This is a genomic window from Streptomyces sp. NRRL S-1022 (assembly GCF_000720135.1).
GTDB lineage: Bacteria > Actinomycetota > Actinomycetes > Streptomycetales > Streptomycetaceae > Streptomyces.
In genome coordinates this window covers 226,392-273,207 of sequence record NZ_JOIU01000003.1, presented here as the reverse complement: position 1 = coordinate 273,207, position 46,816 = coordinate 226,392, and the positions used below count along the sequence as shown (strand labels likewise).

The 46,816-nt window shown below is 71.9% G+C and carries 44 protein-coding genes and 1 pseudogene; 21 read left to right on the top strand and 24 right to left on the bottom strand.

Going from position 1 to position 46,816, the window contains the following annotated elements; genetic code table 11:
* The 3 genes from IG05_RS0104690 to glgB all read left to right on the top strand — a co-directional run.
* A partial coding sequence (locus IG05_RS0104690; RefSeq protein WP_030339404.1) for an alpha-glucosidase C-terminal domain-containing protein occupies positions 1–519 on the top strand: 519 nt, incomplete at its 5' end.
* A 95-nt stretch (positions 520–614) separates the two neighbouring features.
* Positions 615–2,006: a maltokinase N-terminal cap-like domain-containing protein gene (locus IG05_RS0104685; RefSeq protein ID WP_030339403.1), complete on the top strand. Its 1,392-nt coding sequence runs from the start codon at positions 615–617 to the stop codon at positions 2,004–2,006.
* Positions 2,003–4,384, top strand: coding sequence for a 1,4-alpha-glucan branching enzyme (gene glgB / locus IG05_RS0104680; RefSeq protein ID WP_078893896.1), 2,382 nt, complete (start codon positions 2,003–2,005; stop codon positions 4,382–4,384). The genes IG05_RS0104685 and glgB overlap by 4 nt, the downstream gene beginning before the upstream one ends.
* A gap of 177 nt (positions 4,385–4,561) precedes the next feature.
* Here glgB and IG05_RS0104675 read toward each other — a convergent pair whose 3' ends face one another.
* The 5 genes from IG05_RS0104675 to IG05_RS0104655 form a co-directional block, all read right to left on the bottom strand.
* Positions 4,562–6,793, bottom strand: coding sequence for a HelD family protein (locus IG05_RS0104675; RefSeq protein WP_030339398.1), 2,232 nt, complete (start codon positions 6,791–6,793; stop codon positions 4,562–4,564).
* Between the two features lie 168 nt (positions 6,794–6,961).
* Positions 6,962–7,276 carry a thioredoxin gene (gene trxA / locus IG05_RS0104670; RefSeq protein WP_037812974.1) on the bottom strand — a complete coding sequence of 105 codons (315 nt, stop codon included), beginning with the start codon at positions 7,274–7,276 and terminating at the stop codon, positions 6,962–6,964.
* A 14-nt stretch (positions 7,277–7,290) separates the two neighbouring features.
* Entirely contained in the window at positions 7,291–7,719 is a 429-nt protein-coding gene (locus tag IG05_RS0104665) for a MerR family transcriptional regulator (RefSeq protein WP_030339394.1), read from the bottom strand.
* Positions 7,720–7,777: 58 nt separating this feature from the next.
* Positions 7,778–8,545 (bottom strand): DUF2127 domain-containing protein, encoded by a 768-nt coding sequence (locus IG05_RS0104660; RefSeq protein ID WP_030339393.1) that lies wholly within the window; start codon positions 8,543–8,545, stop codon positions 7,778–7,780.
* 138 nt (positions 8,546–8,683) lie between these two features.
* Complete coding sequence (locus IG05_RS0104655) at positions 8,684–10,363, bottom strand: MFS transporter (protein WP_030339391.1); 1,680 nt, start codon at positions 10,361–10,363, stop codon at positions 8,684–8,686.
* A gap of 128 nt (positions 10,364–10,491) precedes the next feature.
* On the opposite strand from IG05_RS0104655, the gene IG05_RS0104650 reads away from it, so the two are divergent.
* Positions 10,492–11,106 (top strand): TetR/AcrR family transcriptional regulator, encoded by a 615-nt coding sequence (locus IG05_RS0104650; RefSeq protein WP_030339389.1) that lies wholly within the window; start codon positions 10,492–10,494, stop codon positions 11,104–11,106.
* A 500-nt stretch (positions 11,107–11,606) separates the two neighbouring features.
* On the opposite strand, the gene IG05_RS0104645 is transcribed toward IG05_RS0104650, so the two are convergent.
* Positions 11,607–12,995 (bottom strand): cation:dicarboxylate symporter family transporter, encoded by a 1,389-nt coding sequence (locus tag IG05_RS0104645; RefSeq protein WP_030339387.1) that lies wholly within the window; start codon positions 12,993–12,995, stop codon positions 11,607–11,609.
* Positions 12,996–13,150: 155 nt separating this feature from the next.
* Between IG05_RS0104645 and IG05_RS0104640 the strand changes: the two genes are divergently transcribed.
* On the top strand, positions 13,151–14,779 hold the full coding sequence (locus IG05_RS0104640; RefSeq protein ID WP_030339385.1) for a sensor histidine kinase: 1,629 nt from the start codon (positions 13,151–13,153) through the stop codon (positions 14,777–14,779).
* Positions 14,776–15,471: a response regulator gene (locus IG05_RS44615; RefSeq protein ID WP_078893894.1), complete on the top strand. Its 696-nt coding sequence runs from the start codon at positions 14,776–14,778 to the stop codon at positions 15,469–15,471. Before IG05_RS0104640 ends, IG05_RS44615 begins: the two co-directional genes overlap by 4 nt.
* On the opposite strand, the gene IG05_RS0104635 is transcribed toward IG05_RS44615, so the two are convergent.
* Together IG05_RS0104635 and IG05_RS0104630 are read right to left on the bottom strand one after the other, a co-directional pair.
* Positions 15,353–17,536, bottom strand: coding sequence for a tetratricopeptide repeat protein (locus IG05_RS0104635; protein ID WP_051789490.1), 2,184 nt, complete (start codon positions 17,534–17,536; stop codon positions 15,353–15,355). The genes IG05_RS44615 and IG05_RS0104635 overlap by 119 nt on opposite strands.
* Entirely contained in the window at positions 17,533–18,090 is a 558-nt protein-coding gene (locus IG05_RS0104630) for a hypothetical protein (RefSeq protein ID WP_030339382.1), read from the bottom strand. The genes IG05_RS0104635 and IG05_RS0104630 overlap by 4 nt, the downstream gene beginning before the upstream one ends.
* Positions 18,091–18,117: 27 nt before the next feature.
* Between IG05_RS0104630 and IG05_RS0104625 the strand changes: the two genes are divergently transcribed.
* The 6 genes from IG05_RS0104625 (at position 18,118) to IG05_RS0104600 (ending at position 24,990) form a co-directional block, all read left to right on the top strand.
* Entirely contained in the window at positions 18,118–18,966 is an 849-nt protein-coding gene (locus IG05_RS0104625) for a 5'-methylthioadenosine/S-adenosylhomocysteine nucleosidase (RefSeq protein WP_030339380.1), read from the top strand.
* Between the two features lie 139 nt (positions 18,967–19,105).
* Positions 19,106–21,043 carry an ATP-binding protein gene (locus IG05_RS0104620; protein ID WP_158838782.1) on the top strand — a complete coding sequence of 646 codons (1,938 nt, stop codon included), beginning with the start codon at positions 19,106–19,108 and terminating at the stop codon, positions 21,041–21,043.
* An 87-nt stretch (positions 21,044–21,130) separates the two neighbouring features.
* Positions 21,131–22,498, top strand: a complete 1,368-nt coding sequence (locus tag IG05_RS0104615; RefSeq protein WP_030339377.1) for an extracellular solute-binding protein — start codon at positions 21,131–21,133, stop codon at positions 22,496–22,498.
* The gene (locus IG05_RS0104610) at positions 22,495–23,358 is read left to right on the top strand and encodes a carbohydrate ABC transporter permease (protein WP_030339375.1); all 864 of its coding nucleotides are present in this window, start codon (positions 22,495–22,497) and stop codon (positions 23,356–23,358) included. The genes IG05_RS0104615 and IG05_RS0104610 overlap by 4 nt, the downstream gene beginning before the upstream one ends.
* Positions 23,358–24,185, top strand: coding sequence for a carbohydrate ABC transporter permease (locus tag IG05_RS0104605; protein ID WP_030339373.1), 828 nt, complete (start codon positions 23,358–23,360; stop codon positions 24,183–24,185). The genes IG05_RS0104610 and IG05_RS0104605 overlap by 1 nt, the downstream gene beginning before the upstream one ends.
* 118 nt (positions 24,186–24,303) lie before the next feature.
* The gene (locus IG05_RS0104600; protein WP_234335761.1) at positions 24,304–24,990 is read left to right on the top strand and encodes an XRE family transcriptional regulator; all 687 of its coding nucleotides are present in this window, start codon (positions 24,304–24,306) and stop codon (positions 24,988–24,990) included.
* A 10-nt stretch (positions 24,991–25,000) separates the two neighbouring features.
* Here IG05_RS0104600 and IG05_RS0104595 read toward each other — a convergent pair whose 3' ends face one another.
* Positions 25,001–26,026 (bottom strand): ATP-dependent 6-phosphofructokinase, encoded by a 1,026-nt coding sequence (locus tag IG05_RS0104595; protein WP_030339369.1) that lies wholly within the window; start codon positions 26,024–26,026, stop codon positions 25,001–25,003.
* Positions 26,027–26,217: 191 nt separating this feature from the next.
* On the opposite strand from IG05_RS0104595, the gene pta reads away from it, so the two are divergent.
* The 3 genes from pta to pyk all read left to right on the top strand — a co-directional run bounded on the left by pta (position 26,218) and on the right by pyk (position 31,040).
* On the top strand, positions 26,218–28,320 hold the full coding sequence (gene pta / locus IG05_RS0104590) for a phosphate acetyltransferase (protein ID WP_030339367.1): 2,103 nt from the start codon (positions 26,218–26,220) through the stop codon (positions 28,318–28,320).
* Entirely contained in the window at positions 28,317–29,528 is a 1,212-nt protein-coding gene (locus IG05_RS0104585; protein WP_030339365.1) for an acetate kinase, read from the top strand. Before pta ends, IG05_RS0104585 begins: the two co-directional genes overlap by 4 nt.
* 84 nt (positions 29,529–29,612) lie before the next feature.
* Positions 29,613–31,040 carry a pyruvate kinase gene (pyk, locus tag IG05_RS0104580; protein ID WP_030339364.1) on the top strand — a complete coding sequence of 476 codons (1,428 nt, stop codon included), beginning with the start codon at positions 29,613–29,615 and terminating at the stop codon, positions 31,038–31,040.
* 96 nt (positions 31,041–31,136) lie between these two features.
* Here the strand turns inward: pyk and IG05_RS0104575 are convergent, their stop codons facing one another.
* From IG05_RS0104575 to IG05_RS0104560, 4 genes are all read right to left on the bottom strand, one after another.
* Positions 31,137–32,546, bottom strand: coding sequence for a hypothetical protein (locus tag IG05_RS0104575; RefSeq protein WP_030339362.1), 1,410 nt, complete (start codon positions 32,544–32,546; stop codon positions 31,137–31,139).
* A gap of 94 nt (positions 32,547–32,640) precedes the next feature.
* Positions 32,641–33,231 (bottom strand): DUF6114 domain-containing protein, encoded by a 591-nt coding sequence (locus IG05_RS0104570; protein WP_030339360.1) that lies wholly within the window; start codon positions 33,229–33,231, stop codon positions 32,641–32,643.
* A gap of 115 nt (positions 33,232–33,346) precedes the next feature.
* Entirely contained in the window at positions 33,347–33,985 is a 639-nt protein-coding gene (locus tag IG05_RS0104565) for a DUF6230 family protein (RefSeq protein WP_030339358.1), read from the bottom strand.
* Between the two features lie 620 nt (positions 33,986–34,605).
* Positions 34,606–35,577 carry a tetratricopeptide repeat protein gene (locus tag IG05_RS0104560; RefSeq protein WP_037812930.1) on the bottom strand — a complete coding sequence of 324 codons (972 nt, stop codon included), beginning with the start codon at positions 35,575–35,577 and terminating at the stop codon, positions 34,606–34,608.
* Positions 35,578–35,786: 209 nt separating this feature from the next.
* Between IG05_RS0104560 and IG05_RS0104555 the strand changes: the two genes are divergently transcribed.
* A complete protein-coding gene (locus tag IG05_RS0104555; RefSeq protein ID WP_030339354.1) occupies positions 35,787–36,416 on the top strand; it encodes a TetR/AcrR family transcriptional regulator in 630 nt (209 codons plus the stop codon).
* On the opposite strand, the gene IG05_RS0104550 is transcribed toward IG05_RS0104555, so the two are convergent.
* The 5 genes from IG05_RS0104550 to IG05_RS50215 form a co-directional block, all read right to left on the bottom strand.
* Positions 36,413–38,113 carry an acyl-CoA mutase large subunit family protein gene (locus IG05_RS0104550; protein WP_030339353.1) on the bottom strand — a complete coding sequence of 567 codons (1,701 nt, stop codon included), beginning with the start codon at positions 38,111–38,113 and terminating at the stop codon, positions 36,413–36,415. The genes IG05_RS0104555 and IG05_RS0104550 overlap by 4 nt on opposite strands.
* Before the next feature lie 75 nt (positions 38,114–38,188).
* Positions 38,189–38,527: a DUF3817 domain-containing protein gene (locus tag IG05_RS0104545; RefSeq protein WP_030339351.1), complete on the bottom strand. Its 339-nt coding sequence runs from the start codon at positions 38,525–38,527 to the stop codon at positions 38,189–38,191.
* A gap of 43 nt (positions 38,528–38,570) precedes the next feature.
* Complete coding sequence (locus IG05_RS0104540; protein WP_030339349.1) at positions 38,571–39,080, bottom strand: MarR family winged helix-turn-helix transcriptional regulator; 510 nt, start codon at positions 39,078–39,080, stop codon at positions 38,571–38,573.
* A gap of 33 nt (positions 39,081–39,113) precedes the next feature.
* Positions 39,114–39,329: a hypothetical protein gene (locus tag IG05_RS50220; protein ID WP_158838778.1), complete on the bottom strand. Its 216-nt coding sequence runs from the start codon at positions 39,327–39,329 to the stop codon at positions 39,114–39,116.
* On the bottom strand, positions 39,290–39,610 hold the full coding sequence (locus IG05_RS50215; RefSeq protein WP_158838776.1) for a hypothetical protein: 321 nt from the start codon (positions 39,608–39,610) through the stop codon (positions 39,290–39,292). The genes IG05_RS50220 and IG05_RS50215 overlap by 40 nt, the downstream gene beginning before the upstream one ends.
* Before the next feature lie 23 nt (positions 39,611–39,633).
* On the opposite strand from IG05_RS50215, the pseudogene IG05_RS49015 reads away from it, so the two are divergent.
* Positions 39,634–39,795: pseudogene (locus IG05_RS49015) on the top strand (transcriptional regulator); the annotation flags it as partial.
* On the opposite strand, the gene IG05_RS0104530 reads toward IG05_RS49015, so the two are convergent.
* From IG05_RS0104530 to IG05_RS0104510, 5 genes are all read right to left on the bottom strand, one after another.
* Complete coding sequence (locus IG05_RS0104530) at positions 39,790–40,470, bottom strand: TetR/AcrR family transcriptional regulator (RefSeq protein WP_030339347.1); 681 nt, start codon at positions 40,468–40,470, stop codon at positions 39,790–39,792. The pseudogene IG05_RS49015 and the gene IG05_RS0104530 sit on opposite strands and share 6 nt — an antisense overlap.
* Entirely contained in the window at positions 40,467–41,147 is a 681-nt protein-coding gene (locus IG05_RS0104525) for a DUF4166 domain-containing protein (protein ID WP_030339345.1), read from the bottom strand. The genes IG05_RS0104530 and IG05_RS0104525 overlap by 4 nt, the downstream gene beginning before the upstream one ends.
* The gene (locus IG05_RS0104520) at positions 41,144–41,893 is read right to left on the bottom strand and encodes a hypothetical protein (protein ID WP_030339343.1); all 750 of its coding nucleotides are present in this window, start codon (positions 41,891–41,893) and stop codon (positions 41,144–41,146) included. Before IG05_RS0104520 ends, IG05_RS0104525 begins: the two co-directional genes overlap by 4 nt.
* Before the next feature lie 146 nt (positions 41,894–42,039).
* Positions 42,040–42,333, bottom strand: coding sequence for an MTH1187 family thiamine-binding protein (locus IG05_RS0104515; RefSeq protein WP_030339341.1), 294 nt, complete (start codon positions 42,331–42,333; stop codon positions 42,040–42,042).
* The gene (locus tag IG05_RS0104510; RefSeq protein ID WP_030339339.1) at positions 42,330–42,674 is read right to left on the bottom strand and encodes a DUF3817 domain-containing protein; all 345 of its coding nucleotides are present in this window, start codon (positions 42,672–42,674) and stop codon (positions 42,330–42,332) included. Before IG05_RS0104510 ends, IG05_RS0104515 begins: the two co-directional genes overlap by 4 nt.
* Before the next feature lie 154 nt (positions 42,675–42,828).
* On the opposite strand from IG05_RS0104510, the gene IG05_RS0104505 reads away from it, so the two are divergent.
* The 4 genes from IG05_RS0104505 (at position 42,829) to IG05_RS0104490 (ending at position 45,488) form a co-directional block, all read left to right on the top strand.
* Positions 42,829–43,461, top strand: a complete 633-nt coding sequence (locus IG05_RS0104505) for an AIM24 family protein (protein WP_030339338.1) — start codon at positions 42,829–42,831, stop codon at positions 43,459–43,461.
* Between the two features lies 1 nt (position 43,462).
* Entirely contained in the window at positions 43,463–44,113 is a 651-nt protein-coding gene (locus IG05_RS0104500; protein WP_030339336.1) for an AIM24 family protein, read from the top strand.
* Complete coding sequence (locus IG05_RS0104495; RefSeq protein ID WP_030339335.1) at positions 44,110–44,919, top strand: AIM24 family protein; 810 nt, start codon at positions 44,110–44,112, stop codon at positions 44,917–44,919. The genes IG05_RS0104500 and IG05_RS0104495 overlap by 4 nt, the downstream gene beginning before the upstream one ends.
* 92 nt (positions 44,920–45,011) lie before the next feature.
* Positions 45,012–45,488 (top strand): MarR family winged helix-turn-helix transcriptional regulator, encoded by a 477-nt coding sequence (locus tag IG05_RS0104490; RefSeq protein WP_030339333.1) that lies wholly within the window; start codon positions 45,012–45,014, stop codon positions 45,486–45,488.
* A 12-nt stretch (positions 45,489–45,500) separates the two neighbouring features.
* On the opposite strand, the gene IG05_RS0104485 is transcribed toward IG05_RS0104490, so the two are convergent.
* Positions 45,501–46,745, bottom strand: coding sequence for an MFS transporter (locus tag IG05_RS0104485; protein ID WP_037812926.1), 1,245 nt, complete (start codon positions 46,743–46,745; stop codon positions 45,501–45,503).
* Positions 46,746–46,816: the final 71 nt, after the last annotated feature.

Below are 46,816 nucleotides of genomic sequence, written 5' to 3'. Positions count from 1 at the left end.
GGCGACGAGATCGGCATGGGCGACAACATCTGGCTCGGCGACCGCGACGCCGTCCGCACCCCCATGCAGTGGACACCCGACCGCAACGCCGGCTTCTCGTCCTGCGACCCGGGACGCCTCTTCCTGCCCACCATCATGGACCCGGTCTACGGCTACCAGGTCACCAACGTCGAGGCGTCGATGTCCTCACCCTCCTCGCTGCTGCACTGGACCCGCCGCATGATCGAGATCCGCAAGCAGAATCCTGCCTTCGGACTGGGGTCCTATACCGAGCTGCCGTCGTCGAACCCGGCGGTGCTCGCCTTCCTGCGCGAGTACGAGGACGACCTCGTGCTGTGCGTCCACAACTTCTCCCGCTTCGCACAGCCCACGGAGCTGGACCTGAGCCGGTTCGGCGGGCGGCACCCCGTCGAGCTGTTCGGCGGGGTCCGGTTCCCCGCGATCGGCGAGCTGCCGTACCTGCTCACCCTCGCGGGGCACGGCTTCTACTGGTTCCGGTTGCGCGCGGAACCCACGTAGCGCGGTCCGGTGGGGCGGTGCCGCGTTTCCACCGCCCCACCCGGGGCACGCAGTAGTAACACCCCGACGACCCCCGGGGAAAGGACGTGACGCCCATGGCGGATACGGTCACCTCTTCCGGCACCACCCCTCTCCTCACCTCGCTCGACCCCTTGCTGCGCGCCTGGCTGCCCCGGCAGCGCTGGTTCGCGGGCAAGGGACGTCCGGTCACCGGGTTCACCCCCGTGTCGGTCACCGAACTGCTGCCGCCCGACGGCCGACTGGGCCTCTACCACTTGCTGCTGCGCGTCCAGCAGCCCGCCGTGCCAGGCGCACCGCCGCACCCGGGCGACTGTTACCAGCTCCTGATAGGCGTGCGCGAGGCGCTGCCGCCCCGGCTGGCGCCCGCGCTCATCGGCCATGTGACGGAAGGCCCGCTCGCCGGACGCACGGTGTACGAGGCCCTGCACGACGCCCGGCCCGCCGAGGTGCTGCTGGAGGCCCTGCGCACCCGGTCCCGCATCGGCGCGCTGCGCTTCGAGCGGGAGTCCGGGCAGGAGATACGCCCGGGCCTGGTGGCCCGGCTGATGACCGCCGAGCAGTCCAACTCGTCGGTGGTCTACGGAGATACGTTCATCCTCAAGCTGCTGCGCCGGGTGGTGCCCGGCGTCAACCCCGACCTGGAGATACCGCTGGCCCTGGCCCGCGAGGGCTGCCCCCGGGTGCCCGCGCCGACGGCCTGGCTGAACGCCGACGTGGACGCGCAGTCGTACGTGCTGGCCGTGCTCCAGCCGTTCGTGAGCGGTGCCGCCGACGGCTGGGAACTGGCGCTGCGCGAGCTGGCCAAGGGCGAGGACTTCGCCGCCGAGGCCCGCGCGCTGGGCCGGGCCACCGCCGAGGTGCACACCGCGCTGGCCCGTGCCCTGCCCACGGTCACCCTCGGCCACGTACAACTGCAGTCGCTGGTCGACGGCATGACCGAGCGGCTGGCCGCGGCCGTACAGGCGGTGCCGGCGCTGCGGCCGTACGAGGACGGGCTGCGCTCGGCGTACGCGGCGCTGGCCGACCTGGCCGCCGAGGGCCACACCTGGACCGCCCAGCGGGTGCACGGCGATCTGCACCTGGGGCAGTGCCTGCGCTCGCCGTCCGGTGACTGGTCGCTGATCGACTTCGAGGGCGAGCCGGCCCGGCCGCTGGCCGAGCGGCGCATGCCGCAGCCGCCGGTGCGGGACGTGGCGGGGATGCTCCGCTCCTTCGACTACGCGGCCCGCTCGGTGACCCCGCCCGCCCCGGACTGGGCGCACGCCTGCCGGGCCGCCTACTGCTCCGGGTACGCGGAAGTCGCCGGCCGCGATCCGCGCACCGACCCGGTGCTGCTGCGCGCCTACGAGACCGACAAGGCGGTCTACGAGGTCGTCTACGAGGCCCGGCACCGCCCCGACTGGCTGTCCGTGCCGCTGACCGCGGTGCGCCGCCTCGCTCTGCCCGACCAGGAGGCTCGTCCGTGACCCCCAAGGCCAACAAGCCGTCCCCGGCCGACAAGGAAGCCGCGGCCAGGAAGAAGGCCGCCGCCCGGAAGGCGCCGGTCCGGGAGGTCCCCGCGCAGGCGCCCGCGCCCGCCGTGGACGTCCCGCCGCAGGTGCCGGCGCCCGCCGTGCCGGTGCCCGCGCAGGCGCCGGCGCCCGTCGTGGAGGTCGCCGTGTCCCCGGCCGTCGACGCCGGCGACCGGGCGCGGCTGCTGGACGGCACCCACCACGATCCGCACTCCGTGCTGGGCGCGCACCCGGTGCCGGGCGGCGTGGCCTTCCGCGCGTTCCGCCCGTACGCGCAGGCGGTCACCGTGGTCGCGGACGGGCTGCGGGCCGAACTGCACGACGACGGCGACGGTTTCTTCTCCGGCCTGCTCCCGCTCGCCGAGGTCCCGGTCCACCGGCTGCTGGTCACCTACGACGGCACGGTGCACGAGACGGAGGACGCCTACCGCTTCCTGCCCACCCTCGGCGACCTGGACCTGCACCTGATCGGGGAGGGCCGGCACGAGCAGCTGTGGCGGGCGCTCGGCGCGCACGTCACCACCCACCAGGGGGTCACCGGCACCCGGTTCGCGGTGTGGGCGCCGAACGCGCGGGGCGTGCGGGTCACGGGCGGTTTCAACTTCTGGGACGGTACGGGCCACCCGATGCGCTCGCTCGGCGGCACCGGGGTCTGGGAGCTGTTCGTGCCGGGGATCGGCGAGGGCGAGCTGTACAAGTTCGAGATCACCCGCCCGGACGGCTCGCGCACCCTGCGCGCCGACCCGCTGGCCCGCCGTACCGAGGTGCCGCCCGCCACCTCCTCGATCGTGTGCGCCTCGCACCACGAGTGGGGCGACGGCGAGTGGCTGGCGCACCGGGCGGACACCCCGGTCCACGAGGCGCCGTTCTCCGTCTACGAGGTCCACCTGCCCTCCTGGCGGCCGGGCCTGACGTACCGCGAGCTGGCCGAGGAGCTGCCGGCGTACGTGAGCGAGCTGGGCTTCACGCACGTGGAGCTGATGCCGGTCGCCGAGCATCCCTTCGGCGGTTCCTGGGGCTACCAGGTCACCGGGTTCTACGCGCCGACGGCCCGGCTCGGCACCCCGGACGACTTCAAGTACCTGGTGGACCGGCTGCACCAGGCCGGTATCGGGGTGCTGATGGACTGGGTGCCGGCGCACTTCCCGCGCGACGACTGGGCGCTCGCCGAGTTCGACGGGCGCCCGCTGTACGAGCACCACGACCCGCGGCGGGCCGCCCACCCCGACTGGGGCACGCTGGAGTTCGACTTCGGGCGGCGCGAGGTGCGCAACTTCCTGGTCGCGAACGCCGTGTACTGGTGCGAGGAGTTCCACATCGACGGGCTGCGCGTGGACGCGGTCGCCTCGATGCTCTACCTGGACTACTCGCGCGAGCCGGGCCAGTGGGCGCCGAACGAGCACGGCGGCCGGGAGAACCTGGACGCGGTGGCCTTCCTCCAGGAGATGAACGCCACCGTGTACCGGCGCTGCCCGGGCGTGGTGACCGTCGCCGAGGAGTCGACGGCGTGGGACGGTGTCACCCGGCCCACCCACCACAAGGGCCCCAGCGGCTTCGGCGGGCTCGGCTTCGGCCTGAAGTGGAACATGGGCTGGATGCACGACTCGCTGCAGTACATGAGCCACGAGCCGGTGCACCGGGCCTACCACCACCACGAGATGACGTTCTCGATGGTGTACGCCTACAGCGAGAACTACGTGCTGCCGATCTCCCACGACGAGGTGGTGCACGGCAAGCGGTCGCTGGTGTCGAAGATGCCGGGCGACTGGTGGCAGCAGCGCGCCGGGCTCCGCGCCTACCTGGGCTTCATGTGGGCCCATCCCGGCAAGCAACTGCTTTTCATGGGACAGGAGTTCGCCCAGGGAGCCGAGTGGTCCGAGGTGCGCGGGCCCGACTGGTGGCTGCTCGACCCGGAGTACGGTGCCGAGGCGGACCACCGGGGCGTGCGGGACCTCGTGGCGGACCTGAACGCGGTGTACCGGGCGAGTCCGGCGCTGTGGCAGCGGGACACCGACCCGGCGGGCTTCGAGTGGATCACCGGGGACGCGGCGGACGACAACGTCTTCGCGTTCCTGCGCCGCGACGCCGAGGGCACCCCGTTGCTCGCGGTCTCCCACCTGTCCCCGGTGGTCCGCCACGACTACCGGCTCGGGGTGCCGGACGACGTCCCCGCCTGGGTGGAGGCCGTCAACACCGACGCGGCCCGCTACGGCGGCAGCGACGTCACCCGTCCGGACGTCGTCAAGCCCGAGCCGCAGCCCTGGCACGGCCGGCCGGCGAGCATCCGGCTGACCCTGCCGCCGCTGGCGACGGTGTGGCTGCGTCCGGCCTGACCTGCCCTTCGCCCTCCGCCCCACGCCGCGTCCACGCTCGGCGCCCGGTGGGGCGGAGGGGGAGGACATGCGGCGGATCGTCGTGGCGCCGGGGACGGTGGCGGCGGCTCTGACGGGCCCGTTCAGGAGCCCGGGGGCGGCAGCACCCGCAGCCCCCGCAGGGCCGCCCCCCCGCCGTCACTCGCTGCCGGCCAGGCCCGGCGGCAGCGAGCCCGTGTGCAGCACGCCGAGCCGCTGGGTGGCCCGGGTGAGGGCCACGTACAGGTCGCTGGTGCCGTAGGCGCCCGGCTCCACCACCAGCACGGCGTCGAACTCCAGGCCCTTGGACTGGCGGGGGTCGAGCAGGACGACCGTCCGCGTCAGATCCGGTTCGGCGCCGGCCGTGACGCCGTCCAGGCGGGCGGCCAGCGAGCGGTGCAGGGCGCGCGGGGCGATCACCGCGAGCCGGCCCTCCGCCGGGGCGAGTTCGGCGGCCGCCTTGGCGACCGCGCCGGGCAGGTCGTCGGCGACGTGGCGTACCCAGGGGCGTTCGCCGGTGGAGCGGACCGAGCTGGGCGGTTCGAAGTCCGGGTGCTCGGCGCGGACCACGGCCGCCGCCAGGTCCATGATCTCCGCCGGGGTGCGGTAGTTGACGCCCAGCCGGGTGTGCTCCCAGCGGTCCTCGACGTAGGGCGCGAGGATGTCCGCCCAGGAGCCGACGCCGGCCGCCTCCGCCGTCTGGGCGGGGTCGCCGACCAGGGTCATCGAGCGGGTGGGGCTGCGCCGCATCAGCAGCCGCCAGGCCATCGGCGACAGCTCCTGCGCCTCGTCCACGATGATGTGCCCGAACGCCCAGGTGCGGTCGGCCGCGGCCCGCTCGGCGGCGCTGCGGTGGTCGGCCTCCTCCTGCCGCTCGGCGAACCGCTCGGCGTCGATGATGTCGTGCGCGGACAGCACCTCGGAGGCGTCCGGGTCGTCGGCCTCCTTGTCCTCGAACTCGTAGGTCCGGGAGGCGTAGGAGACGTCGAGCACGCCCTGGGCGTACGCCACCTGGGTCTCGCGTTCGCGTTCGGCGCGGGCCCGGGCCGTCCGGTCGTCCTCGCCGAGGAGTTCGGCGGCCTCGTCCAGCAGGGGCACGTCGGCGACGGTCCAGGCGCGGGTCACCGGGCGGCGGACCGCGTCGGCGTCCTCCTCGGGGAGGTGGCCGTCCGATGCGGCGAGGAAGTCGGCGACCAGCCGCTGCGGGGTGATCCGGGGCCACAGCTGGTCGACGGCGTCCCAGACCTCGGGGTTCTCGGCGAGTTCGTCGCGGATCTGGGTGATGTCGGAGGCGTCGAGCAGGCTGCTGCCGTCGTAGGGGTCGGTGCCCACGCGCTCGGCGTACAGCTCGGTGAGCGTGTTGAGGATGTGCCCCTCGAAGTGCTCGCGGGCCGCGTTGTGCGGCAGCCTGGCGGCGCGGGTGCGCTCGCGGGCGACGCGCACCAGGCCCTCGTCCAGCATGAGCACCTCGCGGTCGTGCTCGATCGCGATGACCGGGTCGGGCAGGGCCTGCCGGTCGCGGACGACGGCGGCGAGCACGTCGGCCATGCCGGCACGGCCCTTCACGGCGGCGGCCTCGGGGGTGTCGGCGGCGGTGGCCCGCACGCCGGGGAACAGCTCGCCGACGGTGGCCAGCAGCACGCCGGTCTCGCCGAGGGAGGGCAGCACCTCGCCGATGTAGCCGAGGAAGGCCGGGTTCGGGCCGACGATGAGGACGGCCCGGCGGGCCAGCAGCTCCCGGTGCTCGTACAGCAGATAGGCCGCCCGGTGCAGGGCGACCGCCGTCTTGCCGGTGCCGGGGCCGCCCTCCACGACCAGCACGCCCTGGTGCGGTGCCCGGATGATGCGGTCCTGGTCGGCCTGGATGGTCTGCACGATGTCGCTCATCCGGCCGGTGCGGGCCGAGTTCAGCGCGGCCAGCAGGACGGCGTCGCCGCTGGGGTCCTCGTGCCCGGTGCGGGTGGCGTCGCCGAGGTCGAGGATCTCGTCGTGCAGCGAGGTGACGGTACGGCCCTCGGAGGCGATGTGCCGGCGGCGGCGCAGGCCCATCGGAGTGTGGCCGGTGGCCAGGTAGAAGGGACGGGCGACGTCGGCCCGCCAGTCGATGAGCACCGGGGTGCGCTCGGCGTCCTCCTCGCGCAGCCCTATCCGGCCGATGTGGTGCTCGGTGCCGTCGGCGAGGTCGATGCGGCCGAAGCAGAGCGAGCCGTCCACGGCGTTCAGCGCGGCGAGCAGCCCCGAACGCTCGGCGACCAGGATGTCCCGCTCCAGCCGGGCCTGCATGGGCTTGTCGCCCTGGGCGAGCGCGTCCGCGACGGAGGTCTCGGCGTCGCCGCGCAGCACGTCCACGCGCGCGTACAGTCCGTCGATGAATTCCTGCTCGTGCCGGATTTCATCGTCTGGAAATTCGGTGTTTGACAATTCCGCTCCCGCCCGGATATACTCTGCTCAGTAAACGTCATTCGTGGCCCTCGAAATGAAAGTCACGAATCACTGAATATACGCACAGGAATCCCCCGGGCGCAATTACCCGGGGGATTTTCTGTGGGCGGGGCCGCTTTAGAGCACGTCCTCCAGCTCCTCCAGGAGGCGCCGCTTGGGCCGCGCCCCCACCATCGACTTCACGGGCTCACCGCCCTGGAACACCATGAACGTCGGCATCGACAGCACCTTGTACGCGTTCGTGGTCTCCGGGTTGTGGTCCACGTCCAGCTGGACGACCTTGAGCCGCTCGCCCTCCTCCGCGGCGAGGGCGCTGAGCACCGGCGCCATCTGCCGGCACGGCGGGCACCAGTCCGCCGTGAACTCCACCAGCACCGGCAGTTCCGACGCCAGCACCTCCGTCTCGAAGTCCGCGTCCCCCACCTCGGGCACACCCGTCGCCTTCGTCACCGCTCCTGCCCTCCCAGTTCGCACAGGGGTTCCGGACCTCCCGGAACCAGCGCCTCGACGGCCAGCTCGTCCCGGGCCCGCTCGGCCCGCGCCAGCTGCCCGGCGACCGACTCGCGTACCGCGGACAGCTGGCCGATGAGCGCGTCCAGCTCGGCCAGCTTGCGCCGGTAGACCACCAGCGCGGCCGGGCAGGAGTCGCCCTCGGGGTGCCCGGCGCGCAGGCACTCCACGAACGGCCGGGTCTCCTCCAGGTCGAACCCGAAGTCCTGCAGCGTGCGGATCTGCCGCAGCAGTCTGAGGTCGTCCTCGTCGTAGGTACGGTGTCCGTTGCCGTCACGCCGGGCCGGCAGCAGCCCCCTGGCCTCGTAGTACCGCAGGGTGCGTGTCGTGGTCCCGGCCCGCGCGGCCAGCTCGCCGATGCGCATGACCACGACGGTAGGGGTTGACGTCGGCGTCAACGCAAGAGCGGCGGAGGAACGGGGCCTAGGCGTGCACGACGCCCGCCGACTCCTCCACCTCCAGCAGGGACGCGCTGCGCCGCTCCTCGTCGAACTTCCGGCGTCCGCCGCGCAGGCCGAACAGCCGCTTGGTCAGGGCGATGTAGAGGACGGCGAGGATGTTGAGCACCAGGGTGGCGATCTTCAGCCAGCTGATGTGCTCGGTGAGTTCGTAGACCTCCAGCGGCAGGAAGGCGGCCGTCGCGACCACCGTCAGGTACTCCGCCCAGCGCTTGGCGTACCACAGGCCGACCGCCTCGATCAGCTCGACCAGCGCGTAGGCGAGCAGCAGGCCGGCCACCAGCAGCAGCGTGGAATGCCGGTAACCGAACGCCTTCTGCACGGAGCCGACGACCGGTGAGTGGTCGAGGTCGTAGTGGAAGTGCCGGAAGACCGGGCGGAAGACGTCCAGGTACTCGTCGAACAGGCGGCGGACGGCGTCCTGGCTGTTGCTGAACTTCCACACCGCGGCCGCGACCAGCACGATGAACACCCCGCGCACGGCCCGCTCGACGGCGAGGAAGCGCAGGACGAACAGGTCGCGGATCACCTTGCCGCGCGGCACCAGCGGCGCCTCGGCGGCCGGTCCCGAGCCGCGCGGCTCGCCGAGCACGAAGTCACCGCAGCGCAGGCACCGCCAGACCTCCCCGAGCGCGGTCTGGGCGTGCAGCCTGATCCGCAGCCGGGGGTCGTCGGGCGCGTAGGTCACATGGCCCTTGCGCGCGCAGGTCCGCCGGTCCCAGTCGATCGTCATCCCCCGTGCCTCCACACCTTCGGCGGGTCTGTCCGTACAGGCACCCATCATCGGGCACCACACGTACGGACGCCGTACGCGAACGTGCCGTTCCGGTTGATCCGGAACGGCACGTCGACGGACGGGGCTGCGAGGTGCTCAGTCGGCCGTGCTGTGGACCGGTTCCCGCTCTTCGGCCTCCGCCTCCGCCTGCGGCGCCTGCGCCTCGCGGCGCGGCAGCAGGACGGCCACCAGGACCGTGCCGACGCCGAGGATCACCGCGCCGACCAGGCTGGTGTGGGCGACCGCGTCGGAGAAGGCGGAGCCGACCGCGTCGGCCATCTGCCGGGCACCGGCGGCCAGTTCACCGGCCTGCTGCTTGAGCTGCGCGGCCTGCTGCGGGTCACCGGCCTGCTGGGCCCGCGCTGCGGCCTGCTGCGCCTTCTCGCCGATGCCCTGCGCGACGGCGTACCCGGCGCCGACCGAGTCCTGCGCGGTGTCCAGGGCGCTCGCCGGGAGCTTGCTGCCCGCGGTGGCGTCGGAGAGGTGGTCGCCGTAGGAGGTGGCGAGCAGCGAGCCGAGGATGGCGATGCCGAGCGAGCCGCCCAGCTCCAGCGAGGTGTCGTTGACGGCGCCGCCGACGCCCAGCTCGGACTCCGGGAACGCGCCCATGATGGCGTCGGTGCACGGCGAGAGGGCGAGGCCGATGGCGAGGCCCAGGATGACCAGGGGCGCCACGAAGTCGCCGTAGGTGGAGCCGGCGTCCACCCGGGTGAGCAGGGCGAGGGCGGTCGTACCGCCGACCATGCCCGCGCTGACGGTCCACTTCATGCCGACGCGCGGGGTGAGGTACCCGGTCAGCGCCGAGCCGACGAAGACGGCACCGGCGAGCGGCAGCATGCGCACACCGGTCTCCAGGGCGTCGTAGCCGAGGACGAACTGCAGGTGCTGGGTGAGGTAGTAGAAGGCGCCGAAGACGGCGAGGAAGAACAGGGCGACGGCGAGGTTGGAGCCGGCGAACCGGCGGCCGGCGAAGCGGCGCACGTCCAGGATGGGGCGCGGGTGGCGCAGCTCCCACAGGACGAAGGCGACCAGGCCGACGCCGGCGGCGACGGCCGCCCCGACGGCCTTGGCGTGCCAGCCGAAGTGCGGGCCTTCGATGATCATGTAGACGAGCGCGCCGGTCCAGAGCACCGACAGCAGTCCGCCGACGTAGTCGATGCGGTCGTGGTGGCCGGCCTTGGACGGCGGTACGAGGACCAGGGCGCCGACGATCGCGACGGCCGCGATGGGCACGTTGATCAGGAAGGTGGAGGCCCAGCCGTGGTCGCGCAGCAGGGCGCCGGCGACCACCGGCCCGGCGGCGATGGCGAGCCCGGCGGTGGCGGTCCACAGCGTGATCGCCTTGGCCCGCTCGGCGCGCGGGAAGGTCGCGGCGAGCAGGGAGAGCGTGGCCGGCATGATCAGGGCCGCGCCGACGCCCATCACGGCGCGGGCCGCGATGACGGTCGCGGAGCTGTCGGCGAGGTAGCCGAAGACGGCCCCGCCGCCGAACACCAGCAGGCCGAGGACGAGCGCGCCGCGCCGGCTGTACTTGTCGCCGATCGCGCCGAGCAGCAGCATCAGGGCCGCGTAGGGGACGGTGTAGCCGTCGATCACCCACTGCAGGTCGGCGCTGGAGAGCCCGAGGTCCTTCGTCATGTCGGGCGCCGCCACGGTGAGGGCGGTGTTCGCCATCACGATGATCAGCAGGCTGAGACAGAGCACCAGGAGCGCCCACCAGCGCCGGGCGTAGGGGCGGTCCGTCCTGTCGACCGGTTCGGTCATGACGAGTCGCATGGCAGGGGTCGCCTTCCTCGGGTACGCGACGAAACTTGCACAGTGGCGTGCAATTGCACAACCATGTGCAATGTACGTCGTTGCACAGCACTGTGCAAGTCGAGCCGGGAAGGGTGCGGGGAGGCACAATGGCCGCCATGACCACGGGTAACACCAGCCGCGCCGACGCAAACCGGCGCCGCATCCTCGACGTCGCCCTCGCCGAACTGCTGCGCGATCCCGATGCCTCCATGGACCAGATCGCGCGCGCGGCGGGCGTCGTACGGCGCACGGTCTACGGCCACTTCCCCAGCCGGGAAGCGCTGATCAGCACCCTGGTGGACGGGGCCGTGGAGGCGCTGGTGGACGCGGACGCGCGCGCCCGCGCCGGCGTCGGCGACCCGGCGGAGGCGGTGGCCCGCTCGGTGCTCGCCCTGTGGCCGATCGCCGACCGCTACCGCCTGCTGATCGCCCTGGCCCAGCGCACGGTCACCGTGCAGGGCATCCGCGACCGCCTCGCACCGCTGCGCGAGGACAAGGTCCGCCTCCTCCAGCGCGGCCTGGACGAGGGCGCCTTCGCCTCCCCGCTGCCCGCACCGGCCCTCGCGTACGTGCACGAGCAGATGCTGTTCGCGGTCATGGAGGCGGTGAACGACGGCCTCCTGGCAGCGGAGGAGGCGGGCCGCTCCGCCACGGTCGCCGTGCTGACCGCGGCGGGCGTACCCGCCTCACGGGCCACCGAGCTGGTGGCCGGGGTGTCGTAGCGCCGCCCTGGGTTCCCGGGGAAAACAGAAGCCGGGCGGCCGGCGCCAGGGAAGGTACAGGGAAGGTAGAAGCGGGCGGCCGGCCTCGGGGAAAGCAGAAGCCGGACGGCTGGGCCGGGGGCAAGCAGCAGCCGGACGGCCGGGCCTGGGGGAACGCAGAGGCCCGACGGCCGGGGCCGGAAAGCAGGAGCCGGCCGTCGGGCCCGGGGAAAGCAGCAGCCGGACGGCCGGGCCCGGGAAAGCAGAGGCCGGGCGGCGGGCCCCGGGGGGAACGCAGGAGCCGGACCGCCGGCCTCGGGGGAAAGCAGAGGTCCGGCGGCCGGGCCCGGAAAGCAGGAGCCGGGCGGCCGGCTCCGAAACCAGAAGCCGTACGGCTGGGCCCGGGGAAAGCAAGAGCCGGGCGGCTGGGCCACGGGGGGAGACCCAGCCGCCCGGCGGCGGGGGCCGGACGCCCGGCCCGGGTTCAGGCGGGGCCGGACGTCCGGAGCTCGTAGGCCGGCTCAGGCCTTGGCGAGTTCCTTCTCGCCGTCCTCCTGCGCCCCGGGGACCGCGGCCGCGTCGGGCCGGTCCTCGTCCAGCAGTGTGGTCTCGTCGAAGGGCAGCTCACCGGCCAGCACCCGGTTCACCCGGACCATGTCGATCTCCTTGGTCCACGTGCCCACGAGCACCGTCGCGACCGCGTTGCCCGCGAAGTTCGTCAGGGCCCGCGCCTCGCTCATGAACCGGTCGATGCCGACGATCAGACCGACCCCGTCGACCAGCGCCGGCTTGTGCGACTGCAGGCCGCCGGCCAGCGTGGCGAGCCCGGCGCCGCTGACACCGGCCGCGCCCTTGGACGCCAGCAGCAGGAAGAGCAGCAGCGGGATCTGCTCGCCGACCGACATCGGCGTGCCCAGCGCGTCCGCGATGTACAGCGACGCCATGGTCATGTAGATCATCGTGCCGTCGAGGTTGAAGGAGTACCCGGTCGGCACGGTGATGCCGACGACCGGCCGGCTGACGCCCAGGTGCTCCATCTTGGCGATCAGGCGCGGCAGCGCGGACTCCGACGAGGACGTCGACAGGATCAGCAGGAACTCCCGGCCGAGGTACTTGAACAGGGAGAAGACGTTCAGGCCCGCGACGATCCGCAGCAGCGCGCCGAGCACGACGAAGACGAACAGGAAGCAGGTGACGTAGAAGCCGAGCATCAGCACGGCCAGGCTCTTGAGCGCGTCGATGCCCGCCGAGCCGACCACGGCCGCGATCGCGCCGAACGCGCCGATCGGGGCGGCCCACATCACCATGGACAGGATGCGGAAGACCAGCCGCTGGATGTGCTCGATGCCGCGCAGCACCGGCTGTCCGGCCGAGCCCATGGCCTGCAGCGCGAACCCGGCGAGCAGGGCCACGAGCAGGGTCTGCAGCACCTGCCCCTCGGTGAAGGCGGACACGAACGTGGTCGGGATGATCGACAGGACGAAGTCCACCGGCGGCAGCGCGTCGGGCGAGACCTGGCCGTGTCCGGTCGCCTTGATCGCGTTGGTGATGTGCAGCCCGTCACCGGGGTGCAGCACGTTGCCGACGACGAGCCCGATGGCGAGCGCGACGAGTGACATCACGAGGAAGTAGCCGAGGGCGATACCGCCGACGGCTCCGACCTTCGCGGCCTTCCGCACCGATCCGATGCCGAGCACGATGGTGCAGAAGATGATCGGCGAGATCATCATCTTGATCAGGTTCACGAACCCGGTGCCCAGCGGCTTCAGCTCCACCGCGGCGTCGGGCCAGATCAAGCCCACGGCGATGCCGAGCGCGACCGCCACGATGACGGCGATGTACAGGTAATGGGTCCGGTCCCGCTTCACGCGGGCTGCGGCAGGTGCCGTACCGGGAGTGCTGGCGGCCACGACTGCCCTCCTTGACGTCTTCGTCGGCGTAACTACCGGCGTGCGGCTCACGTCCGGGCGTTATCGGGGAATGCCGTGACTATCTCCCGGCCTGTGAGGGCGGTCACCCTTCCGTTCATTTAGTTCACGCTCAAGCGGAGAGGCACACTGCTGACATGCGTCTGCCCGCCCTCCCCCGGCCCCGCAGCCTGGCCGGCCAGCTGTTCGCCATGCAGGCCGTGCTCATCGCGGTGGTCGTGGCCGGGTACGCGCTGTTCACCTACGTCAGCGACCAGCGGCAGGCCGAGGACGCCGCCGCCCGGCAGGCGACGGCGGTGGCCCGGTCCATCGCCGACTCCCCCTCGGTCCGCGTGGCGATCCGCACCGCCGACCCCACGGCCCGGCTGGAGCCGTACGCCCTCCAGGTCACGCGGGACGCGAACGTCGACTTCGTCACGATCATGAACCCGTCCGGCATCCGCTGGACCCACCCCGACCGCAACCAGATCGGCCGACGCTTCCTCGGCAACATCGGACCCGCCCGGCACGGCCGCACCTTCACCGAGACCTACACCGGCACGCTCGGGCCGTCCGTCCGCGCGGTGACCCCCATCACGGACAACGGCCGGATCGTCGGCCTGGTCAGCGCCGGCATCAAGGTGGAGACGATCAGCGCCCGGGTCCAGGACCAGGTCGCGGCCCTGCTCGGGGTGGCCGGCGGGACACTGCTGCTCGGCGCGGTCGGCACCTACGTGATCAACGCCCGGCTGCGCCGCCACACCCACGGCATGAACGCCACCGAGCTGAGCCGGATGCACGACTACCACCAGGCCGCACTGCACGCCGTCCGGGAAGGGCTGCTGATGCTGGACGGCCGGTACCGGGTGGCCCTGATCAACGACGGCGGCCGGGAACTCCTGGGCGTCGGCCCCGAGGAGGAGGCGATCGGCCGCTCGGTGGCCGGCCTCGGCCTGCCGGCCCCGCTGACCGGCGCGCTGCTGTCCTCCGAGCCCCGGGTGGACGAGGTGCACCTGACCGAGTCCCGGGTCCTGGTCGTGAACACCTCCCCGGTGTCCGGGGGCGAACACCGGGGCACGGTCGTGACCCTCCGCGACGTGACCGAGCTCCAGTCCCTGATGGGCGAACTGGACTCCGAGCGCGGCTTCACCCAGGCCCTGCGTTCCCAGGCGCACGAGGCCGCGAACCGCCTCCACACGGTCGTCTCCCTCATCGAGCTGGGCCGGGCCGAGGAGGCGGTGGAGTTCGCCACGGCCGAGCTGGAGCTGGCGCAGGCCCTGACCGACCAGGTGGTGGCCGCGGTGAGCGAGCCGGTCCTGGCCGCGCTGCTGCTGGGCAAGACCGCGCAGGCGAACGAGCGGGGCGTGGAGCTGGTCGTCTCGCCCGACAGCCGGCTGGACGACGGACTGCTCCCGCAGAGCGTGTCCGCCCGCGACCTGGTGACCATCCTCGGCAACCTGATCGACAACGCGGTGGACGCTGCACAGGGCAGCGTGCGGGCACGGGTGACCGTGACGGCGTACGCTACGGCCGCCGAAGTGGTGCTCCGGGTGTCGGACACCGGCCCGGGGGTCGACCCTGACCACGCCGACCTGGTATTCCAGCGGGGGTTCTCCACCAAGCCGGCCGGACCCGGCGGGCGGGGACTCGGGCTGGCCCTGGTCCGGCAGGCGGTCCACCGCCACGAGGGCACGCTGACGGTGACGGAGTCCGGCGAGGACGGCGAGGGCGGAGCGGTGTTCGAGGTGCGGTTGCCGTTGCGCACACCCCTGGGCGGCGGCAGATGACGAACGACCGGCAGCCCATCCGCGTCCTCGTCGTCGAGGACGACCCGGTCGCCGCCGACGCGCACGTGATGTACGTCGGCCGGGTGCCGGGTTTCGTCGCGGTCGGGAAGGCGCACACGGGCGCGGAGGCGCGCCGCATCCTGGACCGCACGGCGGTGGACCTGCTGCTGCTGGACCTCCACCTGCCGGATGTGCACGGCTTGCAGCTGGCCCGGTCCCTGCGGGCCGCCGGCCACCACGCCGACGTGATAGCGGTGACCTCGGCGCGGGACCTGGCGGTGGTACGGGAAGGGGTCTCGCTTGGGGTCGTCCAGTATGTGCTCAAACCGTTCACATTCGCGACGCTGAGGGACCGGCTGGTGCGGTACGCCGAGTTCCACGCGGCGGTGGGCGAGGCGAGCGGCCAGGACGAGGTGGACCGCGCGTTGGCCAGCCTCCGGGCGCCGTCACCGGCGGCCCTGCCGAAGGGGCTCAGCGGGCCGACGCTGGAGCGGGTGACGGCCGCGCTGCGGGAGGCCGCGTCGGAGGGGCTCACCGCGGCCGGGGTGGCCGAGGCGGTGGGCATCTCGCGCATCACCGCGCGACGGTACCTGGAGCACCTGGTGGACGCGGGGCGGGCGGTACGGAGTCCGCTGTACGGGCAGGTGGGGCGTCCGGAGCTGGTGTATCGGTGGGTGCGGCAGGGGCGGTGAGGGCGGCGGCGCGGGCGCGGGCTTCGGCGGCTTCCTGGGGGGCGTTGGCCCGGGTGTACGCGTCGGCGGCCTGCTGGTAGTGGGCGCGGGCATCCCCGACGCGACCGAGGGATACGAGAGCGAGAGCGATGTTGTCGAGACTCTGGCCGGCTCCGTACCAGTGCTCCAATCCCAAGCAGAAATCCAGATCTTTGCGGTAGGCCTGCAGGGCTTCGTCCACTCGCCCCACCGCTTCGAGAGCGTTGCCGAAGTTGTTCCACACGGAGGCCTCGATCTGACGGTCACCGATGGTCCGAGACAGGGTCAGGGCACGGGTGTAAGCGTCGATGGCATCCGCCACTCGGTCCGCTTCCTCCAACGCGAGACCGAGGTTGTTCAACGCCATCGCCTCGCCCTCACGGTCATGTGACTCACGGCACAGATCACGACTGCGGGTGTGTGCGTCCACAGCGTCGTCTATGCAGCCGAGATCGCGCAGGGCAAGGCCGAGATTGTTCCACGCCGCCGCCTCACCCTCGCGATCGCCATGGCTCTGGCACAGGTCGCGACCACGCAGTGTGGCGTCCATCGACTCCTCGGACCGGCCCGCGACCACCAAGGCGTTGCCGAGGTTGATCAACGCCATGGCCTCGTTCTTCCCGTCACCCGCACCATGTGCCGTCTCTTGAGCGGCGCTGCTGACGGTGATCAAGTCGTCCAGGTGTCGCCGCCACTCGAAGTAGGTGCCCAGACACAGGGCCAGCTTCACCGCCACACGCGCGTACCGCTTCGCCCGCCCCCACTGTGCCGCGGCCACCAGCCCCGCGCGCTCCCTGTCGAACCAGGCCAACGCTTCAGCGCGGGTGGCGAATCGCGCCGGCTCCTGCTTACCCGGGAGCCACCGCAGCCGGTCGTCCGCCGCATCCGCCCAACGGTAGTAATGCGCGAGAAGCCGATACCGCGCCGCATCCACCGCCTTCGCGTCTCCGGTCAGCACACCCGCCCCGAACTCGCGGACGAGGTCGTGCATTCGCCAGCACCCCACGTTGTTTCCCCGCTCCACCAAGTGGGCTCGCGCCAGTGCTCTCAGGTCGGCCAACGGCGGCTTCTCCTCCCCGGCCAGCACAGCACTCACCTCTTCGCTCACCTCCGGCCCCGGCGCGAGGGCGAGCAGGCTCAGCAGGCGGGCCTGGGCGGCCGGGAGCCGGCGGTACGAGAGGTCGAACGCGGCGCGCACGCTGCGGTCCCCGTCGTCCAGCGCGGCCAGCCGGTCGTACGACGTGCCCAGTTCGTCGGCGAGTTCCGCCACCGGCTTGCCCGGGTCCTCCGCCAGCAGCGCCACCGCGATCTGCAACGCCAGCGGCAGATAACCGCACAGTCCCGCCAGCCGCGCCGCCGCCTCCGTGTCCCCCGCGACCCGGCCGTCATCCGGGTCGGCGATCCTCAGCGCCCGGTCGAGGAGTTCGTACGCCGCCTCGGGCGTCAGCTGGTCCAACGGCACCAGGCGGGCACCCAGTTGAGCCAGCCGGTCCCGCGAAGTGACCAGCACCCGGTGCTTCGAGCCCCCCGGCAGCAACGGCCTCACCTGCTCCGGCGACGACGCGTTGTCGGCGACGATCAGCACCGCCACCCGCTCGGCCAGCACCGACCGGTACAGCCCCGCCCGTTCGTCCGCCGTGGCCGGAATGTGCTCGGGATCCACGCCCAGCGCCCGCAGCAGCGACTGCAACGCCTGGTCCGCGGTGACCGGAACGTCGTCGTACCCGTGCAGGTCCACGAACAGCATCCCGCCAGGGAACCACCCGGCCTCCCGCGCCGCGTACGCCGCCTGCACCGCCAGCGCCGTCTTGCCGATGCCGCCGAGCCCGGACACGGCGGTGACGAGGACGGCCTGCTCGGCGTCGGTGGCCGAGGGATCCAGTGCGGCTCTCAGGCGCGCCAACTCCTGTTCCCGGCCCGTGAACCCGGCAGCGGGCGGCGGCAGCGCGTCCAAGGCGGTAGGCGCCGGCGCCTGCTGCCGGTACTCCGCCTTCCCGATGACCGGCCCCCGGAAGTCCCCGCCCCGGAAGTCGACGACATCGCTCACCCGCCCCCGCCCCCCGCCCCGAACGGCACGGCGTACTGCACCAGGTACACCCCCAGTCCCACGACCGCGACCGCCTCCAGCACGGACACGACCACGAGGCCGGCCGAGACGTCACCGCCCGCCCAGTACACGACGAGCGCGCTCAACGGCACGACGCAGAAGGCCAGCAGGTCGACCACGCACTGCACGGCCTTCCGGGAGAAGCGCCGGGCGTCCCCCCGGTGCGCGGTCTCCCAGCGGAAGACCTCGCCGCCCTCGGCGTGGGCCAGCGCGGCGAGCCGGGGCCCCAACTCGTCCCGCACGTACGCCCCGATCGCCGAGATCTTCTGGTCGTTGACCAGGTACGTCCAGCCCAGCACGACACACACCGGCGGCAGCGCGAGCAGCATCGCCGGCTGCCTGGCCTGCGCCGCGGCGGCGATGACGGCCGCCACCACCGTGAGGGTGACGTAGAGCAGGTTGTCCCGGAACCCGATCCGTGTCTTCTGCTCGTCCTTGACCGTCTGGTACTCGCTGAGCAGCAACTGCCCCACGGTGACGTCTCGTTCCGGCACGCAAGCCCCTTCCCCCGGCAGTACCTTATGAGTGTGCCGGAGACTCAATCCACTGTTCTGGTCCTGACCGCACTGCCCCTGGAATACGCCGCTGTCCGGGCGTACGTCCCGGAGCGCGAGGAGCTCGTCCACCCCAAGGGGACCCGCGTCGAGAAGGGCCGGCTGCCGGAGAGCGCCTGGCACCTGGCGATCGGCGAACTCGGGGTGGGGGCCGAGCGTGCCGCCGCGCTCACGGCCCAGCTCATCGACTGGCTGCACCCCGAGGCCGTCCTGTTCGTGGGGGTCGCGGGGAGCCTGAAGGACGACATCGGGATCGGCGACGTCGTCGTGGGCACCCAGGTCTACGAGATCCACGGCGGCAAGCAGGCCCACGACGGTTTCAAGGTCCGCCCGAAGGCACTGCCCGGCTCGCACGCGCTGGAGCAGGCGGCGCGTTCCGCGGCGCGGGACCTGCCGGAGGTACGGGTACACTTCGCGCCGATAGCCACCGGTGACGTCGTACTGGCCGACTCCAGGTCCGACATCGCCCGGCACCTCGACGCCCACTACAACGACGCGGGCGCCATCGAGATGGAGGGCTCCGGAGCGGCCCTCGCGGCCCACCTGAGCGGACAGGTGGACGCGCTCGTCGTGCGGGGCGTCAGCGACCGCGCGGACCGCGACAAGCGGCGGGCCGACGCCGGCGGCTCGCAGCAGCGGGCGGCCGCGCGCGCGGCGACCGTGGCGGTCGAGCTGCTGCGCAAGCACCAGCCCCGCCCCAGCGGTCCCGGCGACTCCGAGGAGGGGCCCCAAGCACGCTACGGGGGCGACCACATCGACTTCCGGGGCGGCACCTTCCACGGACCCGTCACCGGTAAGCAGGTCGGAGGCCGGTAGGGGCACGGCCCACGGCCCGGTCCCCCGCGCGACCGCCGCCCTGCCGGCCCGTCCCCTGGGTTTCACCGGCCGGTCGGCCGAGCTGGATCGCCTGCTCCCCCACCTGGCGCCTGCCGAGGACGACACGACGGCACTCCCGCTGCTCATCTTCGCCGTCACCGGCATGGGCGGCATCGGCAAGACGGCGCTCGCCCTGGAGGCGGCGCACCGGGCGCGCGCGAAGGGATGGTTCCCGGGCGGGACGCTCTTCGTGGACCTGCGCGGCTACGACGACGACCCGGTCACGGCCGACCAGGCTGTCCTGGCCCTGCTCGACGCGCTCGGGGTACGCGACCGGGACCTGCCGCCGACGACCGAGCGGCAGTACGACGCGTACCGCACCCTCCTCGCCGACCGGCGCGACCGCATGCTCCTCATCCTGGACAACGCGTCGGACCCGTCCCAGTACGTGCCGCTGCTCCCCGGCACGGACCAGCACCGTGTGCTCATCACCTCCCGGGACCGTCCCGACGCCCTTCCGGTACGGCTGATCGACCTTGAGACGCTCGACCCGGATGACTCGGTCGCCCTGATCACCCGTGCCCTGCACGACACCGACGAACGCGACGACCGCGCGGCGCGCGAGCCCGCCGCACTGCGGGCGCTGGCGGATCTGTGCGGTCACCTGCCCCTGGCGTTGCAGATCGCCGCGGGCATGCTGCGCCGGCGCCGGTACCGGGACATCGCGTCCGTGGTGGCCGGTATCCGGGACGCCGGAGACGCGACCGCCGTCCTCGACGACGGCAGCCCCGGAGCGGATCTCTACGGGCGCTCACTCGTCCTGCGCCCTGTGCTGGAGACCTCCTACCGCCGCCTGCCACCCGACCAGGCCCGCCTGCTGCGTCTGCTCTGCCTGGCTCCGGGTGCGGAGACGGGGACGGAGGCGGTCTCGGCCCTCGCGGACCTCGACGCGGAGTCCGTCCTTTCGCTGCTGGAGGACCTGGCCGCCACCCATCTCGTCACGCCGGTGCGGGGCGGCGACGGCGCCGCTTCCGGGGTGCGGTGGCGGCTGCACGACCTGGTGCGGGGGTTCGGGGCCAGTGTGGTGGCGGGGGATGCGGGGTTGCGGGAGGAGGGGGAGGCGGCGCGGGAACGGGTGCTGACGTACTACTGGCGGTGGGCGAAAGCGGCGGATGATCGATTGCGGTGGATCCCGGGGCTGATGGAGCCGGAGCGGTTCGGCGAGCGGGGGCAGGCGTTGGCGTGGCTGGACGCCGAGCGTGCGGGTCTGGTGGCCGCGGTGGAGTGGGGACTGGAGGAGAGGTTCGCGGAAGAAGCGGTGGCCTTGGCATTCTCTCTGGGGGAATACCTCAGCTGGCGGCGCCACTTCGACGACTGGATCACTGTCGCGGTGGCGGCGCGGGAGGCCGCCCGCCTTGCCGGGGACCGACTGGGCGAGGCCATCGCATGGGATCACCTCGGCCTCGCCGTGCGGGAGGCGGGGCAGGTGGAAGAGGCGATCGACGCCCACACCCGGGCCCGCGACCTGTACCGGACCGCCGAGGACCACCGCAGCGAGGCCGACGCGTGGAACAACCTCGGCCTCGCCCTGCGAGAAGCAGGCCGGGCGGAAGAGGCGATCGACGCCCACACCCGGGCCCGCGACCTGTACCGGACCGCCGAAGACCACCGCAGCGAGGCCCGCGCGTCGAACAACCTCGGCGTCGCCCTGAAAGAGGCGGGCCGGACGGAGGAGGCGATCGAGGCCCACAGCCGCGTCCTTGACCTGTACCAAGCCACTGAGGACCGCCAGCGCGAGGCCATGGCGTGGAACAACCTCGGCCTCGCCCTGCAACAGGCAGGCCGGGCGGAAGACGCGGTCAAGGCGTACGGCAGGTCTTTGGGGCTCCGCGCGGAGTTCGAGGACTGGCACGGCGAGGGGAGGACTCTTTACAACCTGGCCCTCACTCACCAAGCCGCCGACCGCCCCGCCGAGGCCCGCGCCGCCTACCTCGGATCCGCCGACGCCTTCACCCGAGCCAACGCCCCCGACCGAGCCGCCCAGGCCCGCGCCCGAGCCGCCGGCCTACCGGATTGACCCGCACACGCATTGACCCGGCCGGACCACCCCTCTTACCTTCACGGCAGCAATCTCCGCGCCACCCCCACGTGTGCTCAGGAGGTCATGCCCGTGCGCCCCACCGCCGCCACCCTCACCGCCCTCGCCCTCGCCGCCACCGCCCTCACCGCCTGCGGCAGCGGCTCCGGCAGCGATCCGGACACGATCAAGGTGTCGTACAAGCAGTCCACCGACAACTCCGTCAAGGTGATGGACACCTACCTCGCCGGGATCAAGAAGCAGTTCGAGCACGAACACCCGGGCAAGAAGGTGGAGTTCGTGCCGATCAAGGCACCGGACGCCGAGTACTACACCAAACTCCAGCAGATGCTGCGCTCGCCGCGGACCGCGCCGGACCTGGTCTACGAGGACACCTTCCTCATCGACTCCGACATCACCAGCGGGTACCTGAAGCCGCTCGACCCGTACCTCGCCAAGTGGCCGGACTGGAAACAGTTCGTCGGCACGGCGAAGGCGGCGGCGAAGGGACAGGACGGGAAGACGTACGGCGTTCCGGACGGGACCGACACGCGCGGGCTCTGGTTCGACAAGCGGGTGTTCCGGAAGGCCGGGCTGCCCGCCGACTGGCAGCCGAAGACGTGGGACGACGTCCTCGCCGCCGCCCGGGCCGTCAAGCGGAAGGTCCCCGGGGTCGTCCCCCTCAACGTCTACACCGGCAAGCCGGCCGGAGAGCGGTCCACCATGCAGGGCTTCGAGATGCTCCTGTACGGCACGGGCGACGGCACGCGGGATCCGCTCTACGACGGCGGCAGCAGGAAATGGATCACTGGGTCCCAGGGATTCAAGGACTCGCTGAAGTTCGTGGAGACCGTCTACAAGGACAAGCTCGGCCCCGACGTCTCCGACGCCCTGGACCCGAACTTCAACACCACCGTCAACGGCGAACTGCTGCCCCGGGGCAGGCTCGGCATCGCCCTCGACGGCTCCTGGCTGCCGCAGGCCTGGCTGCCGGGCAGTGGGCACGAGTGGCCGGACTGGTCGAAGCAGTTGGGGCTCGCCGCCATGCCGACGCAAGCCGGGCAGGCGCCGGGCAGGGTGAGCATGTCCGGCGGCTGGACCTGGTCCGTCCCGGCCCGGGCGGCCAACCCCGGCCTCGCCTTCGAGTTCGTCCGGACGATGCAGACGGAGGACAACGCCCGGAAGTGGTACGTCGCCAACTCCGGTATCGCCGTACGGAAGGACGTCGCCGCCGATCCGGCGTACGCGAAGGCCCAGCCCGGCATCAGGTTCTTCACCGATCTCGTCGCGAGCACGCACTACCGGCCCGCGTACCCGGCGTACCCGAAGGTGTCGACCGCCGTGCAGGAGGCCATGGAGGGGGTCACGACCGGTGACCTGTCCGTGGCGGAGGCGGCGCGCGGCTACGACGCCACGGTCGAGGACGTCACCGGCGGCCGAGTGGTCCGCAAGTGAGGCGCGGGAACCCGGCCGTACGGGCCCTCCCCCTCGCTCCCGCCCTGGTCCTGCTGCTCCTCTTCCTCGCGGGGCCCATCGCCTACTGCGTCTGGATCGCCTTCACCGACCTCCAGCTGACGGGTCAGGCCCACTCCTCGTTCGTCGGATTCGCCAACTTCCGCCGGGCGTTCCGGGACGACGCGTTCCTGAACGCGGTGTGGCTGACCCTGGTGTTCACGGTGCTGTCCTCGCTCGTCGGGCAGAACACGCTGGGGCTCGCGCTGGCCTCGCTCATGAAGCGCGCGTCGAAGCCCGTCCGGACGGTGACCGGTGCCGTCGTCGTCACCGCGTGGGTGCTGCCGGAGGTCGTCGCCGGGTTCCTGCTGTACGCGTTCTTCCGGCGTGAGGGCACCCTGAACGCCGTCCTGGACTGGCTGCACCTGCCCCGGCAGAACTGGCTGTTCACGCTGCCCATCCTGGCCGTGTCCTTCGCCAACGTCTGGCGCGGGACGGCGTTCTCGATGCTCGTGTACTCCGCCGCGCTGGACGAGATCCCGGCCGAGATCACCGAGGCCGCCGAGGTGGACGGGGCCGGCGGGTGGCGGCGGCTGTGGCACATCACGCTGCCGATGATCCGGCGTTCCATCGGCACCAATCTCATGCTCAACACCCTCCAGACGCTGTCCGTCTTCGGGCTGATCTGGGTGATGACCCGGGGCGGGCCCAGCGACCGGAGCCAGACGCTGCCGTTGTTCATGTACGAGCAGGCCTTCCAGAACAGCATGATCGGATACGGCACCGCGGTGGCCCTGCTCCTGCTGCTCGTCGGCTCCCTGTTCTCCGTCGTCTACCTGCGGCTGCTGCGGACGGAGGTCTGATGGGCAGGAAGCGCTCCGCGCGGCGGGCCGCCGCCGATCTCTCGCTGCTGGCCGTGGCCGCCGCCTTCGCGCTGCCGCTCGCCTGGGTGCTGCTGTCCGCCGTGGATCCGCACGCCGGCCTGCGGGTCCGGGTCCCGGACGGGGTCACCCTGGCCAACTTTCGGGCGGTCCTGACCCCGGACATCACCTACACACCGCTGCTGAACAGTCTGGTGCTGTGCGGGGGCGCCACGGCGCTGACCGTCGGCTGCGCCGCCCTCGCCGCCTATCCGCTGTCCCGGTTCCGGTCCCGGCTGAACCGGCCGTTCCTGCTGACGATCCTGTTCGCGACGAGCCTGCCCATCACGGCGATCATGGTGCCGGTGTACGCCCTGTTCGTCCGGGTGAACCTGATCGACACCCTCCAGGGCACGGTCTTCTTCTTCGCCGCCTCCCAGCTGCCGTTCGCGATCTGGCTGATGAAGAACTTCATGGACGGCGTGCCGCGGGAACTGGAGGAGGCGGCCTGGACGGACGGGGCGTCGCCGGCGCAGTCCCTGCTGCGGATCGTGCTGCCGCTGATGGGGCCGGGGCTGGCCGTGGTGACCGTGTTCTCGTTCGTGATGATGTGGGGGAACTTCTTCGTCCCGTTCATGCTGCTGCTCACCCCGGACCGGATGCCGGCCTCGGTGAGCATCAACGACTTCTTCGGCAACCGGGGCATGGTCGCCTACGGTCAGCTCGCCGCGTTCTCCGTCGTCTACTCGACGCCGGTGATCCTCCTGTACGTCCTGGTGGCCCGGCGGCTGGGCGGCGGCTTCGCCCTGGGCGGCGCGGTCAAGGGGTGAGGGAAAGGGTGTTCCGTCCGTTACCTACCGAACGGCCGGAACTGTACGTTCGCACAATCCGTGGTCCTGGCGGAACGGACCGTAGCCCTCCGGGGTGCGGCCCCCTAGCTTGTGCCGGGTGCGTGAACCCTCAGCTCCCCTCTTCAACGCTCCGGCCGCCCGCAGGCTGCGCGCCGCGCTCGGCATGGGCCCCGAGCACGTCGCGTACGGCATGCGGGTCTCGTACGGGCTGCCCTACGTCACACCCGACCTCGTGGTCGCCTGGGAACGCGGTACGGCCGCGCCGAGCCACCCGGAGCTGACCGCGCTGGCGGGTGTGCTGTGGTGTGCCCCGGGCGAACTGTTCGGCCGGCCGCGGACCCTGCGCGAGCACCGCATCGCCCGTGCCGTCGCACCCGAGGACGTCGCCCGTGCCGTCGGCGTGGACGTGCGGTCGTACCTGCGCATGGAGGAGAGCGGGCAGTGGCGTGGCAACGAGCGGCAGTCGGCCGTGCTCGCCCAGGTGCTCGCTCTCGCCCTGCCCGACTTCGTCGCCGTCACCGGACGGGAGACGCGGCTCACCGAACTGCTGCGCAGTGCGGTGACCACGCGCTGGCAGGCCTATGTGCGGCCGGTGCGCAAGCTGGCGCCCGTGGCGCCGGAGGCCCTGGAAGGGGCGCTGCAGGAGCTGCACGAGGACTACCAGGGGCACATGGCCGCCACCCTCAGCTGGGGTGGCGGCAGCAGGAGTGCCAGCGAGTCCGGGCGGGAGTTCCTCGACCGGCTCGTGGAGCACTTCTGGGCGGCGGTGGAGAAGCGGACCTGACGGATACGGCCTAGAAGACCGACTCGGCCTCGTCCATCCGGTCCTTCGGCACGGTCTTCAGCTCGGTGACGGCCTCCGCGAGCGGCACCATGACGATGTCGGTGCCGCGCAGGGCGGTCATCCGGCCGAACTCGCCGCGGTGCGCGGCCTCGACGGCGTGCCAGCCGAAGCGGGTGGCGAGGACGCGGTCGTACGCGGTCGGGACGCCGCCGCGCTGGATGTGGCCGAGGATGACCGGCTTGGCCTCCTTGCCGAGGCGCCGCTCCAGCTCGTAGGCGAGGGCGGTGCCGATGCCCTGGAAGCGCTCGTGGCCGTACTGGTCGATCTCGCCCTTGCCGTAGTCCATGGAGCCCTCGGCGGGGTGGGCGCCCTCGGCGACGCAGATGACGGCGAACTTCTTGCCGCGGGCGAACCGCTCCTCGACCATCTTGACCAGGTCGGCGGGGTCGAAGGGCCGCTCGGGCAGGCAGATGCCGTGGGCGCCGGCGGCCATGCCGGACTCCAGGGCGATCCAGCCGGCGTGCCGGCCCATGACCTCGACGACCATCACGCGCTGGTGGGACTCGGCGGTGGTCTTCAGGCGGTCCATGGCCTCGGTGGCCACGCCGACGGCGGTGTCGAAGCCGAAGGTGCGGTCGGTGGAGGAGATGTCGTTGTCGATGGTCTTCGGGACGCCGACGACCGGGAGGCCGGCGTCGGAGAGCATGCGGGCCGCGGTCAGCGTGCCCTCGCCGCCGATCGGGATCAGCGCGTCGATGCCGAACTCCTCGACCATGTCGGCGGCGCCCTCGCAGGCCTCGCGCAGCCGGTCGCGCTGCAGCCGGGAGGAGCCGAGGATGGTGCCGCCGCGGGCCAGGATGCCGCTGACCGCGTCCAGGTCGAGGGCGCGGTAGTGGCGGTCCAGCAGACCCCGGTAACCGTCCTCGAATCCGATGACCTCGTCGCCGTACTGCGCCACCGCCCGGTGCACGACCGACCGGATCACGGCGTTCAGGCCGGGGCAGTCGCCGCCTGCGGTGAGAACTCCGATGCGCATCGTGCTGTGTCTCCTGCTCGCTGTCGGTGCCGGTGAGCCGGTCTCGATTCTTTCACGTCCGCCGGGCAGGTGAAGTCTTGACGGGCGCCTTATCCGTAGGCGGGGGTATTGTCAAGAGGGTTCTGCTCACCTTGGTGGGCGATTTTTATGCCGCAAGGCGACACAAGCGACAAGAGGAACGGAGTGGACACGTGACGCGCAGCGTGTACGTGACCGGGATCGACCGCGGTGACGGCCGCCAGGTCGTGGAGCTGGGAGTCATGGAACTCCTGACCCGGCAGGTCGACCGGGTGGGGGTCTTCCGTCCGCTCGTCCACGACGGCCCCGATCGGCTGTTCGAGTTGCTGCGGTCCCGCTACCGCCTCTCCCAGGACCCGGCGACCGTCTACGGCATGGACTACGACCGGGCGTCCGTGCTCCAGGCCGAGCAGGGCACCGACGAGCTGGTCTCCGCCCTCGTCGACCGCTTCCACCTGGTGGCCCGGGACTACGACGTCGTCCTGGTCCTCGGCACCGACTACGCCGGCACCCAGCTGCCGGACGAGCTGTCCCTGAACGCCCGGCTCGCCAACGAGTTCGGCGCCTCCGTGATCCCGGTGGTCGGCGGCCGCAAGCAGTCCGCCGCGTCCGTGCTGGCCGAGACCCGCAACGCCTACCGCGCCTACGACGGCCTCGGCTGCGACGTGCTGGCCATGGTCGCCAACCGGGTCGCCCGCGAGGACCGCGACGAGATCGCCGGGCGGCTCGCCGACCGGCTGCCGGTGCCGACGTACGTGCTGCCCGACGAGCCCGCGCTGTCCGCGCCGACGGTCGCCCAGATCGCCCAGACCCTCGGCGCCAAGGTGCTGCTCGGCGACGACTCCGGGCTCGCCCGCGACGCGCTGGACTTCGTGTTCGGCGGCGCGATGCTGCCGAACTTCCTGGGCGCCCTGACCCCGGGCTGCCTGGTCGTCACCCCGGGCGACCGCGCCGACCTGGTCGTCGGCTCGCTCGCCGCGCACAGCGCCGGCACCCCGCCGATAGCCGGCGTGCTGCTCACCCTGAACGAGGTGCCGAGCGAGGAGATCCTCACCCTGGCCGCCCGCCTCGCCCCGGGCACCCCGGTGCTCTCGGTGGCCGGCAACAGCTTCCCCACCGCCGAGCAGCTCTTCTCCCTGGAGGGGAAGATGACCGCGGCCACCCCGCGCAAGGCGGAGACCGCGCTCGGCCTGTTCGAGCGGTACGCCGACACCGCCGGCCTGGCCCGCCGGGTCTCCGCGCCGAGCAGCGACCGGGTCACCCCGATGATGTTCGAGCACAAGCTCCTGGAGCAGGCCCGCTCCGACAGGCGCAGGGTCGTCCTGCCGGAGGGCACCGAGGAGCGGGTGCTGCACGCGGCCGAGGTGCTGCTGCGCCGGGGCGTGTGCGACCTGACCCTGCTCGGCCCGGTCGACCTGATCCGCAAGAAGGCCGCCGACCTCGGCATCGACCTCGGCGACAGCCAGCTGATCGACCCGGCCACCTCCGAGCTGCGGGACGCCTTCGCCCAGCAGTACGCGGCCCTGCGCGCCCACAAGGGCGTCACCGTCGAGCTGGCCTACGACGTCGTCTCCGACGTCAACTACTTCGGCACCCTGATGGTCCAGGAGGGCCTGGCCGACGGCATGGTGTCCGGCTCGGTGCACTCCACGGCGGCCACCATCCGCCCGGCCTTCGAGATCATCAAGACCAGGCCGGACTCCTCGATCGTCTCGTCGGTGTTCTTCATGTGCCTGGCCGACAAGGTGCTGGTCTACGGCGACTGCGCGGTCAACCCGGACCCGGACGCCGAGCAGCTCGCGGACATCGCCGTCCAGTCCGCGGGCACGGCCGCGCAGTTCGGCGTGGAGCCGCGGATCGCGATGCTGTCGTACTCCACCGGTACGTCCGGGTCGGGCGCCGACGTCGACAAGGTGCGCGAGGCCACCGAGCTGGTCCGCGCGCGCCGGCCGGACCTGAAGATCGAGGGGCCGATCCAGTACGACGCGGCCGTCGAGCCGTCCATCGCCGCGACGAAGCTGCCGGACTCCGACGTCGCCGGGCAGGCCAGCGTGCTGATCTTCCCCGACCTGAACACCGGCAACAACACCTACAAGGCCGTGCAGCGTTCGGCCGGCGCGATCGCCGTCGGCCCGGTCCTGCAGGGGCTGCGCAAGCCGGTCAACGACCTGTCCCGGGGCGCGCTCGTCCAGGACATCGTCTCCACCGTCGCCATCACGGCGATCCAGGCCCAGAACTCCGCCCAGTCCCCGAACGAGAAGGCGTCCCAGCAGTGACCTCCCCCACGCGTGTCCTCGTCCTGAACTCCGGCTCCTCCTCGGTGAAGTACCAGCTGCTGGACATGCGGGACAGCAGCCGGCTCGCGGCGGGCCTGGTCGAGCGCATCGGCGAGCAGACCTCCCGGATCGCGCACACCTGCCTCACCACCGGCGGCACCCGGGAGCACACCGGTCCGATCGCCGACCACGACGCCGCCCTGAAGGCGGTCGCCGAGGAGCTGGGCCGCGACGGCCTGGGCCTGGACTCCCCCGAACTGGCCGCGATCGGGCACCGGGTGGTGCACGGCGGGATGTTCTTCACCGAGCCCACCGTCATCGACGACACGGTGCTCACCGAGATCGAGCGGCTGATCCCGGTAGCCCCGCTGCACAACCCGGCCAACCTCACCGGCATCCGCACCGCGCAGGGGCTGCGCCCCGACCTGCCCCAGGTCGCCGTGTTCGACACCGCCTTCCACACCACGATGCCGGAGTCGGCGGCGCGCTACGCGATCGATCCGCGGATCGCCGACCGGCACCGGATCCGCCGCTACGGCTTCCACGGCACCTCGCACGCCTACGTCTCGCGGGAGACCGCGCGGCTGCTGGGCAAGGACCCCTCCGAGGTCAACGTGATCGTGCTGCACCTGGGCAACGGCGCCTCCGCTTCCGCGGTGCGCCAGGGCCGCTGCGTGGACACCTCGATGGGGCTGACCCCCTTGGAGGGGCTCGTGATGGGTACGCGGTCCGGTGATCTGGATCCGGCCGTCATCTTCCATTTGGCACGTGTTGGGGATATGTCCATGGACGAGATCGACACTCTTCTGAACAAGAGGAGCGGCCTGTTCGGTCTGTGCGGGGACAACGACATGCGGGAGATCCGCCGCCGGATCGACGAGGGCGACGAAGAGGCCGCACTCGCCTTCGACATTTACATTCACCGGCTCAAGAAGTACATCGGCGCCTATTACGCGGTGCTCGGCACGGTGGACGCGGTGGCCTTCACCGCCGGGGTCGGCGAGAACGCCGCCCCGGTGCGGGAGGCGGCGGTCGCGGGCCTGGAGCCCCTGGGCCTGGCGGTCGACGCGGAGCGGAACGCCGTTCGCGGCGGGGGCCCGCGGCTGATTTCGCCGGACTCCGCCCGGGTGGCGGTCGCCGTCGTGCCGACCGATGAGGAACTGGAGATCGCGACGCAGACCTACGCACTGGTGGGAAAGAACAACTGAATAGCACCTGAGCGGTGTGGCACTCATTTGTATCTTCCGCCAGACGGAATATTCCGTAGCGAAACAAACCGATAGGATCGCTCCATGCGCCGTTCGAAAATCGTCTGTACTCTCGGCCCCGCGGTCGACTCCCACGAGATGCTCGTCGCCATGATCGAGGCGGGCATGAACGTTGCCCGGTTCAACTTCAGCCACGGCACCCACGCCGAGCACCAGGCGCGGTACGACCGCGTCCGGGCCGCCTCCAAGGAGACCGGCCGTCCCATCGGCGTCCTCGCCGACCTGCAGGGCCCGAAGATCCGTCTGGAGACCTTCGCCGAGGGTCCGGTCGAGCTGGAGCGCGGTGACGAGTTCGTCATCACGACCGAGGACGTGCCGGGTGACAAGCACATCTGCGGTACCACGTACAAGGGGCTGCCGGGCGACGTCTCGCGCGGCGACCAGATCCTGATCAACGACGGCAACGTCGAGCTGAAGGTCCTGGACGTCGAGGGCCCCCGGGTGCGGACGATCGTGATCGAGGGCGGGGTCGTCTCCGACCACAAGGGCATCAACCTGCCCGGCGCGGCCGTCAACGTGCCCGCGCTGAGCGAGAAGGACGTCGAGGACCTGCGCTTCGCCCTCCGCATGGGCTGCGACATGGTCGCGCTGTCCTTCGTCCGGGACGCCAAGGACGTCCACGGCGTGCACCGCGTCATGGACGAGGAGGGCCGCCGCGTCCCCGTCATCGCCAAGGTGGAGAAGCCGCAGGCGGTGGAGAACATGGAGGACGTCGTCGCGGCGTTCGACGCCGTGATGGTCGCCCGTGGCGACCTCGCCGTCGAGTACCCGCTCGAAAAGGTCCCCATGGTGCAGAAGCGCCTGATCGAGCTGTGCCGGCGCAACGCCAAGCCGGTGATCGTCGCGACCCAGATGATGGAGTCGATGATCACCAACTCCCGCCCGACCCGCGCCGAGGCCTCCGACGTCGCCAACGCCATCCTGGACGGCGCCGACGCGGTCATGCTCTCCGCCGAGTCCAGCGTGGGCGCCTACCCGGTCGAGACGGTCAAGACCATGTCGAAGATCGTCACCGCGGCCGAGCAGGAGCTGATCTCCAAGGGCCTGCAGCCGCTGGTGCCCGGCAAGAAGCCGCGCACCCAGGGCGGTTCGGTGGCCCGTGCGGCCTGCGAGATCGCCGACTTCCTCGGCGGCCGGGGCCTGATCGCCTTCACCCAGTCCGGCGACACCGCGCGCCGCCTGTCCCGCTACCGGGCGACCCAGCCGATCATCGCCTTCACCACGGACGAGGGCACCCGCAACCAGCTGACCCTCAGCTGGGGCGTGGAGTCGCACGTCGTGCCGTTCGTGAACACCACCGACGAGATGGTCGACCTGGTGGACCAGGAGATCGCCAAGCTGGGCCGCTTCGACGCGGGCGACACCGTCATCATCACCGCCGGCTCGCCCCCCGGGGTCCCCGGCACCACCAACATGCTCCGCGTCCACCAGCTGGGCGGCAAGAGCAACTGACCCGCCCCGCTCGGGTCTCGAACGGCGCCGAGGGCGCCCCCTGTCCCAGGGGGCGCCCTCGGCGCGTGCGGCTCCCGAACCGGCTTGTGCGACCGCTCAGTCGGTCGTGTACACGTGCATGCCGGGCACGTGCAGGTTGCCGCCGAACTGGGCCGCCTGCACCACCTTGACGTTGGTGAAGTAGATCAGCGGGATGTTCAGCGGGGGCGGGCTGTCGGGGCTGAAGGTCACGGGTATCAGCCCGAACAGGTTGCCCGAGATGCTCTCGGTGTACATCACCGTGTCGCCGCCGGTGATGGTGGACGTCGAGCCCTTGGCCGCCTGGACGTGGTAGGTCTTGCCCGCCTGCTTGTCCTGCACCGTCTGGTGCAGGTCGCCGATGTCGGTGCCGCCGGAGATGACGTACTTCAGCACCTTCTTGGTGGTGCCGTTCGCCGTCCTCACCTTCACGATGCCCTGGTAGTCCGCGCCCTTCAGAAGCAGGGAGCTGGCGTTCAGGTGCCAGGGGTCGTCCGCGACCGGCACCTTGTTGTCGACGCCGCCCTGGTCGTCCGTGGCCACGGGGCAGTCGTCGGCGGAGGCCGACTCGCTCGCGGACGGGCTCGGCGTGGCCGTCGCGGTCGCGGTCGCGTCCCCGGCCGTCCCGGCGGTGTCCTCGCCGGCCTTGGAGACGGTGCCGGTGGTGTCCTTCACCGTCTTCCCGACCGTGTCGCCAGACTTCTTCGCCGTGTCCTGCACGGGGTCGGAGGCCTTGGAGTCCTTGCCACCGCCCGACGAGGTGCCCGTCGAGGAGGTGTCCGTGGGCGAGGTGCCCGTGGACGAGGTGCCCGTGGACGAGGTGTCCGCGGACTGCGACGCGGACGGGGCCGGGGCCGGGGTCTGCGACGCCGTGCCGGAGTCCTTGCCGCCGCCGGTGAGGATGTCACCGATCGTGTCGCCGATGGTGTCCAGGACGTTCCCGCCGCCGCCCTGGGTCTGCGGGGTCGTCGACGTGCCCGTGTCGCCGCCGGAGGCGGAACCCGAGCCGGACGTGTCCGAGCCGGACGAACCGGACCCGGACGAACCCGAGCCGGACGAACCCGAGCCGGACGAACCCGAGCCGGACGAACCCGAGCCGGACGAACCGGAGTCCGACCCGCCGGAACCGGGGCCCGACCCGGACCCGGACGTCTCGGTGGGCGTGGGCTCGGCCGTGTCACCGCCGGAACCCGGCTCCGGGGTGGAGGTCTTGCCCGACTCCTGCGTCTTGCCGCTGCCCGAGGTCTTCGACGGCGACGGCGCCGTGCTGCTCTCCGACGCGGACGGCGACGGCGAGGCCGAGGGCTTCTTGTCGTCGTCCAGCGCCTTGACGCAGTCCTTGTACTCGTCGGCCGTCAGGCTCTTCGCCGAGGTCGACGGGGACGGGCTGCCGTTGTTGTCGGCGAGGGCGAGCGTGGAGGTGAAGCCCATGCCCATGAGTACCGCCGTGGGCATCGCCACGGAGGCTATGGCCTTGCCGGCCGGCATGTGGAACCTGGTGAACAGGGGCTTCCTGGGGGCCGCGTGGCGGGGCCCGGTTCTCGCGCGGGACCCGTCCACATCGGTCCCGCGGGTCACCTCGTCAGCCGGCACTGTGCCTCCCGTTCGCCCCGTTGGCCGGGCTCGTTCCTGACAGGTCGTTCTCCCACGGCGCCTTGTAGGGCCCGGCGGGGCCCGCGGCGGCCGTCGGGTCCGTGCCCTGGTGCGGCAGCGGAGCCGTGTCGGGAGCGCCGCCCTCGTCCGGGGCGGCCTCGGCCGGCGGCTGCTGCTGCGGGGGCGCGCCCGGCGCCCAGGCCACGGCCATCGCTCCGCCGACCAGGGCGAGCAGGAAGCCCACGACGAAGCCGCCGAAGTTGGACACGGGGATGGACACCAGTCCGAGCAGGATCGCGGCGACGCCCGCGAAGGTCCGTACGTGCTTCTGGAACCAGAGGCTGATCCCCAGCACGATGAGCAGCACACCGATGATCAGGGAGCCGGCTCCCGCGGTGGTCGCCATCGCCAGCGTCAGATGGCCGAGCTGGAGGTGGGCGTACGGGAAGTACATGATCGGAAAGCCGCCGAGCATGACGAACAGACCGGCCCAGAACGGACGCGTGCCCCGCCAGGCGCGGAACTGCAGCCTCCGGCGGGTGAACTGGCCGGGTGCGGCGGCAGGAGTCTCGGCGCTCATGAAACAGCTCCCTGGTGCGGCGTTGCTGTGGTGGTGATGTGTGCCGCGTGTGGGAACGCGGCCGGAGAGTGGACGGGCGGGGGCGCCACCGGCTCCCCCGCCCGTCAGCGAGTGCCTAGTAGCACTCCTTGACACCCGTCGACACCGACATCTTCAGGCCGCTCAGCTTGAAGGTGCCGGCCGTGGTCGCCCACGCCGTCTGCTTCACGTCGGACAGCGTGGCCTTGTCGGCCTGCTGGGCGAAGCCGAAGGGGTTGGCCTGCTCGCCGCCGCCCTTCATGCCCGGACCCTTGGAGGCGTCCTTGGCGGCCACACCGATGTCGATGTTGTCGAAGACCGCGTCGGCGTTGAGGTCGGCAACGTCGATGTAGATGTTGTCGGCCTGGACCTTGTCGTGGCCCGCGCCGCCGGCCCGCAGGATCAGGCTGACGTTGCCGAAGATCGGCACGTCGGGCGTGACCACGGACTGGCACAGGTTGGTGATCTCGGCGTGCTTGAACGCCGAGACGGCCACCGGGTGCGCCGTCTTCTTGCCGTCCATCGTGTAGCCGCTGTCGATGGCGCCGTACTGCTCGAAGCCGGTGCCGACGAGCTGGTCGGCGGACACCTTGAACGACTGGCCGGACACGCTGAACGAGGCGGCGAGAGCACCCTGCGCGAGGGCGACACCTATACACGCCGTGGCGGCCACGCTGGGCACCATGACCACAGCGAACCGCTTCCATCTGGTCCCGCCACGCACCTGGGACTCCATATTTCCTCCTTCTCGGACGTACATCTCCTGGCCCGGACTCGCCGATCGGCGGCTCAGTCGGGCAGGGATGGGAGAAGTGCTACGTCCTCGGAAAGGAGAGCGCCCGCGCTCGGCGGCGCGTACCGCGCCCGAATCACCGGCGATCACCCCCGAGCGACAACCACTGGTCGCGCCTGACACACATCACGCACAACCTTGCTGGACAGGCTTCACCGGCCGGTGAAGACCCCCCTGCCCTAGACCCGGCGCCACTGCCGCCGGCTCTGCTCGGTGGGGACCCAGAGTCTCCCGTGACCCGACCGGGTGCCGGGGTACGGGAATGGACCGAGCGTCGCCGATCGTGGTGCATTCTCGGCCCGGACACAAGGGGGTTCGTTACTGGCTAGTAACGGCCGGATAACCGGAGGACGACCGGCCGGTCTCGGAGCGCCACGCTCGGTGGTGCCGTTGGGCAGAGCAAAGCCGTTGATCGCTGGACGAATCCAGACAGATCAACGGCTTCGATTTACTCGCAGTAACAGCGCCCGCGATTACCAAGATTTGGTAAAGCGCGGTCGCCGTGACACCTCGTCGGCGAACCTTTCACCCCGGCACCACATGCCGGGGCGTTTAGCGACAGGTCAGAACAGGGCGCGCGCGAGGGCACGGCGCGCACCCACCACGCGCGGGTCGTCCTGGCCCACGACCTCGAACAGCTCCAGCAGCCGGCGCCGTACCGCGTCCCGGTCGTCGCCCGCCGTGCGCTGCACGGTCTCGATCAGCCGTCCGAAGGCGTCCTCGACATGACCGCCCACCAGGTCCAGGTCGGCGGCGGCGATCTGCGCCTGGATGTCCTTCGGCTTCTCGGCGGCCTCCTGGCGCACCTTCTGCGGGTCCGCGCCCTGCACCCGCTGGAGCAACTCGGCCTGCGCCAGGCCCAGCTTGGCCTCCGGGTGGCCCGGGTCCTCGGCCAGCACGTTCTTGTACGCCTGGACCGCCCCGCCCAGGTCGCCCGCGTCCAGCGCCCGGGCGGCGGCGTTCAGGGCGGCTTCGTACGGCCCCTCGGGCGCCTCGGCCCCGACGGCACCGCCCGGCTCGGCCTCCGGGTCGACGGTCAGGCCGGTCAGACCGAAGCGCTCCTCGGCGACCTGCACCAGCTGGTCCAGGGTCTGCCGGATCTGCTGCTCGCCGGCCGCCCCCTGGAACAGCGGCAGCGCCTGTCCGGCCACCACGGCGAAGACGGCCGGGATGCCCTGGATCCCGAACTGCTGCATCAGCATCTGGTTGGCGTCGACGTCGATCCGGGCGAGCAGGAAGCGCCCGTCGTACTCGACGGCCAGCCGCTCCAGGACCGGGCTCAGCTGCTTGCAGGGCTCGCACCACTCGGCCCAGAAGTCGATGACGACGGGCACTTCGGCGGAGCGTTGCAGGATGTCCCGTTCGAACCCTGCCTCATCGACGTCGATGACGAGATCGGCCGGGGAGACGGCTCCCGTCCCGCCCCGCCGGGCGGCTTCGGCGCGCGCCTGCTCGGCCTTGGCCTTGGCCTCTTGGGCCGCCTTCACCGCGGCGAGGTCGACGACACCGCTCATGGACATGTTCCGTGGCTGCATGCGTCTATCCTCCCCCGATCCCGCGCCTGAGCGAAAAAAAAGCGATGTGCGGCGCCGGGTCCCCACCCCACGCCTCGGTCGTCGCCCGCGTACGTCCCTCACGAGCTTTCGCTACGACTCGTAGCGTAATGCCATGAGGGCACCCCGCGACACCACACCCCGGTGATCTCCCTCACGACCGCACAGATCCCGCCGGTTATGGTCGTGGCATGCAGAGCCGCACCCCCGCCAGCCGTACCGGACGCCCGCGCAGCGCCGCCGCGGACACCGCGATCCTGGCCGCGACCCGGGAGGCTCTGGTCGAACTCGGCTGGTCCAAGCTCACCCTGGGAGACGTCGCCACGCGGGCCGGGGTTGCGAAGACCACGCTCTACCGCCGCTGGGCGGGCAAGAACGAACTGGTCGTGGACGCCGTGGCGGAACTCTTCGACGAGCTGGAGCTGCCCGACCGGGGCAGCCTCGCCGCCGACATCGAGGGCGTCGTGCTCCAGTTCGCCGCGATCCTGGCCCGGCCGGAGGCCAAGAGTGGCCTGATGGCGGTGGTCGCCGAGGCCACCCGCGACGACGCCCTGCGCGAACGCATCCGCGCCTCCATCGTGGACCGCCAGCTGCGCCTGGTCCTGGAGGGCCGCGCCCGGGCCCAGCGGCGGGGCGAACTCCCGCCGGAACCGGACCCGGGCGAGTCCGCCCGCATCGTGGACCTCATCTTCGACGTGGTCGCGGGCGCGGTGGTGCACCGCACCCTGGTGAGCGGCAAACCGGCGGACGAACACTGGGTGCGCACCTTCACCCGGCTGCTCCTGCTGGGCCTCGCCTCCCCGCCGGCCGAGGGCGGCTAGAAGCCGGGGGGCTCGGTGTACACGCCCCACTCGTCCCGCAGCACCCCGCAGATCTCGCCCAGCGTCGCCTCGGCCCGCACGGCCCGGAGCATCGGCTCGATCATGTTGGCCCCGGACCGCGCCGCGGCCAGCATCCCGTCCAGCGCCTCGCGCACCGCCGCCTCGTCCCGCGCGGCCTTGCGCTCGGCGAGGACCCGCACCTGCTCGCGCTCCACCTCGTGGCTGACCCGCAGGATCTCCAGGTCCCCGGTGACGGAGCCGGTGTGGACGTTGACGCCGACGACCCTCTTCTCGCCCTTCTCCAGCGCCTGCTGGTACCGGAACGCGGACTCGGCGATCTCCCCGGTGAACCAGCCGTCCTCGATGCCGCGCAGGATCCCGGACGTGATGGGCCCGATCGGGTGTCGCCCGTCCGGGTGAGCCCGCAGCCCGCGCTCCTTGATCTGCTCGAAGATCTTCTCCGCGTCCGCCTCGATCCGGTCCGTCAGCTGCTCGACGTACCAGGAACCGCCGAGCGGATCGGCCACGTTGGCGACCCCGGTCTCCTCCATCAGCACCTGCTGGGTCCGCAGCGCGATCTCCGCGGCCTGCTCGCTGGGCAGCGCGAGGGTCTCGTCCAGCGCGTTGGTGTGCAGCGAGTTGGTCCCGCCGAGCACGGCGGCCAGCGCCTCCACGGCCGTGCGCACCACGTTGTTGTACGGCTGCTGGGCGGTCAGCGAGACACCCGCGGTCTGGGTGTGGAACCGCAGCCACTGCGCCTTGTCGCTCTTCGCGCCGTACACGTCCCGCATCCACCGGGCCCAGATGCGCCGGGCCGCGCGGAACTTGGCGATCTCCTCGAAGAAGTCGACGTGCGCGTCGAAGAAGAAGGACAGGCCGGGGGCGAAGACGTCGACGTCGAGACCGCGGCTGAGCCCCAGCTCGACGTACCCGAACCCGTCCGCGAGCGTGTACGCCAGCTCCTGCGCGGCCGTGGCCCCCGCCTCCCGGATGTGGTACCCGGACACGGACAGCGGCTTGTACGCGGGGATGCCCGCCGCGCAGTGCTCCATCAGGTCGCCGATGAGCCGCAGATGGGGCTCCGGCTGGAAGAGCCACTCCTTCTGGGCGATGTACTCCTTGAAGATGTCGGTCTGGAGGGTGCCGTTGAGCACCGCCGGGTCCACACCCTGCCGTTCGGCGGCGACCAGGTACATGCAGAAGACCGGCACGGCCGGCCCGCTGATGGTCATGGACGTCGTCACGTCCCCCAGCGGGATGTCCTTGAACAGCACCTCCATGTCGGCGGCCGAGTCGATGGCGACCCCGCAGTGCCCGACCTCGCCGAGCGAGCGCGGGTCGTCGGAGTCGCGGCCCATGAGCGTCGGCATGTCGAAGGCGACCGACAGGCCCCCGCCGCCGGCGGCGAGGATCATCTTGTACCGCTCGTTGGTCTGCTCGGCGTTGCCGAAGCCGGCGAACTGGCGGATCGTCCAGGTCCGTCCGCGGTAGCCGGTCGGATGGAGCCCGCGCGTGTAGGGGTACTCCCCGGGCCAGCCGATCCGCTCGAATCCCTCGTACGTGTCACCCGGCCGGGGCCCGTACACCGGCTCCACGGGATCGCCGGAGAGCGTGGTGAAGTCCGCGTCGCGCTTGCGCGCGGCGTCGTAGCGGGCCTGCCAGCGTCGGCGGCCTTCCTCGATGGCGTGAGCGTCCATACCCTCGAATTTACTAGGACGTCCTAGTAAATGTCGATGGCAGACCGCCGCACGGCGTCCGTACGGCGGTACCCGCTAGACCTTGGCGACGGCCGGGGACCCGTCGGCGACCCGGCCCTCCAGCTCGCGGCTGATCTTCCGCTCCACGAAGAAGGCGGCGGTGGGGATGGTCCCCGCGAGCAGCACCCAGAGCTGGCGCCCGACCGGCATCTTCGCCTTGGAGCCCAGGTCGAAGGCGAAGACCAGGTAGACGACGTACAGCCAGCCGTGCGCGATGGCGACGACCCGGGTGAAGTCGGCGGCCCCGTCGACGTCGAGCCCGTACTTCGCGATCATGCTCAGGCAGAGCAGCACCAGCAGCACGCCGGTGGTGTAGGCCATGACGCGGTAGCGGGTCAGCACGCTTTTTTTCATGGAGTCGAGCGTAACCACCCGTTCCGGGAGATCTTGCCCCGGGTCACTGCTCGTCGAAGTCGTGTGCCGCGATCCGCAGCGGACGGAGCATCGCGAAGATCTCCCGGCACTCCTCCGCGTCGTAGACCCCGAGCCCGAAGTCCATCGCCATCAGGTCGCGGGTGGCCGCGTCGACCACCTCGCGGCCCTTGTCGGTGATGACGGCGAGGGTGCCGCGGCCGTCGTTGGGATTGGGCCGCTTGGCGACCAGCCCGGACCTGACCAGCCGGTCCACGGTGTTCGTCACCGACGTGGGATGCACCATCAGCCGCTCGCCGATCTTGGACATCGGCAGCTCGCCGGCCTTGGAGAAGGTGAGCAGCACCAGTGCCTCGTAGCGGGCGAACGTCAGCCCGTACGGCTTGACCACCGCGTCCACCTCGGCGAGCAGGATCTGCTGGGCCCGCATGATCGAGGTGATCGCGGACATGGACGGCACGTTCCCCCAGCGCTGCTTCCAGAGCTCGTCGGCGCGGGCGATGGGGTCGAACGGAAGACTGAGAGGCTTCGGCACGTCTTCAGACCCTACCGGCCGGTCATATGCCGGTCAGCTCCGTCTCGCGTTTCGGTCGCCCGCCGTTCGCGCACGGGCGCCCAGGGCGAGCGCGCCGCAGCTCAGCACACCGAGCACCCCGGCCGCCCGCACCCCTGCCACCAGGGCGGCCGGCCCCGCCAGCGCCATGCCGACACCCTGCACGGTCAGCGGTCCGGCGCTCAGCACGGTCAGGGCCCGCCCGCGCAGCTCCTCCGGCACGGCTCGCACGAACCACCGGTCCAGGCCCGGTGGTGCACGCCGACGCGGCCCCGGACAGCAGCAGGAGCAGCAGAGGGAACGGCGAGCCCGGGACGCAGGGCGTAGCCGAGGTACGGCAGCAGGCACAGGCGCAGCAGCGGGAGCCCCACGCGTGCGCGGGCCGCGGGCGGCAGCCGGGACCCGGCGAACAGCTCCGGCCACCGTGCCGACGGGCAGGGCGCGCACAGGCCGAGACCGGCGGGACCGCTGCCGAGGGCGCCGGCGTACGGCGCGGCGAGGGCCTCGGGCACGCCCGGAAACGCGGGCGGCAGCCCCGGCAACCACCAGCACCCTCGCCCACCGCCTGGGCCTGGCCCCGTCCTCGGGGTCGGCCCACCTGACGACCCTGCCGGACGCGGGCCTCCTGACCGCCCGCCGCTACGGCCACCGGGTGCTGCACGAAGGGACACCCCTGGGGATGGCGCTGACGTCAGGGGCCCGAGCCGGGGCCGTCGGGCCGGGGGCCCCGCCCCCGCCGCCGCAGATGGTGGCGCACGGCCCGCTGGGCCACCGGCCCCAGGGACTCCACCGCGCCGACCAGCGCCCCCAGCTGCTCCAGGGCGTCCAGCGCCGCGCCCGCCCCGGCCTCGTCCACCCCCTCGTACAGCTCGATGCCCACGAACGCCGCCGCGACGGCCCGCGCCAGTCCCACCGGGTCGGCGAACTCCCCGAGCGGTGTCGCCGCCAGCACCCGCCGCAGCACCTGCTCGATCTCGGTGATCCACAGCTGGAGGCCGGCGGCCGTGGCCGGGCCGACGGCCGGGTGGGCCGGGGCCCCCGCCAGCAGCTGGCCGAGCAGCGCCACATGGCCCCCGGCCCGCTCGTGCTCGTGGATCTCCCGCCCGACGGCGAGGAGCTCCGACAGCGAGCCCACCGCGGCGAGCCGCTCCCGGTACCGGCCCACGGCCTTCTCCGCGCCGTACCGGCAGGCCGCGGCGAGCAGTTCGTCCACCGATCCGAAGTGGTAGAAGACGAGCGCCTGGTTGACACCGGCCGCCGCCGCCACCGTACGGGCCGACGTCCTTGCGATGCCCTGTTCGGTGAGCGTCCGCAGGGCGCCCTCCAGCAGCTTCGTCTTGGTCTCCTGCGACTTCGCCGTCTCGGGGCTCATGCGCGCGCCTCCTCCCGCACCGGCCGCAGTCCGGGCCGCACACCCCGCGCGCGGACGTCGCTGTAGGAGGCGGTGAAGGAGCCCTCGTAGCCGAAGAGGGGCCCGAACCAGCGGTTGACCACGCGCACGCGGATGCGGAAGCGGCCGGCCGTGTCGTCGTACGACTCCCGTACCTCGGCCGTGGCGCCGACGAGTTCGGGGACCCGGACGTCCACCGGCCCCTCCCGGAAGCGGTGTTCGCCGGAGCGGATCAGCAGGGAGCCGTCGGGCTCGGCGCGCAGGTGCAGTTCGCTGGCGAGGTGCTGGTGGGTGCCGAGGTAGTCGAGGACGCGGTCGCCCCGGGGGTCGAGCACCATCTGCGCGTCGAAGCGGCGGGCGCGGCCGGGAAGGTCGAAGGTGCGCACGAAGCTCACCGTCTCACGGCCGAAGGTGTCGGCGTAGGGCACGTTCTCGATCACGAAGGGGACGTTCCGGCCGGCCCGCGGCACCAGGATGTTCCGGGTGGCGCCGAGGGCGAGGAACGGCCGGACGAACGCCGGTCCGTGCCAGATCCGGTCCATCACGCCCCGGCCGGTGCACGCCTCGCCGCCGGCCAGGCCCACCGAGAAGCGGCGCCGCAGGGCCGGGTGGAGCCGGTGGAAGTCCGGGCCCATCGCGCTCTCGAAGATCGAGGTCATCCGTGCTCCTCCAGGGTCTTCAGCAGCCGGGGCGCGCGGGCCCGGGTGGCGGGGGCGCGCAGGCAGCGGCGGGCGGCCGGGGTCGTGGCCAGGGGTGCCTTGAACAGGGCGAGGGAGATGCCGAGCACGAGCAGCAGCGGGCACAGGTAGGCCATCGAGTCCGCGAGGGGGGCCGGGCCGGGGAGCGAGCCCCGGTCCAGCGCGGTCAGGCACAGGGCGAGCAGGAGCGCGCGGGCGGTCAGTTCGGCGAGCCAGTTGGCCAGGGCCCGCTCGGGGGTGATGCCCCGCTCCAGCCAGAGCCGGAGCCGGTCGAAGGACCAGGCGGTCGCCCAGCCCATGAGCGGCCGGAACAGCAGACGGTCGGCGAGGGCACCGGGGGCTCCCCAGCGGGGGCGGTAGTCGTAGCCGGTGAGGAAGCGGACGCCGTGGGCGTCGGGGACGTAGCGCCAGTAGCCGCTGCCCTCGGCGATCAGGGAGAGGGGGTGCGGGGAGGCGAAGCGCAGGGCGGAGGTGCGGGTGCCGTCGGGGCGTTCCTTCTCGCCGGCGGCGACGCCGGTGCCGGAGACCGTGAGGAACGGCAGCACCCGGGTGGCGTAACGGAAGCGCTGCGGTTCGCCCTCCGCGCGCGGGAGGTGGTGGATCTCGGTGAAGCGCAGGTCCCAGCGCTGATGCCGGGCCGGGTCCTGGGTGCGGGCCCACAGCTCGTCGAGGTCGGCGCGGATGTGCGTCTCTATGTAGAGACCCATGTGTTCCCCCACGTGAGCACGGTGTTTGAGCGACTGCTCAAGTCCTCTGGGAGGGAAGATACCGTTCTTTTGAGCGATCGCTCAAACCTTGGGGACGGAAAAACCCCGGCCCACAGGACCGGGGTTCGGCTGCCGGGGCGGGCCGGCTACTGCGCGATGTGCCGCTCGACGGTCTCCACCTTGGAGGTGAGTCCGTCCGTCACCCCGGGCCGGATGTCCGCCTTGAGGACGAGCGACACGCGCGGGGCGCGCGCCTCCACGGCGGCGACGGCCCGCCGGACGACGTCCATGACCTCGTCCCACTCCCCCTCGATCGAGGTGAACATGGCGTCGGTGCGGTTCGGCAGGCCCGACTCGCGGACCACGCGCACGGCGTCGGCGACGTACTCCCCCACGTCCTCGCCGACGCCGAGGGGCGTCACGGAGAAGGCGACGATCATGCGTTCACGACTCCTTCCTGGCGGGCCCGGGCGGCGATGACGGCGTCCTCGGCCTCGCGGCGCAGCTTGCGCTCGGCGAAGAAGCCGCCGGTGGGCAGCACCGAGAGGACGAAGTAGAGGGCCGCCGTACCCAGCGGCCACTTGGTGCGGTTCCAGGCGTCCGCCCAGAAGATCACGTACAGGACGAACAGGACGCCGTGGATCGCGCCCATCACGGGGACCGCGTTGAAGTCCGTGGTCCGCTTCAGCACCGAGCAGAGCAACAGGATCAGGAAGGACACGGCCTCCGGGGCCGAGACCAGGCGGAGACGGCGGAGGGAGGTGGCGGTCTTGATGTCCACGGGTCACCTTCGGTGGGAGTAATCGTTTGTGAACGCACGCACAAGCGTTCCCCCATTGTGGCAAACCGCGCCCGTAAGGGTCCGCTCAGGGTGGGTCTCCACCCATGGGCCCTGTTCCGTCCACCCACCGGGCCGCTACTTTCGCAGCGTGGCGATGTTCCGACTCCAGGGCAGCAAGGTGCTCGCCGTCGACATGACCGGGGACGCCGTCAAGGCGAAGAACGGCTCGATGGTCGCGTACGACGGGCAGATGGCCTTCAAGAAGCTGAGCGGTGGCGGCGAGGGGCTGCGCGGGATGGTCACCCGGCGGCTCACCGGCGAGCAGATGACGGTGATGGAGGTGAGAGGGCACGGGACCTGCTGGTTCGCGGACCGGGCGGCCGAGATCAACCTGGTCGGCCTCCGGGGTGACAAGCTCTGCGTGGAGGCGGGCAACCTGCTGGCGACGGACGCGGGGCTGCGGACGGGCACGACCTTCACGGGGCTGCGCGGGGCCTCGCAGGGCAACGGCCTGTTCACGACGACCGTGGAGGGCCACGGCCAGGCGGCGATCATCTCCGACGGGCCGGCGGTCGTGCTCCGGGTCACCCCGCAGTACCCGCTGATCGTCGATCCGGGCGCCTATGTGGCCCATCAGGGCGACCTCCGGCAGTCCTTCCAGTCCGGTGTGACGTTCCGCACGCTCCTCGGGGAGGGCGGCGGCGAGGCGTTCCAGATCCGCTTCGAGGGCGACGGCCTGGTGTACGTGCAGCCGAGCGAGCGGAACACGATCGCGGGGGACCTGTGAGATGACCTTCCGAGAGATCAACTCCAAGATGGTCGAGGCGACCGTGGCGCCGGGGCGGCGGCTGTTCAGCCAGCGCGGGGCGATGCTCGCCTACAAGGGGGACGTGTCCTTCACACCCAACGTCCAGGGCGGGCAGGGCGGCCTGATGTCCATGATCGGGCGCCGGGTGGCCGGCGAGGCGACCCCGCTGATGACCGTGGAGGGCAGCGGCACGGTCTTCTTCGGGCACGGCGGCCACCACGTCCATGTGATCGCCCTCTCCGGCGACACGCTCTACGTCGAGGCCGACCGACTGCTCGCCTTCGAGGGCACGCTGCGCCAGGGCACGATGTTCCTGGGCTCACAGGGCGGGGTCATGGGCATGGTCCGGGGCCAGGTCACCGGGCAGGGCCTGTTCACCACGACGCTCCAGGGCCACGGCTCGGTGGCCGTGATGGCGCACGGCGGCGTCTTCGGGATCCCGGTCACCCCGCAGCGCCCGGTCCACGTCGACCCCCAGGCCTACGTCGCCCACCACGGCGAGGTCCGCAACAAGCTCTCCACCGCCCTCGGCTGGCGCGACATGATCGGCCGCGGCTCCGGCGAGGCCTTCCAGCTGGAGCTGAGCGGCAACGGCACGGTCTACGTCCAGGCGTCGGAGGAGAAGCTGTGAGCACCTACGGAGCACCGGGCGCCGGACCGGTCGTGTACGACCCGGTCACCCTGCCGGCCGACGACAACGTGAACAGCTACACCTTCTGCGTCGAGCTCAAGAGCGGGCAGTGGTTCCTGCAGAAGGGGAAGATGATCGCCTACTACGGGGCGATCGAGTTCAACGGCATCGGGCACGGCCGGCTCGACCGGCTCGTCCGCACCTCGTTCCATTCGCCACTGCACGCGAGCGACTGGGTCGTGGCGCAGGGCTCCGGCAAGATGCTGCTGGCCGACCGGGCCTTCGACGTCAACTCCTACGACCTGGACGACGGGAACTTGACCATTCGCGCGGGCAATCTGCTCGCTTTTCAGCCAAGTCTCGCGCTGAAGCAATCGATCGTGCCGGGTTTTCTGACCCTTATCGGAACCGGGAAGTTTGTGGCCGCCTCTAACGGGCCGGTGGTGTTCATGGAACCCCCGATCCGGGTCGACCCCCAGGCGCTCGTCGGGTGGGCCGACTGCCCGTCCCCGTGCCATCACTACGACCACGGATACATGGCGGGTGTACTGGGCGGACTCCGTGCGGTTACGGGCTTCGGCGGGGTTTCCGGGGAGGAGCACCAGTTCGAGTTCGTGGGCGCCGGGACGGTCCTGCTGCAGTCGACGGAGGCCCTGATGGCCGAGCCGGCCACGGGGGCCGTTCCGTCCGAGCCGGGGGTCCCCGGAGGTGGCGGAACGGCACCGGGCGGACACGGTCCGCAATCGTCGGGCGTACCGCGCCTTCCCGGACAGCTGGGGGACCTCCAGCGTCGCTTCGGACTGTGAGCGGTAGTCTGCTGAGTGTGACGTCGAACGCGTGCGCACTGTCACACCACCCGAAGTAGTTCGCCATTCAACTTCTTAGGTAGACTTCATTCATGGAGACCGAGACGGCCACGCGCTGGCTGACCGATGCGGAGCAGTGCGCCTGGCGCACCCACCTGGAGGTCAACAGGCTGTTGACGTACCAGCTCGAAAAGGATCTGCAGCCGTTCGGCCTGACAATGAACGACTACGAGATCCTGGTGAACCTGTCCGAGTCGGACGACGTGCGGATGCGGATGAGCGACCTCGCCTCGGCCACACTGCAGTCCAAGAGCCGGCTCTCGCACCAGATCACGCGGATGGAGAACGCGAACCTGGTGCGCCGGGAGAACTGCGAGTCGGACCGCCGGGGACTGTACGCCGTGCTCACGGAGCACGGCATGGAGACGATGAAGAAGGTCGCCCCGCACCATGTGGCATCGGTGCGGCGGCATTTCATCGACCTGTTGTCCCCGGACGCGCTGATGGAGCTGGACAAGGCGCTCAAGCCGATCGCCGAGCACCTGAGGGGGCAGCGGGGGCGCCCTTGAGCCCCGCCGGGCTCAGGCCGCGGGCGGCTCGCCCGCGGCTTCCCGGGGACGCGGGGAACCGTGCGGCCGGCCACCCGCACCCCGCGGCCGCACGGCCGCCGCGGCCGCCGCGGCCAGGGCCGTCGCGCCCGCCAGGGCGAAGCACACGGACAACGGGAGCCGGCCGATCAGCAGCCCCGCCGCCAGCGCCCCGGCCGAGCTTCCCGCGTTCACCCCGGTGTTCACCCACGCCCCGGCCCGGGTCCGGGACCCTTCCGCCGCCGTCTCGTCGGCCAGCAGGTACGCCGTCGTCAGCGCCGGGGCGATGAACGCGCCGGCGAGCGCCATCACGGCGGTGAGCGTCCACAGGTCGCAGACCAGCCCGGCCAGGGCGAGGACCACCCCGAGGGCCGCCGCGAACCGGCCGAGCCGCACCCGGGCGGCCGTACGCCACCGCACGGCCCCGTTGGCCAGACCGCCCAGCGCGCTGCCCGCCGAGAGCGCGCCCAGCACCCAGGGGACGAGGGCGGGGTCGTAGGAGCGTTCCGTGGCGAAGGCCATGACCAGCAGTTCCACGGAGCTGAGGGCCAGCCCGACGCCCAGCGCGACCGCCACCGGGGGCAGCAGGCCCCGGACCGCGGCCGGCCGCTCCCGGCGGCGCGCCGGGCGCGGGGCGGGCAGCACCGGGGAGCTGACGAAGGCACAGGTGCCCGCCACGTTCAGCACCGCGCTCAGCAGGATGCCGGCGGCCGGCGGGGCGAAGCCCGCGAGCACGCCGACCAGTGCCGGACCGGAGACGTACAGCAGTTCCTCGGCGACGCCGTCGAGGCTGTAGGCGCGCCGCAGCAGGTCCCCGTCCGCGACCAGTTCGGACCACAGGGCGCGCATGACCGGGCCCAGCGGCGGTGCGCAGGCCCCGGCCAGGGCGGCGGACACGGCGATCGGCGCCGCCGGGGCCCCGGGACGCCAGGTGAGGGCCGCCAGGACGCTCAGCAGGGCGCCGTACAGCGCCGACATGGGCAGCAGGGCCCGGCGCGGGCCGTGCCGGTCGATCAGCGAGGCCCGCAACGGCATCAGGAAGACCGTCGTGGCGCCGAACAGGGACAGCACGGTGCCGGACACCGCCCAGGACCCGGTGCCCCGGGAGACGGACAGCAGGACCGCGAGGGCGACCGTGCCGTAGGACAGGCGGGCGGTGAGGGCGGCGGTGAAGGCGCGGCGCGCATGCGGGACGCGCAGGACGGCGGCGTACGAGGGCCGCCAAAGGTGCGTGGACACGCGGAAGCTCCCCTGGGGAGAGGCGGAAGAGGGACACCGAGGGGCGCGGTGGCCGTCGCTCGGCCCCGCGA

Bases quoted from the DNA above. Each gene is read 5' to 3' on its own strand.
- IG05_RS0104685 (WP_030339403.1), top strand. From the start codon at position 615: ATGGCGGATACGGTCACCTCTTCCGGCACCACCCCTCTCCTCACCTCG.
- IG05_RS0104665 (WP_030339394.1), bottom strand. From the start codon at position 7,719: ATGCGCATCGGCGAGCTGGCCGCGCGGGCCGGGACCACGACACGCACC.
- IG05_RS0104660 (WP_030339393.1), bottom strand. From the start codon at position 8,545: ATGACGATCGACTGGGACCGGCGGACCTGCGCGCGCAAGGGCCATGTG.
- IG05_RS0104655 (WP_030339391.1), bottom strand. From the start codon at position 10,363: ATGCGACTCGTCATGACCGAACCGGTCGACAGGACGGACCGCCCCTAC.
- IG05_RS0104650 (WP_030339389.1), top strand. From the start codon at position 10,492: ATGGCCGCCATGACCACGGGTAACACCAGCCGCGCCGACGCAAACCGG.
- IG05_RS0104640 (WP_030339385.1), top strand. From the start codon at position 13,151: ATGCGTCTGCCCGCCCTCCCCCGGCCCCGCAGCCTGGCCGGCCAGCTG.
- IG05_RS44615 (WP_078893894.1), top strand. From the start codon at position 14,776: ATGACGAACGACCGGCAGCCCATCCGCGTCCTCGTCGTCGAGGACGAC.
- IG05_RS0104625 (WP_030339380.1), top strand. From the start codon at position 18,118: ATGAGTGTGCCGGAGACTCAATCCACTGTTCTGGTCCTGACCGCACTG.
- IG05_RS0104615 (WP_030339377.1), top strand. From the start codon at position 21,131: ATGCCCGTGCGCCCCACCGCCGCCACCCTCACCGCCCTCGCCCTCGCC.
- IG05_RS0104605 (WP_030339373.1), top strand. From the start codon at position 23,358: ATGGGCAGGAAGCGCTCCGCGCGGCGGGCCGCCGCCGATCTCTCGCTG.
- IG05_RS0104595 (WP_030339369.1), bottom strand. From the start codon at position 26,026: ATGCGCATCGGAGTTCTCACCGCAGGCGGCGACTGCCCCGGCCTGAAC.
- pyk (WP_030339364.1), top strand. From the start codon at position 29,613: ATGCGCCGTTCGAAAATCGTCTGTACTCTCGGCCCCGCGGTCGACTCC.
- IG05_RS0104575 (WP_030339362.1), bottom strand. From the start codon at position 32,546: ATGCCGGCCGGCAAGGCCATAGCCTCCGTGGCGATGCCCACGGCGGTA.
- IG05_RS0104570 (WP_030339360.1), bottom strand. From the start codon at position 33,231: ATGAGCGCCGAGACTCCTGCCGCCGCACCCGGCCAGTTCACCCGCCGG.
- IG05_RS0104565 (WP_030339358.1), bottom strand. From the start codon at position 33,985: ATGGAGTCCCAGGTGCGTGGCGGGACCAGATGGAAGCGGTTCGCTGTG.
- IG05_RS0104560 (WP_037812930.1), bottom strand. From the start codon at position 35,577: ATGCAGCCACGGAACATGTCCATGAGCGGTGTCGTCGACCTCGCCGCG.
- IG05_RS0104555 (WP_030339354.1), top strand. From the start codon at position 35,787: ATGCAGAGCCGCACCCCCGCCAGCCGTACCGGACGCCCGCGCAGCGCC.
- IG05_RS0104550 (WP_030339353.1), bottom strand. From the start codon at position 38,113: ATGGACGCTCACGCCATCGAGGAAGGCCGCCGACGCTGGCAGGCCCGC.
- IG05_RS0104545 (WP_030339351.1), bottom strand. From the start codon at position 38,527: ATGAAAAAAAGCGTGCTGACCCGCTACCGCGTCATGGCCTACACCACC.
- IG05_RS0104530 (WP_030339347.1), bottom strand. From the start codon at position 40,470: ATGAGCCCCGAGACGGCGAAGTCGCAGGAGACCAAGACGAAGCTGCTG.
- IG05_RS0104525 (WP_030339345.1), bottom strand. From the start codon at position 41,147: ATGACCTCGATCTTCGAGAGCGCGATGGGCCCGGACTTCCACCGGCTC.
- IG05_RS0104520 (WP_030339343.1), bottom strand. From the start codon at position 41,893: ATGGGTCTCTACATAGAGACGCACATCCGCGCCGACCTCGACGAGCTG.
- IG05_RS0104515 (WP_030339341.1), bottom strand. From the start codon at position 42,333: ATGATCGTCGCCTTCTCCGTGACGCCCCTCGGCGTCGGCGAGGACGTG.
- IG05_RS0104505 (WP_030339338.1), top strand. From the start codon at position 42,829: ATGTTCCGACTCCAGGGCAGCAAGGTGCTCGCCGTCGACATGACCGGG.
- IG05_RS0104500 (WP_030339336.1), top strand. From the start codon at position 43,463: ATGACCTTCCGAGAGATCAACTCCAAGATGGTCGAGGCGACCGTGGCG.
- IG05_RS0104490 (WP_030339333.1), top strand. From the start codon at position 45,012: ATGGAGACCGAGACGGCCACGCGCTGGCTGACCGATGCGGAGCAGTGC.